Below are 45,323 nucleotides of genomic sequence, written 5' to 3'. Positions count from 1 at the left end.
TCCACGTGACCAATCGTCCCAATGTTGCAGTGCGGCTTATTGCGCTGAAACTTTTCCTTCGCCATTGATCTCTACCTTGCATAGGCCAGGAACAAAAAACCCAGGGGCGTCCGATATTGCGGTTAGGCTCTTTGTGCAAGAGCCAATTTCGATATTGCAAAACCTTGTGCCTGATAACCCGCTCCATGGGCCTGCCATGGAGAGAACCGTCACGCACATCCTCACCGGGCGGGTTCTGCCTGTATAAAGGCGCTCGGGGCCAAAAATACAAGCTGGGCTGGTCGCGTCGCGGAAGGTGGAGCGGGTGAAGGGAATCGAACCCTCGTATTCAGCTTGGAAGGCTGCTGCTCTACCATTGAGCTACACCCGCATGCCCTTCTGATTGGGTGGTGGGGGAAGTAGGACTCGAACCTACGAAGGCATAGCCAGCGGATTTACAGTCCGCCCCCTTTGCCGCTCGGGACATTCCCCCTTGAGACCCAACCCGAACGCAAAACGCCGAGGCTGTTCTGCAGAGCGCCTGGCGAGGCCGAGCGCTCCGTGGCGCTCTTATGGTGACCTGCATGGCCGGTGTCAACCTCAAAGCTCAACGAAATCGGACGGGTCGTGGACCGGCTCGCTCTGTGCTATGCCGCCTTGCGTCACTACACGAGATCCAAACAGCATGAGCGACCGCCCGCCCCACTCCCGCAAGCCGAGATTCCAGCGCCCACATGGAAAATCCGGTCGCCGCGATCCCCAGGCCAGACGACCGAATTTCGAGATCGACACCACGATCCTCTATGGCTTCCATCCCGTCGTCGAAGCCCTGCGCAACGGAAAGCGGACGATTCGACGCCTCCTGGCCACCGAAAACTCCGCCAGGCGCCTGAGCGAGGAGCTGGAGGCGCCGCTGCCTATCGAACCTGAGATCGTCCGACCGGACGAGATCAACCGCCTCCTGGAGCCGGACGCGGTGCATCAGGGCCTCTATGCCGAGGCCGATCCCCTGCCCTCGCCCTCGGTCGATACCCTGAGCGGCAAGCGGGTGGTCCTGGCCCTCGACCAGATCACCGATCCGCACAATGTCGGGGCCATCGTCCGCACGGCCGCCGCTTTCGACGTGGAGGCGATCATCACCACGGCCCGGCACAGCCCGGCTGCCACGGGCGTGCTGGCCAAGTCCGCGTCCGGCGGTCTCGAGCACGTGCCCTTCATGATCGTGCGCAACCTCGGAGACACGCTGACGGCGCTGGGCGAGCGCGGCTTCCAGAGAATCGGACTCGATTCCTCCGGCGACGCGAGTCTGGACGAGGTCGAGATCGACCTGCCCGTAGTGCTCGTGCTGGGGTCGGAGGGCAAGGGACTGCGTCAGAGGACGCGGGAGTGCTGCGACGTCATCGGCCGGCTCGACATGCCGGGCGCGATCAAGAGCCTGAACGTTTCCAACGCCGCCGCGATCTGCCTTTATGCTGTGGTCAAAGGAGCTTCCAGGGGCGCTCGGAAGTAAAGCCGAGCGTTCCCCTAAGTATCTGCGACTGTTGATGGATTCCCCTAGCCGCGAGACTTCTTAGACGGAAGTCGCAAATACCAATTGTGAATTGTGGAAAGAAAGGCCGGAGTTAGCCTCCCGTTCGATGGAATTCTTGACTGCCTGTCGCAGTCACGAGGCCTCGGCCCAGAGCCTGCCCGACAGGCCTGCGGCCAAGAACCCGGATCACCGGGCATACGAATGGAAGGGAACCCTATGGCAACAGCAACTACCACGCCTCATTCGGCCGCCGCGACGCGGCCGATGACGCGGGAGGAAAAGAAGGTCATTCTGGCCTCCTCTCTCGGTACCGTCTTCGAATGGTACGACTTCTACCTTTACGGCTCGCTCGCCACGATCATCGGCGCGCAGTTCTTCTCCGCCTTCGACGTGACGACCCGTAACGTCTTCGCCCTGCTGGCCTTCGCGGCCGGCTTCCTGGTGCGTCCGTTCGGGGCCATCGTGTTTGGCCGCATCGGCGACCTCGTCGGCCGGAAATACACCTTCCTGGTCACCATCCTGATCATGGGCTGCTCGACCTTCCTCGTGGGCCTGCTCCCCAGCTACAACCAGATCGGCTGGATCGCCCCGGTGGTCCTGATCGCGCTGCGCATGCTCCAGGGCCTGGCGCTCGGCGGGGAATACGGCGGTGCCGCCGTCTATGTGGCCGAACACGCCCCGGTGGGCCGCCGCGGCTTCTACACCAGCTTCATCCAGATCACGGCCACGGTCGGCCTGCTCCTGTCCCTGGTGGTGATCCTCGTGCTGCGCACCTGGATGGGCGAGCAGGGCTTCCAGACCGGTGAGGGCTGGCCGATCGCCGGCTGGCGCATTCCGTTCCTGCTCTCGGTCGTGCTGCTCGGCATCTCGGTCTGGATCCGTCTCCAGATGAACGAATCGCCGGCCTTCAAGAAGATGAAGGAAGAAGGCACGCAGTCGAAGGCCCCGCTGAAGGAAGCCTTCGGTCAGTGGAGCAACCTCAAGATGGTGCTGATCGCCCTGGTCGGCCTTGCCATCGGCCAGGCCGTGGTGTGGTACACAGGTCAGTTCTACGCCCTGTTCTTCATCCAGAGCATCCTGAAGGTCGATCTGCTCTCCTCGAACGTGCTGATCGCATGGTCGCTGATCCTCGGAACGGCCGGTTTCGTGATCTTCGGCGCCCTGTCCGACAAAATCGGCCGCAAGCCGGTGATTCTCGGCGGTTGCCTGATTGCGGCGATCACCTACTTCCCGCTCTTCGGCGCCCTCACGAACGTCGTCAGCCCACGGTTGGCCCAGGCGCTCGAGACCGCCAAAGTCCAGGTCGTGGCTGATCCCGCCACCTGCGGCTCCGTGTTCGATCCGGTGGGCATCCGGAGCTTCACGGCCCCGTGCGACGTGGCTCGCGTGGCCCTGGCCCGCGCGGCCATCAAGTACGAGCTCGTTCCGGCCGCGGCCGGCTCCCCCGTCAAGGTGACGTTCAATGGCACCGAGGCGCCCATCGCCCCGGCGGTTCCGGCCAACATCACGGCCTTCAGCGAGGCCGCTGCGGCGGCCGGCTATCCGAAGGCCGGCGATCCAAGCATCCTGAAGGTCAGCGGGTTCTTCAACGCTCTCGGGAACGCTCAGGCGCTCAAGGCCATCGGCATCCTGACCATCTTCGTGATCTACGTCACGATGGTGTACGGCCCGATCGCCGCGGCTCTGGTGGAGTTCTTCCCCACCCGCATCCGCTACACGGCGATGTCCCTGCCCTACCACATCGCCAACGGCTGGTTCGGCGGCCTGCTGCCTCCGACCGCCTTCGCGATGGTGGCGGCCACGGGCGACATCTATTACGGCCTCTGGTACCCGATCGTGATCGCCCTGGTAACCTTCGTGGTCGGCCTCCTGTTCGTGCCGGAAACGAAGGACCGGGACATCATGACGTTCGAAGGCGTCGGCACACGCCGATAATCCTTCCGACGGTTCTACGAGGAAAGCCCCGCCGAGAGGCGGGGCTTTTCATTTGGCCCTGGCAGCCGGACCGTCTCAGTAGCAGGTCGTCACGCGACGGACGATCCAACCCTCGCCCTCGACGAAAAGGCGCTTGCGGGAAATGCTGCAGGTCCCGTTGTCCGGCGATCTCGTCTCGATGGACGACGTGATCTCCACATCCTTCGCGGCAACCGGGGTCACCGGCTCCCGTACCGACGCTTCCATCTGTCGGTTGGGCTTGGCCGCCACGCCGTGACCCGCATGAGCGGCATCCGTGCGCTGCGCGGCGAAACCGAAGCCCAATGAAACGGCCAGAACGGCCATGATTTTCAGACCGCCGCCGAGCGGCGAAAATCGTCTACGAGCGGAAGCCCCTGAGGTCTTCATGACACCAACTCCGTGATCAGGTTTTCCAGACAATTCCAGAATTCGGGGTTGGTTTCGGTGTGCCAGGACACTTAATATTTACGTTTGTGTGGAACTTGCGTCCCGCCTCCCGGACTGCTACCTGAGCACCTGTGACGTCGGCCGGTGTAGCACAGCGGTAGTGCAGCGGTTTTGTAAACCGAAGGTCGGGAGTTCGATCCTCTCCACCGGCACCACATCCCTTCGACGGGCAGCAAACCCTTCGGCATTCACGGAAATTTCGGACGCCATGCGCCCGTCGACAGGCGTCGAGGCGCGCCTGACGGGGCGCGACCACGGCAGCACGATCGGCCAAACGCCTTCATGCCGCGGGTCGATGAGGGACCCGAGGCAGGCCGTGGCGCAATGCCAACGATCGCGTCGAAAGCGCCTCAGTTCATGACGACGCTCAGATACACGGCAACCAGCAAGGCCAGGAAACTCAGCCCGAGCGCAGCCAGCAAGGCAAGCCAAAGCGATCGCGTGTCGTCGGCATTCATCGTCTGCCCCCATCGTAACGGATTAGGATAACGATCGAGGGAGGGCGGTTATTCCCGGGTCGTGCAGATCGAGGCGAGGCCCCGCCGAGGGCTCGCAGGCGATGGACCGCTCCTCACAGACGAGGTGTGGATGCACGGACCCGTTATGGGTGCTTTCAGACTTTCCGATTACAGGTTCAGAATCCGAATCTTACGTTACGGAATGGGGGGGTAGTCATGGCCAAATTCACCTGGTCTGGAACCTACGGGTTTCAGCCGTATCTTTTTGATCTGAGCAACCTGGTGGGCGCTGACAGCTTCGAGCGCTCGTCGACGACATTCAAGGCCGTCTACGGCACGTTGAAGCGGTCCTGGGACAAATTCGACGGACACGGCTTCACCTACACGCCCGATGGCATTCCGTCCGGCGGGACGGTGACCGGATACACCGGCGTCGACGGGGGACGAAAGGTCGCCTCTCTGACCGGAGTCAACATCGCCGTCACGAAGCTCGTCGACGCGGCCTCCACGTACTCGACCGCGGACGATCTCAAGATCCTCCGTTCGGCTCTCTCGGGCCGGGATGAGATCACCGGCGGCAGGTTCGACGATTCCCTCAGCGGCTACAATGGCAACGACACGTTGACCGGCGGCGGCGGTGCCGATTGGCTGTCGGGCGGGAAGGGAGCCGACAGGTTCGTATTCAAGTCGGTGTCTGATTCCAGAGGCTACAACAACGACGTCGTCACCGACTTCTCGCGATCGCAAGGCGACAAGATCGATCTCTCGAAGATCGATGCCAAGACCGGCATCGCAGGCAATCAGGCCTTCACGTTCATCGGCACCGCCGAGTTCTCGGGCGAGAAGGGACAACTCCGCTACGACGTGTTCGAGAGCGAGGACGAGGACGGTCGCATCTCCTACACGTCGTATATCGAGGCCGACGTGAACGGCGACAGCCTCGCCGACTTCGAACTTACGCTCCAGAAGGTCGGGTCGATCACAAAAAGCTACTTCGTCCTTTGATCCTGGCCGAGGGCGCCGACGAGGCGCCCTCTCCGCATTCCGGCCTTTACCGGCCATGTGCCCGGCGGGATATCGGCTACCTGCTACCGTTCCCGCCGCCGGACGATCCGGTGCCGCCCTGCCCTCCGGATCCCCCTGAATTCTGACCGCCCTGCGAGCCGCTTCCACCCGTGCTGCCGGTGCTGCCTGGATTTCCGGAGTCCGGGCTGCCGCTGCTCGACCGGTTGGGAGACCTGGTGAGGGGCTGGCAGACGCCTCCGATCTCCTGCTCGCCCTGCATGCAGCTCCGCGTCGCGGGGTTGGTCTGAGCCAGGGCAACGCCCTGTGAGCCCGCCAGCATCAATGCCGTTAGAACCGGCACCGCCATCGCTTTCATCGTCGCATCCTCAATGGTTGAAGGTTCCTGTCGACGGACGAGCGGCGCGATTGTTTCCGCACGGGCCGCGGTCATCGATCATTTTCCGCCCCGGACGGCTTCACATCATCGGGAGCGCCCCGTGGCTCTTCTACCCAGTCGGCGACCGGCGGAATGCCCGCCGAGGTAGCCCGAGTGACCATGCGGGACTTCCCGCCGCGGGGCCTAGGCTGCGCCATCCGAAGCCATGACGGAGGCGCCTGTGGATGTGATCTTGCTGAACGTAATGGGCTCGGCTGCCGTGGCGTCTGCGGTCGTGGTCGCCGCGATGACGAACCGGCTCTCGAAAGAACTCGCCGGGCTCTCGCGTCGCGACACCGATGCCGATCAGAAGCGGGGCAGCTGAAGGTCAGGGCAGGCGGAGACCCCGCCCCGTACATCGCTCGTCATCATGCCTTCCGCCGCACCGGACCCGACCGGTGACTAGCGAACCCGCTCCTTGCCCCAGTTCTCGTGAGCCGCCTGATCCGCCATCTTCCGCTCGGCTTGCGTCAGCCTGCGGCGGCGGCTGAAGACGGCCATGAAGATGCCGATCAGCAATGGCCCGCCGATGATCACCAAGGCCCATACCCAACCGTCGGCAATATCCCAATCCATCGATCGTCTCCCTGCGGAGGACCGCGCCCGGCGATCCCTGCTATCTCAGGGGGCTAACCGGAATGCCGAGTCGTTGTTCCCGAGCCTCCCAGCATAGGCAAAGGCCCATTCCCGCATTAGACAGACACGAAAGCCCGAGAAGCCTTCCATCAGCCGAGAACCAATGCCGATTGCCGTGACAGATCCCGACGACCCTCGCATCGAGGCCTACCGCGCCGTGCGGGAGCGTGATCTCGTCGGCCGCCAGCATCGCTTCATCGCGGAAGGGGAAGTGGTGCTGAGGCTCCTCCTGAAACAGTCGCGCTTCCGGGTCGAATCGCTCCTGCTGGCGGAGAACCGCCTGGAGAGCGTCGCCGATGCCTTGAACCAGCTTTCCCCCGACGTCCCGATCTATACGGCGAACCGAGCCGTGATGGACACCGTCGTGGGCTTTCCGATCCACAGGGGCATCCTGGCGGTCGCCCAGCGGGCTCCCCTGCCGCCGGTCGGGGACATGCTTTCGCGATTGCCGGAGACCGCGCTGGTCGTGGGCCTGATCGGTCTGACGAACCATGACAATGTCGGCGGAATCTTCCGCAATGCGGCGGCGTTCGGCGCCGCCGCGGTCCTGCTCGACCAGGGAACCTGCGATCCCCTTTACCGGAAGGCCATACGGGTGTCGGTCGGCGCCGCCCTGGTGGTTCCCTTCACGCGGGCAGCCTCAGCGGACGCCATGGTGCAGGCCCTGCAGGACGCTTCGTTCGACGTGGTCTCCCTGTCGCCCTCCGGCCGGGAGATTCTCTCGCATGTCCAGCCCTCCCGGCGGACCGCCCTGCTCCTCGGGGCCGAGGGCCCCGGCCTGCCGGCGGACCTGCTGGCCCGGACCAGAACCGTGTCCATCCCCATGAGCGGCGGATTCGACTCGCTCAATGTGGCGACGACGAGCGGAATCGCCCTGCATCATCTCTCGACAGCGGGCCGATAGGATGAAGGCGCTCGCTGACTTGTGAAAACCCGATGCCTTGTTTCCAAGCGTGACCGTTCTAGGCTTCTGGTCCCATTCCTGGAGACGCCCATGACCATCACACGCCGCACCGTTCTGGCCAGCACCGCCCTCGCCGCCGCTCCCCTCGGCGCTCCGGCCTTGGCTCAAACTCCCGCTCCGGCTCCGGCGCAGGGATCCGGCAGCCGTCAGGCGCCCGGCTTCTACCGCTACAAGGTCGGCGACATCGAGGTAACGGCCGTCAACGACGGTTCCGCGCCGCGGCCTCTCGACGGGTTCATCCGCAATGCGGAGCTCCCGACCGTCCAGCAGGCCGCCCGCGAGGCGTTTCTGCCCCAGGACACCATTCAGCTCACCTTCAACGGCCTCGTCATCAGGAACGGCGACCGGCTGACCGTGATCGACACCGGCAACGGAGACATGGGCGCTCCCACAACGGGCCGCTGGATGGAGAATTTCCGTGCGGCCGGCTTCGACCCGGCGCAGGTCAACACGGTGGTCATCAGCCACTTCCATGGCGACCACATCAACGGCCTTCGCCGCAAGGACGGCACGGCGGTGTTCCCGAACGCGGAGGTCATGGTGCCGGCCGCCGAATGGGCCTTCTGGATGGACGATGCCCGCATGAACCAAGCTCCCGAGAACGCCAGGGGCGGCTTCCAGGGCGCCCGCCGGGTGTTCGGCCCCATCGCCAGGGACGTGAAACAGTACGAGATGGACAAGGAGCTCGTGCCCGGCCTCACGAGCATCGCGGCGCCGGGACACACGCCCGGCCACACGGCCTACATGCTCTCGTCGGGTTCGGGCCGCCTGCTGATCCTGTCGGATACGGCGAACCATCCGGCGCTGTTCGTGCGAAATCCGGATTGGTCGGCCGTCTTCGACATGGATGCGGATCAGGCCCGGGCCACCCGCCGGAAGATGCTGGATCTCGCAGCCGCCGAGCGGGCGCAGGTGGCGTTCTATCATGCGCCCTTCCCGGGCACCGGCCATATCGCCAAAGAGGGCAGCGGGTTCCGCTTCGTGCCGGTGCAGTGGAGCCCGGCCGTCTAGGTCCGCGTCAGGACGTCTCGCCGATCAGCCACTCCAGGGTGGCCGCATCCGCGCCGGTCGGCTCGAGGAAGAGGACGACCGGCGTCTCGTAAGGGTGCCTCTCCTTGAGGGCCCGATGCACCTCATCCTGAAGGCCCCGGCGGGTCTTCAGGATGGCCGCCGCCTCCTGACCCTGTTCGACGCTGCCCTTCCACGCGTAGACGGACCGCATGCCCGGCAGCACGTTGATGCAGGCGATCAGCCGGTCCCGGACGAGCCGCTCGCCGATCGACAGGGCGGTGTCCATATCGGGAAAGGTCGTATAGACGAGAAGTGGGCGATCCATGCTATGCCTGTCCTCCGCATCCGATCGGACGCCACGAGGGTAACTGGGCATGGCCCGCCGATTCAACAACATCGCATTCGTCGCCAGCGCCGCCCCTGACGCCCAGAGCGCGCTGAAGACTCTGCAGGCCCGCTATGCCAATGCGATGCCCGAGGAGGCCGACGTCATCGTGGCGCTCGGCGGCGACGGCCTGATGCTGCAGAGCCTCCACCGGTTCATGGGCACGGGCAAGCCGATCTACGGCATGAACAAGGGCACGGTCGGCTTCCTGATGAACGATTATCGGGAAGAAGACCTGTTCGAGCGCCTGGAAGAAGCCGAGCGCAGCGTCGTGCACCCCCTGCTGATGGTGGCCTGGGACGTGCACGGGGTGGCCCACACGGCCCGCGCCATCAACGAAGTCTCGATGCTGCGGCAGACCTACCAGGCTGGAAAGCTGCGCGTGAGCGTCGATTCCCACGTGCGCATCCCGGAACTCATCGCCGACGGCATCCTGGTGTCGACGCCGGCCGGATCGACCGCCTACAATCTCTCGGTCGGCGGGACGATCCTGCCGCTCAATGCGCCCCTGCTGGCCCTGACTCCGATCTCCGCCTTCCGGCCCCGCCGCTGGCGCGGCGCGCTTCTGCCGGACCACGCCAAGATCCAGATCGAGGTTCTGGAATCCGAGAACCGTCCCGTCAGCGCCGTGGCCGACCACACGGAATTCCGCAATGTCTCCCACGTGCATGTCTCCATGGATCGCAGCGTCGATCTCGTCATGCTGCACGATCCCGGCCACAGCCTGGACGAACGGATCCTGCGGGAGCAATTCGGCTATTGATGACCGTGAAGGCATGGGATCCAACGTGCCATTCAAAACGATGAGGACGCCGTCATGAACGATGAGACCAGACACCCGAGGGGTGGGCTCTATTTCGAGGATTTCGCCGTTGGCACCACCATCCGGCACCGCCTGACCCGGACGGTGACGCAGATGGACAACATGCTGTTCTCCAACATGACCCTGAACCCGCAGCCGCTCCACATCGATGCGCATTTCTGCGCCACCGAGACGGAATGGGGCAAGCCGCTGATGAACTCCCTGTTCACCCTCGGGCTCCTGATCGGCATCTCGGTCAACGACACCACGGTGGGTACCACCATCGCCAATCTCGGCATGACGGACGTGACGTTCCCCGCCCCGCTATTCGAAGGCGACACCGTCAGCGCCACCACGGAGATTGTCGCCAAGCGGGAATCGAAGTCGCGTCCGGATGCCGGGATCGTCGAGTTCATCCACCGCGCCTACAAGCAGGACGGCACGCTCGTGGCCGAATGCCGGCGGCAGGCCTTCATGCGCAAGAGGAGCGCCTGATGCGCTCCCTGCTGTTCGTGCCGGGCGACAGCCTGAGGAAGCTCGAAAAAGGCATGGGGTCGGCCGCCGACGTGCTCCTCATCGACCTGGAGGATTCGGTCGCCCTGGATGCCAAGGCGGAGGCCCGCCGCATCACGGCCGCCTTTCTCGGCGAGCGGGGCCGGGACACGAACCGCCCCCGCCTGTATGTCCGCGTCAACGGGCTGACCACGGGCCTCATCGATGCGGATCTCGACGGCGTGATGCGCTCCGCCCCTGACGGCATCGTGCTGCCCAAGACGGTCGGTGGAGCGGACGTGGCGCATCTCGGCGCCAAGCTGGCGGTGCGCGAGGCGGAGTTCGGCCTGGACGACGGAGCGACCCGCATCCTGGCGATCGGCACGGAGACGGCCGCCGGCGTCTTCGCGCTGGGCACCTTCGCGGGCTCGAGCCACCGCCTGATGGGCCTGACGTGGGGCGGCGAGGACCTGTCGGCCGATCTCGGCGCCGAGACGAACCGGGCGGAGGACGGCGCCTATACCGACCCGTACCGGCTTGCCCGCTCCCTCACCCTCCTGGGCGCCGCGGCGGCAAGCGTCGACGCGATCGATTCCGTCTTCACCAACTTCCGCGACATGGCCGGCCTCGAGGCCGAGTGCCGGACGGCGCGGCGCGACGGCTTCTTGGCCAAGATGGCGATCCATCCCGCGCAAGTCCCGGTGATCAACCAGGCCTTCACCCCGTCGCCCGAGGCGATCGAGCGGGCGCAGGCGGTGATCGATGCGTTCAAGGCCAACCCGGGAGCTGGCGTCGTCGGGGTCAACGGCGAGATGCTCGACCGCCCGCACCTGCTGAGAGCCGAGCGGCTCCTCAGACGCGCCGGCCTGCTTTAGAGGCTTGATGACGGCTTTGGAATCGCCTCCGGGTCTTGAGTCGGCTCTGATGATTGGCGCGATCGTCCGAACTCCATAGGGCACTCGCGGGGTCCAGCGCCGTCTCCCGTTCCTGAAGGGGCCGCGCCTGGCAATGGTGCGTTCCGGGCGCTTTCAATAGCATCCCAAACCCTCGGCCAAGTGCGCGGAGCAGGAGCAACGATCCCTGCTCCGGCAGCTCCGCTGTGGCTGAAAAGCCCACCTGTCGACTATCGATCCGGCCGACAGGGATTTAGACGTGATATCCTATCCAAACGGATAGTTCCCGCGCCGACGTCATCCCCTTATGCGAGACGCTGTTACAACAAGCCCCTCCTGCAGGATCGGAAGTGGGCTGGACACAGGCCAATTCACGAAGCCGTGCGACCGCTGACAGCGGCTGCACTGGCGCACAGACAGGTTCGCTGGCCGGTGAACCATTGGGGGAATATGAGATGTCTCAAGCGATTATCGACGCCTTCAACAATGCCGCCGATTGGGAGGAAACTCTGGCGGCGATCAAGGCGAACAGCGACGACTTGCTCGATCAGGACCACCTCGACAAGCTGAACACTCTTCCGGATGGCGGCGGCCGCGAAAAGGCGATCGGCCTCGGCGTGTTGGAAATCAGGACCCTGTTCGGCGACTTCGCTACGATCGACGACATCAAGGCGGCCGTCGACATGCAGATCGAGGTCGAATATGCCAAGTATGAGTTCATCACGGCACTCGACGCGGCCACGACGGCAACCGAGATGACCGACGCGGTCCTCGATACCATCGAACTGGTCCATCAGCATCGCCAGGATCTGATCGCGGAATGGACCAATAGCAGTGATCCGGATGTACGCGCTCGCGCGGAGGATCTGGCGGACGACGCTTTCACCACGGTGCTGGCTGAAATCGTCAGCCACCTCGACGAGCCGGCCTATATGGCTGAACTCGGCGTCCGCATGCTTGCGCTCCGGAATGCTCAGCCAGGCGGAAAATTCTTCGGCGACGGCAAGATCATCACGGCGCTCGCGGACGCCGATGCTGAAATCGAGGCCGAACACGGTGCGACCATCACGGGCGGCAGCACCGGTTCGCTGATCGAGGATGGCGAAATACACACTGTTATGGACATTCTCTCCGTCAAGGATGAAGACTGGGGAGATGATACCTTCCAGGCTGTGAACGCCGCGGACCTTCAGAAGCAGTACGGCAAGTTCACATTCAACCACACAACAGGCCTGTGGACGTTTGCCCGCGACGATGCGGCAGCCCAGTCCCTGAAGAAGGGTGAGATCGTCGAACAGACGCTGACCGTTAAGTCACTGGACGGCACTGCGACCCAGATCATCACGGTCGCGGTCACCGGCGTGAACGATGCACCTGTTGCTTCCATCAGAGGAAACAGCGCTTCCGGCGACGAGGACAAGGCTCTCATAGGAGAACTTCCCGATGCGACGGATGTGGACGGCGACGCCATCACCTATGAGCTGGTCGCGCCGGTGGCAGGTCTGACGCTCAACGCCGACGGCACATTCCGCTACGTTCCGGCCGCCGATTTCAACGGCGACGTCACTTTCCAGTACCGAGCGGTAGATGCTTCCGGCACCAGGAGCGAGCCTCAGACGTTCACGCTGACCATCAAGCCGGTCAACGATGCACCCTCAAACATCTCTCTCTCGAACGCGAAGATCGAGGAGAACGCGGCATCTGGGAAGGACGTCGGCAAGCTGACGGTTTCGGATCCCGAAGGTGGCGCATTCACCTATGAACTGGCGGATACCGCAGGTGGACGCTTCACGGTCGATGCGAACGGCACCCTGAAGGTCGCCGATGGCCTCAAACTCGATTACGAGCAGGCCACGTCGCACACGATCAAGGTCCGCGTGAAGGACGCAGCCGGCGCGACCTTCGAAAAGTCTTTCACGGTCAACGTGATCGATGTCGCAGCCGAGAACGTGACCGGCACAGCCACGGCCGACATCCTTGCGGGCGGCGCCGGAATGGATGTGTTCAAAGGCGGAGCCGGAGACGACAAGCTCTCCGGAGGCTACGGCAACGACACGCTGTGGGGCGAGAAGGGCAAGGACGTGTTCGTCTTCGACGCGGCGCTTGGCACGTGGAGCACCGACCGCAAGGTCAATTTCGACACGATCAAGGACTACTCCGTCAACGACGACAGCATCTACCTGGACAACATCATCTTCAAGAAGCTGGGAGCGGGCACGCCGTCCAGCCCCAAGCAGCTCAGCAAGGCGTTCTTCACCATCGGCAGCAAGGCGAAGGACAAGAACGACTATGTCATCTACAACGACAAGACGGGTGTTCTGTCCTATGATGCCGACGGCTCGGGGAAGGGCAAGGCAATCGAAATCGCCCAACTCTCCAGGAAGCTGACCACGATGTCCAACAAGGACTTCTTCGTGATCTAAGCTAGATCCAACGACTAGAAGTGGCCTGCGGCCCCCGCAGGCCACTGTCTTTTGCTCGATACCAGGATATTCCCCCGGTTCAGGCGCAGCGCGCCTCACCCGGCCGGGCGGGTGATCGAGAATTGGGTCTTGGCCGCCGCATCTGCCTTGGGCTGAACGGCCCCTGAGGCGCGCCGGCCGGCTCTGAGGATGATCCTGCTACAGGACCATTCGCGCCTCGGCTCATCTCGGTCCGGGAAGCGTGAAGGACACGAGAATCACGCCGAGTAGGATCAGCCCTGAACCGAGGGCAAAGCCGACTAGCCCTTGCCTTCGACAGGCAGGCCCGCATCGATCCAGTCCTTCTTGCCCTCGATATAGATCTGCACATCCCTGTAGCCCAGCTCGGCCAAGCGCAGTGCCGCAAGATGCGAGTTCTGGCAGGTTGCGCTGGCGCAATAGACCACCACCGATGCATCCTTCCGAGGCAGCGCCGACGCAGCCAGATGGTCCACTTGATCGTGCGGCACGTTGATCGCGCCGGGAATGTGAGCGTGAGCGAAGTACTTCTCGGGCAGAGCTTCGAGCAGGATCGGCCGGTCCTTGCTGAGCAGCTTGCGGAGAAGCTCCGTGCGGGAAATGTGGTTCGTCATCGTCTGGTCCTCTGTTGGCGACGGGCCCATGCCACGTCGGCCTTCAGGGAAGATCAGCCTCCGGTTCGTGACAAACGACAAAAACAGCACAATATGTTACATCATGTCACGAATTCCGTTCGATCAAACCTTGGAGGGACGGTGACTTCGATGACTTACAAGTCGTCGCCGTGAACCGAAATTCGATGAAAGCGCGCAAACTTCCCTCCCTGACGGCCCTGCGGGCCTTCGAAGCGGCAGCCCGCCTCACGAGCTTCAGCCGGGCTGCCGAGGAATTGAACGTGACGCACAGCGCAGTCAGCCGCCAGATCCGGGAGCTCGAGCTGTTCATCGGCCGTCCGCTCTTTCACCGATCGACGCGCCGGGTCGAACTCACCGCCGCCGGCGCGCGCTACGCCGGCGTGCTGCACAAGTCCTTCGACGACATGGCGGCCGCCACCCAGGACGCCCAGGAGCGGGACCGGACGGCCCCGCTCGTCATCAGCACCATGGATTCCTTCGCCATCAAGTGGCTGATCCCCTGCCTGTCGCGCTTTCAGGACGCACATCCGGAGATCGGCGTCAGGATCCGGACGTCGGATGAACTCGCCGACTTCTGGCGCGGCGATGTGGACCTGGCGATCCGCTACGGTGCCGGCCGCTACCCGCGCTGCGTCTCGACCCTGCTGATGGACGAGGAGGTCATTGCGATCTGCAGCCCGGCCCTGGTCAGAGGCGACCATCCGCTGCATACGCCGGACGATCTCGTGCACCACAGGCTGCTCCATAACGAGCGGCACGACTGGCCCCGGTGGCTCCAGCGCACCCAGGCGACGTCCGTCGTGGTCAACGCCGGCGTCACGATGGCGCACTCACTCCTCGTGATCGAGGCTGCCATCCGGGGCGACGGGGTCGGGCTGACGCGGCACGCCCTCGTGGAGGACGATCTTCGCGCGGGGCGTCTCGTCAATCCCTTCGGGATTGGCGTCCGGGTGAACGCATCCTACTACGTCGTCACGCTCAAGGAATCCGCCACGGACCCGCGGATCAAGGCCTTCACGGCCTGGGCCAGGCGAGAGGCGGGACAGTCCCTGCGCTTCGGCCGAGACCTTGTCCGGTCGGATCGGAACTAGCCCCCCGGTCGGGTGATCGAGAACCTGGTCTCGGGCGTCGCCACGAAGTAGTCCCGGTAGCCCGATCGGGCGATCGGGCGCATGGCGGCGGTGTCGACGAGGCCGTTCACGATGTAGCGGTCGTCGATGTGGATGCCGACCACCTGGCCGATGACGAGGTAATAGGACGGATCCCCTCCCCCCAGGGGGTTGAGCGGCACCGTCTGCAGCCACCGGCATTCGAGCGCCGCCAGGGCGTCGGCCACCCGCGGCGGCTTCACCAGCCGGGAGGGCGCGGCTTTCAGCCCGGCATGGTCCATCTCGCTCTCGCCGCGCGGCAGGACCGCAGAGGTCAGGTTCATCTGCTCGCGCAGGTCATAGGTCGCCAGGTTGCAGACGAACTCGCCGGTCTCCTCGATGAAGGTGAGCGCGTCCTTCCTGCCCGCCGAGGAAAACGCCACCATGGGCGGGCGCTCGGAGACGGCGTTGAAGAACGAATAGGGCGACAGATTCACCTCCCCGCTGGCGCTCATGGCGGTGATCCAGCCGATGGGGCGGGGCGTGACGATGGCCTTGAACGGGTCGTGCGGCAGGCCGTGGGCATTGGTCGAGGTTTCGTAGAACATGTTGGAGCATTTCCCGGCGAAGGAGCCACCGGTTCGCCGCAGGGCATGCGACGAACGGAAAGCTGTCAGAACCGCGTGACGATGTCGGAGAGAGAGGGCCGGTCGCGATCGGGCGGGGTCTCCTGGGCCGTCCCGATATGGACGAAGCCGGCGATCCGCTCGTCGGGCGTCAGCCCCAGGACGTCCAGCACCCGCCGGTCGAAGGCCGCCCAGCCCGAGAGCCAGGACGCGCCATAGCCGAGAGCCGTCGCCCCGGTGAGAAGGTTCATGCAGACGGCGCCGGCCGAGAGGACCTGCTCCCAGTCGGGGATCTTCACGTGCGGGACCACCCGGGACACCACCGCGACCACGAGGGGCGCCTGCGTGAAGCGCTCCCGCTCGGCCGCGATCTGCTCGGCGCCGGCGCCGGGGTTGTCCGCCTGGAAGGCCGTCGCCAGCACGTCCCCGAGACGCCCCCTGGCCTCGCCCTGGATCAGGATGAAGCGCCAGGGGACCAGCTTGCCGTGGTCCGGCACCCGGGAGGCGACCGTCAGGAGGGCTTCGACCTCCCGGTCGCTCGGACCCGGCTCTCCCAGCCAGCGCGGAGGCACGGAGCGGCGCTGCAGGAGTCGGGAGAGGCACTCATTCATGGGATCTTCATCCGGCTCGAATAATGTGGAACAATGTAGATGGACGCCCTCGAAGGCTGCGGACCCGGCAGGCCCCGGCTTGCCATCGTGTCGCCGTCTTGCTGCGCTTGAGGAGGCGCGGGTGTCCGCGGACACGCCGCTGCACAAAAGAAACAGCAGCGGATGTATAGGGGGAGTGCGGTCAGACGCCAAGCAGGTTTCAGCCCGTGACGGAGCCGGCGGCATGCATCAGGCAGGCCGAGGCCGGGTCCAAAGGGACAATGTGAGTTGGCGCAGCGCCGCCTGAGTGCAATGCAGACATCGAACACCGGACTGGACAGTCCTCCTTACCCGACAGCCTGGACGCATCGCCAGGTCGTGCTGGCCTGTGCGCTCATTCTGGTCGCCTGGGCGCTGGCGGCCGCCATCTGGCCCCTGACGGGAACGGTCGTCCCGTGGGATTCCAAGAACCAGTTCTACCCGACCCTGCGCTACCTGGGCAGCGCCCTTGCTCATGGGGAACTACCCCTGTGGAACCCCTACCATTTCGGCGGGCACCCGTCGGCGGCCGACCCTCAGTCCCTCCTCTTCACGCCCACCATGCTGCTGTTCGGATGGCTCGTCCCCGAACCGTCCATGGAGCTCTTCGACGGAGTCGTGTTCGCGCATTTCCTTCCCGGGGCGCTGGCCTTCGTGCCCCTGTTTCGCCGGAGAGGATGGCATCCGGCCGGAGCCGTGGCGGCGGCTCTCGTGTTCATGCTCGGCGGCTCCGCGACGGCGCGGCTCCAGCATACGGGGATGATCTTCAGCTACGGCTTCTTCCCTGTCGCCTTCTGGCTGCTTGAGGAAGCCCTCGATCGCCGCTCCTACCGCTACGGTCTCCTGTTCGCCCTGAGCGCCGCCATGATGGTCATCGGACGCGACCAGGTCGCGTTCCTCTGCGCCCTGACCCTCGTCGGTCTGGCCGCGCAACGGGTCTGGGTCGCGCCGCAATCCTTCGCCTATCTCAGGTCGCGTCTGGGGCTCCTCGTCTTCATGGGTCTGGTCGGCGGGTCGCTTCTTGCCGTGCCGGTCGTGCTGACGATGCAGTTCCTCGCAACGTCGACGCGCCCGTCCTTCGGCTTTGGGGTCGCGGCCATGGGGTCGCTGCCCCCCGAAAGCCTCGCGACGATCCTGTTCGGCAACGTCTTCGGGTCCCTGCGCTGGACCTACGATTACTGGGGACCGGACTGGCACAGCCTGTCCGAGGGCACCTGGACAGACCGCGCCACCAACTACCTGTTCATCGGCACGATCCCGGCGCTCCTCCTCCTGTGGCACGGCATCGCGGGCGGGCGCCTGTTCGCGCGCGAGTTCCGCTTCTTCCTGATCGTCGGCCTCGCGGCCCTGCTCTATGCCCTCGGGCGCTATACGCCGGGCTTCGAGGTCATCTTCGACCACATGCCGGGCGTGAACCTCTACCGCAGGCCGGCGGATGCCACCTTCCTCATCAACATCGCCCTGGCTTTCGCGGCCGGCTATCTCGTCCACCGCTATGCGACGGATGGTCTCCCGCGCTGGAACCGGGCGACGCTCGGACGGCTCTGGGCCGTCCTGCCGCTCCTGGCTCTCGGGCTCCTCATCGCGGCGGTCGCCAGCGCCCTCGCCTTCGCCATCAAGGGAGGTCATGTCTCCCCGGCGCTCGCCGAGATCGGTGCAAGCCTCGCCGTTGCCGCCTTGGCGGTTGTTGTGATCACCAGGGCGAGCGGCTCCGCGGCCGCGCGCGGCGCCATGGCTCTCGTGCTGGTGACCCTGACGGGCGCGGAGCTCATCGGCCGCCATGCGGCCTCGGCCCTGAATGCGGAGCCGGCCGAGCGCTACACGGTGTTCACGAAGCTGCCGCCCGAGCAGCTGCAGGGCCTGCAGATCCTCAAGCGGGAACTCGCCGAGCGCCATGCGCAGGGTGAATATCCGCGCGTTGAGATCCTCGGCCTGAAGGGGGCCTGGCAGAACGCCTCCATGGTTCTCGGGATCGAGGACATCATCGGGTACAACCCCCTGCGGCTGGCCGATTACGAGCGGGCCATCGGTCCTGGCGAGAATGCGGAGGATCCCAATCTGCGCCGGTTCCCGACGAGCTTCCGCGGCTACAAGTGCCAGCTCGCGAGCCTGCTCGGGCTCGACTACATCGTGCTCGACCGACCGGTGGAGAAGCTCCCGCGCCATTTCCCGCGCCTGACCGGGGCGGAGGTCGTGTATGGAACCGGCCGGATGTGGATCTACCGGCTCAACACCTCCGTGCCCCGCGCCTACGTGGCGCATCATGTGGCGCCCGTGGATTCGGAAGCCGTGCTGGGCCAGGAGGAATTGCCGGAGTTCAACCGGGAGACCGAAGCCCTCGTCGACGAGGAGAGCATGTCCCTGCTCAAGGGCTCCTACACGCCGGCAGGTGCCACCCGGGACAAGGCCAGGGCGGAGGCACGCATCGTCGATTACCAGCGAAACTCGGTCACGCTCGATGTCGAGAGCGGCGAGAGCGGCATCCTGGTGCTGCACGACATCCATTATCCCGGCTGGGAGGCGTGGGTCGATGGCGAGCGCCGGCCGATCCTGCGCGCCAACCTCCTGTTCCGGGGCGTGGAGATCGGCCCCGGGCGGCACCGGGTCGAGTTCCACTTCCGGCCCATGTCGATCGAAAATCTGGTTGCCGCAGCGGCCGATCTGGTCAAAAGCGACGAGGCGCCGATCCGGACGGCAATTGCCGCGCCGCTCGAATGAGAGCCTTTTTCCATCGATGACATTGTTCGTGAAACAGCCCTTTTGGACTCTCGGCCTGCTCGGCCTCGTGGCAGCCGGCCCCTCGTCGGCTCAGGCGCCGTCGGTGCCGTCCATGTCCCAGAGCCTGCCGGCCATATCCGTCGGGCAGGTTACGCTCAATGCCGGCGCGACCTTTGCCGGCAGCAACGAGCCGATCCGCTCGGGCCTCGTCTGGCGGATTTTCGAGGATCGCGGCGACGCGTCCCAGCCCAACATCGTCGCCCGCTCCACGAGCCCGATGCCGAGCTTCACCCTGTCGCCAGGCAACTACATCATCCACGTGGCCTACGGCTTCGCGAGCGCGTCGAAGCGCATCAGCGTGCAGCGGGGCAACCTCAACGAACGGCTCGCCATCAATGCCGGCGCGCTCCAGCTCAAGGGCGCGGTGAGCGGCAATCCCATCGCGCCAAACCGGGTCACCTTCTCGGTCTACGTGCCGGAGGCGCAGAACTCCGAAGGCCGCCTCGTGATCGCCGACGCCAAGGCGAACGACATGATCCGCCTGCCCGAGGGCACCTACCACGTGGTCTCCACCTATGGCGACGCCAACGCCATCATGCGCAGCGACCTGAAGGTAGAATCCGGGCGCGTCACCGAGGCGACCCTCAATCACCGGGCCGCCACGGTCACCTTGAAGCTCGTCGGTTCGGCCGGCGGCGAGGCCTTCGCCGGAACGGCCTTCAGTGTGCTCACCCCCGGCGGCGACGTGATCCGCGAAGCCATCGGGGCATTTCCGTCGGTCACCCTGGCGGAGGGCGAGTACGTTCTGATCGCGCGCCACGAGGGCAAGGTCTATACCCGCGAGTTCAAGATCGAGAGCGGGCTCGACCGGGACATCGAGATCATCGCCACTCCCTGACCCCGCTGAACCTTTCCGCCCTGGCGGCATTGACCGATGGCTAGCGCATCGTGCGGAAAAGTGGATCCGGTTTTCGCTGACGCGGCCCTTCGGGTCCGCTCCGGACGATGCGCTGCTTGAAATTGAAGCATCGAATTCATCCCAAAAGTGGATTCCACTTTTGGGTCCAATGCTTTGTCACCGGTCGCGCCGCTCATGAGCCTGAACTCCCAAGGCGTGACCTTGCTGGAGAGGAAGCTCATGAAGATCGCAGAGATCATGACCCGCAACGTGCGCGTGGTGAGTCCCGACCGGACCATCCAGGAAGCGGCCCGGCTCATGGACGAGATGAATGTCGGCGTGCTGCCCGTCTGCGACGGACGCCGCCTGCGCGGCATGGTGACGGACCGGGACATCACCGTCCGGGCGACGGCTGCAGGCCTTCCCCCGGACACGACCCGCGTACGGGACATCATGTCCGACAATGTGTGGTGGTGCTTCGACGACGACGACGTCGGCCACATCGTCGAGCTGATGAGCGACCATCAGATCCGCCGTCTTCCGGTGGTCGATCACGACAAGCATCTCGTCGGGATCGTGGCGCTGGGCGATCTCGCGACCGATCGGGAGAGCGATGCCTCCCGCGCGCTGCACCGCATCTCCACCCCGTCGGAGCCCGACCGCTCGGGAACGCCGACATCGTCGCGGGCGGACCAGACTCGCGGCGGCGGTCAGGCGCGCCTGACGGGCGACGAGCGGCGTGAGCTCGACCGGCGCCTGAGAAGCGATGATGACGACTGGCGCCACCGCCCGCACGATTATCACGACGACCGTCGCGGCCGGGACGACCGCTCCCAGAACGCGGGCCGCGGTCAGTTCCGCTTCCGCGAAGAAGACGACGTGCGCGCGGCCTTCGGGAGCTTCGGCTATCCCGGTGAGGAGAACGCCCGCAACGCCCGCATGCGCGGCGGCTTCGGCGGCGACGGTTACCAGAGCTACGGCGACGAATATGCAGGCCGCGGCTCGGCCGGACGAGGCTACCATCCCAAGCGCTTCGGCGCCTCCACCATCACGGGCGAGCGCGCCCGTCCCGGCGACGACAGCAGCGAGGATGATCGCCGCATGCAGGATCGGGAGCGCACCTGGAGCCTCGTGAACGAGCGCCGCGATCACTCTAATTACGGCATGGGTCCGGGCAACACCCGCTTCGGCAACGACGCGACGGCGAGCCGCGGCGAGGTGCGCCGGGGCGAGCATCAGGGCCGCGGCCCGAAGGGCTACCAGCGCTCGGACGAGCGTATCCGGGAAGACATCAACGAGCGCCTGACCGACGATGCCACCATTGACGCGTCCGAGATCGAGGTGCAGGTCCAGAACCGCGAGGTCACCCTCACGGGTACGGTCCGCGACCGCAACGAGAAGCGGCGGGCGGAGGATCTCGCCGAATCCGTGTCGGGCGTCAGCCACGTGCAGAACAACCTGCGCGTCGGCCAGCGCCAGGGATCCCATGCCACCGGAACGGAAGCCGGCGACGCGGGCGCGGCCACGGGCAATCCGGGCGTGGGCACCGCCGGACCGACGGCCGGCACGGCGGCCGGCGGACGCGCCACGGGCCGACAGCGGCAGACGACGTGACCTGCCCGGGATCCACGCGGTCATCACCGGCCTCGTGCCGATGATGCCGATCCGAAAGGCGCCGCGCTCCAATCGATCGGGATGGCCGGGACGAGCCCGGCCATGACGGCGGGAGTGTCAGTCCCGGGCCGGACTCTCGGAACAAGGTTGAGCAAATGAAAAGGCGGCGTCTCCTGTCGGAAGCGCCGCCTTTTCCATGAATGCGATGGGTCTTAAGCGATCGTCCGCTCAACCACGTGGTGCCCGTCGAGGGTCACGTGCCCTTCAGGCTCCGTGACGGCTTCGGCCGCTTGCCGGCGGTCCGGCGTGACCGCTTCGGCGGCGAGAACCTTCAAGGCCTCGTCGAGGGTCATGGTCTGCTGGTTCGGGCTTCCCAGGCGGCGGATCGAGACCGTGCGCTCGGCCGCTTCCTTGCGGCCGACCACGAGAAGCACCGGCACCTTCACGAGCGAGTGCTCGCGGACCTTGTAGTTGATCTTCTCGTTGCGCAGGTCCGGCTCGACGCGAAGGCCTGCGGCCTCGGCGGCGCGCACCACCTCCATGGCGTATTCGTCGCCCTCGGACGTGATGGTGGCGACCACCGCCTGCACCGGCGCGAGCCAGAGCGGGAAGTGACCCGCGTAGCTCTCGATCAGGATTCCGAGGAACCGTTCGAGGGAGCCGCAGATCGCCCGGTGCACCATCACGGGCTGCTTCTTCTCGCCGTCCGGAGCGATGTAGAAGGCGCCGAACCGCTCGGGCAGGTTGAAGTCCACCTGCGTGGTTCCGCACTGCCAGTCGCGCCCGATGGCGTCCCTCAGGGTGTACTCGAACTTCGGGCCGTAGAACGTTCCCTCGCCCTCGTTGACGCCGGTCTTGATGCGACCGCCGGACTCCGCCGCCATCCGGTCGAGGACACGCCGCAGGATGCCCTCGGCGTGATCCCACATGGCATCGGTGCCGACGCGCTTCTCGGGCCGGGTGGCCAGCTTCACCACCACTTCCTCGAAGCCGAAGTCCCGATAGACCGACAGCATGAGGTCGTTGATCTTGAGGCATTCCGCCTCGAGCTGCTCCTCGGTGCAGAAGATGTGGGCGTCGTCCTGGGTGAAGCCGCGCACGCGCATCAGCCCGTGCAGGGCGCCGGACGCCTCGTAGCGGTGAACGGCGCCGAACTCCGCGAGCCGCACGGGCAGGTCGCGGTACGACTTGAGGCCGTGCTTGAAGATCTGGACATGGCCCGGGCAGTTCATGGGCTTGAGCGCGAAGACGCGCTGATCAGCCTCCGGATCGTTCGGCCGCAGGAAGGCCGAGGCCGACTTCACGGCGAACATGTTGTCCGAGTACCAGCCCCAGTGGCCGGAGGTCTCCCACAGGGACTTGTCCAGGATCTGCGGCGCGTTCACCTCCTTGTAGGTGCCCTTCAGGCGGCGGCGCATGTAGGAGATCAGCTCCTGGAACACCGTCCAGCCCTTCGGGTGCCAGAACACGACGCCCGGCCCCTCCTCCTGGAAGTGGAACAGGTCCATCTCGCGGCCCAGACGGCGGTGGTCGCGCTTCTCGGCTTCCTCGAGCTGGCGGATATAGGCGTCGAGATCCTCCTGGTTCGCCCAGGCGGTCGCGTAGATGCGGGTGAGCATGGCGTTGTTCGAGTCGCCGCGCCAATAGGCGCCCGCCACCTTCATGAGCTTGAAGGCGTTGCCGATCTTGCCCGTCGAGGTCATGTGCGGGCCGCGGCACAGGTCGAACCAGTCGCCCTGCGCGTAGATCTTGAGATCCTGGCCTTCCGGGATCGCGTCGATGAGCTCGATCTTGTAGGCCTCGCCCTTCTCCCTGAACACCTGCCGGGCCTTGTCGCGGCTCCAGACCTCCTTGGTGAAGGGTTTGTCGCGCGCGATGATCTCGCGCATCTTCGCCTCGATGGCCGGGAAGTCCTCGGGCGTGAAGGGCTCGTTGCGGGCGAAATCGTAATAGAAGCCGTTCTCGATCACCGGCCCGATGGTGACCTGCGTGCCGGGAAACAGCTCCTGCACCGCCTCGGCGAGCACGTGCGCGGCGTCGTGCCGGATCAGCTCCAGGGCGCGGGGATCCTCGCGATTCAGAAATTCGATCTTGGCATCCCGGGTGATCGGATCGGAGAGATCGGCGACCGTGCCCTCGAGCGCCATGGCGACGGTGCGCTTGGCGAGCGACTTGGCGATGCCTTCCACGATCTCACGGCCGGTGATGCCGGATTCGTACTGGCGCTGGGCGCCATCGGGGAATGTCAGGGTAATCATCGAATGGTTCTCCTGGCTCACTCCTGCCAACGGAGCAGGTAAGCGGGGCCGACGGGGCGTTGAGAGGGACGCGAGCTCAGCCGCCGTCAGGTTCGACTGAATCGCAGGTGATCGCCGGGGCGGTTTCCGGCGCGTTGACGCCCCGCCAGCGGCCATAGGCCCAGGGCTTATACCAGGCCGCGCCGTCGGGCAATGTTTCGGGCACTAGGTCGATGCCGTGGGTGCCGAACGGGCCGCAACGGCAGATTCGGGCGAGTCCCATCCAGCCGCCCGGCCAGAAGCCGTGCAGCTGGATCGCCTCATCGGTGTATTCCGAGCATGATGGCAAGTGACGGCACTGGCGACCGATCAGGCCGGAGAGCGTGAGCTGGTAGCCCCGGATCGCCACGTGGGCGGCCCGGCGGGGGAAGCGCTTCGCTGCTCGCTCAGGAACCCTGTTTCCCACGCCCATTGCTCTATCCAGCTTCATTTGACGTAATGTTGTTACACGATTCCAGTGGGGTGACTCTACGGCATACATGCGCAAGTACAACCTGAGATTTGATCGTTATATCGTGCGATCCTTCAAAGACTCAACCACCGCTTAGTGGCATCTATATAACGTGTGAAAGATACTTAATTTCGTTGCCCTTCCTTCTGCTTGAGCCGCCGGGCATCCTTCGGAGCACGAATAATGACTGTTAAAATCAGGAAATTCATCTGGGATATTACCTATAACTGCCCGCTCAGGTGCGGACATTGCTATTCGGAATCCGGGCGCCGGCCGGCCCGCACGCTGGACCGGGCCGCCGCCATGCGGGTCGTCGACGTGATGCTCGGCGCCCAGGCCGAGAACGTGATGTTCAGCGGCGGCGAACCGATGTCCGTCCCCTGGGCGGTCGAGGCCATGAAGCGCCTTCATGACGCCGGTGTCGAGGTGACCCTGTTCACGACAGGCTGGTCGATGAAGGAGAGGTCCGCTGCCGCGCTGGCCGATTCGGTCTCGGGCGTCGCCGTGAGCGTCGACGGCGCCGACGCGGCGATCCACGATGCCGTCCGCGGGCGCGCCGGCGCCTTCGAGCGCGGCATGAAAGCGCTGGATATCCTGCACCGGGTCAAGGATGAACGCAGGGCCGCCGGACGGACATGCTACACGCTGGGAATCGACTATACCCTCACCCGCCCGGGCGCCGAGGAGGCGGACCTGGAGCGCTTCGTCGATGCGGCCGTCGAGCGCTTCCCGAGGCTCGACTTCATCCGCTTCGGCGCCGTCATCCCCTCCGGTCTGGCGGCCGAGCGGGCCTTCGAGACCACCGGGCTCCTCACCATCGATGAGCTGGTCGACATGATCGATGTCGGTCGGCGCTTTGCCGCCCGACACGACGGCGGCCCCCGCATCTCGGTGACCGACGTCCGGTATTTCCTGCCCAGTCCCGGGTCGAGTCTCGTCGACCTGGATATCCTGCAGATCGAGCCCGATGGCGGTCTCCGGGCCTTCCCGATCTACGAGGCGAAGATCGGCAACGTCCTTCACGAGCCGCTGGAGGTCCTCTGGCCGCGGGCGCAGGCCTGGCGCTCCGATCCCTTCGTGGCCGAGCAGATGGGAAAGGTCAGGACCATGGCCGACTGGGCCGACACGACCCGGACCCTGGACCGGCGCTACGGCTCCGAGGATGACCGCGCCCGAATCGCGCGGCGCGGCTTGGCGATGGCGGTGCCCGCCTAGACCGGAGAATCGGGCCCGGACGCAGCTCCGCATCCGGGCTCGACCCTTTAGGCATTTATCCAACGCGTTCGACGCGTCGGGCCTCGATCTGGTCGAGCGCGTCGACGACCGCATCGAAGGTGAGCAGGATCGAGGCGTGGCGAGCCTTGTAATCCCTCAACGGCTCCAACACCTTGAGGTCCTCCCACTTGCCCTGAGGCGCCTCCCCGCCGGCCTTGAGCAGACGACTTGCCGCATCGCGCACCCCGCGAAGCTCATCTATGGTCGCGCCGATTATATTCCGCCCCATGATGGACGACGAGGCCTGCCCAAGAGCGCAAGCCTTCACTTCATGGGCGAAAGCCGTCACGACGTTGTCTTCAAGCTTCACATATACAGTTACGGTCGAGCCGCAGAGCCTGGAATGCGCGGTCGCGGACGCATCGGGTTCGGGCAGCCGCCCCAGATGGGGAATGTCGGCCGCGAGCTCGAGAATGCGCCGGCTGTAGATGTCGTTCAGCATGACGGCCACGAGATGACGGTTGGGAATGTGCTCATATACCTATATAAGCCCTGTGAATGAGTTCTGCGACAGCGGTTGCCGCAGGGCTGTCTAGAAAGAGAATAGAAACCGCTGGGCGCGAAGCTGCCTCGGTTCGAAAGTTGAAGAAAGAGGCTCCACGTGAGTGATGTGGTCAAGTCCCTGTCCACGCGTCTGAGTACAGCCGTCGACAAGTCCGGTGTCCCGTCGCGGGAAGAAGCCGAAGCGGCCGTCCGCACCCTGCTCCGCTGGGCCGGCGACGATCCGACCCGCGAGGGTCTGCAGGATACCCCGAAGCGCGTGGTGAAGGCGTTCAAGGAATTCTACTCCGGCTACGGGGAGGACCCGTCCGAGATCCTCGACAAGATCTTCGCCGAGGTCGAAGGCTATGACGACATCGTGCTCGTACGCGACATCCCCTTCTACTCCCATTGCGAGCACCACATGGTGCCGTTCTTCGGCGTGGCGCATGTGGCCTATTATCCCACCAAGGGGGTCGTCGGCCTGTCGAAGCTCGCCCGCCTGGTCGACGCCTATGCGCGCCGGCTGCAGACGCAGGAGGCCATGACGGCTCAGATCGCCAGGGCCATGGTGGATGCGCTCGAGCCCCGCGGCGTCGCGGTCATGATCGAGGCCGAGCACATGTGCATGTCCATGCGCGGCATCCAGAAGGCGGGTGCCCTGACGCTGACCACCCAGTTCACCGGCGTCTTCAAGGAGGACCCGGCCGAGCAGGTGCGCTTCCTGACCCTCGTTCGCGGCGGCCGGGGCTGAGGTCTCCCATGAGCACGTCGCCGGCTGGCCTCTTTCCCGTTCCCGGCTCCAAGGCGGAGCTCGAGGAGGGAACCGTCCTGTCGCCCCGCTTCGGGCCCGAGGGGCTGATCACCTGCGTCACGACGGATGCGGCCACCGGCGAGATCCTGATGGTCGCCCACATGAACGCCGCAGCTCTCGCCAAGACGATCGAGACCGGCGAGGCCTGGTACTGGTCCCGCTCGCGGGGCGAGCTCTGGCACAAGGGGGCGACGAGCGGTCAGATCCAGACCGTCAAGGAGATGCGGGTCGACTGCGATCAGGACGCCCTGCTCCTGAAGGTGCAGGTGGCGGGCGACGGCGGCTGCTGCCATACGGGACGCCGCTCCTGCTTCTACCGGAGGATCGAGACCTCCGGCGACGAGCCCCGCCTCGTGATCGATTGAGACGACAGCCCTCCCAAAAATCGAGGGCTGCCATCCCCCATGAAGCGGGTGCAGTCTGCGCTTGCTCGGGTTAGGAAAGCCCGATGACACGACAAGACCTTCTCCCCGCGCGGCTGGCAGCCAGCGCCCTCTTCTTCGGCAACGGGTTCGGCATCGGCACCTGGGCGGCCCAGCTTCCCCGGTTCAAGGAATCCCTCGGCCTGTCCGACGGCCAGCTCAGTCTCGGGCTGCTGGCCTTCTCCCTCGGCGCGGTGGCGCTCATGCCGATCATCGGCTGGGCCGTGGCGGTGGTCGGCAGCCGCACCATGACGGTCGCGGCGGCATTCTCGTTCGCAGCCGCCCTGATGCTCCCGGGCCTTGCCCCGTCCTTGAGCCTGTTCGTGGCCGCCGCCCTCGTGGCCGGGGCCTGCAACGGCACCATGGACATCGCCATGAACACCAATGCCACCGTGGTCGAGAAGGCCTGGGGCTCGGCGATCATGTCGTCCTTCCACGCCTTCTTCAGCCTTGGAGGTCTGGCCGGGGCCGGAGCCTCGGGCCTCCTCATCGCGCTCGATGTCGGGATCGTCCCGACCCTGGTCATCTCCTGCCTCGGGATGGGTCTCCTGTTCCTTCCGGCGGCGTTCTGGGCCCTTGGGGAGAAGGAGCGGCCCAGCGAAGGCCACGGCTTCGCCTGGCCCCGGGGGAGCGTCATCCTCCTGGCCGTGCTCGCCATGTTCTGCTTCATCGTCGAGGGCGCCATGGTCGACTGGTCGGCCATCTATCTCCAGACCGTCGCGGGCGCGAGCCTCGAGGCGGCTGTCACGGGCTTTGCCGCGTTCTCCCTCGCCATGACGGTCTGCCGCTTCATGGGCGACTTCGTCGTCCGGCACCTCGGCCGCATCCGGACCCTGCAGCTCGGCGGCCTGCTCTCGGCCTTCGGCCTGGCCCTTGCCATGCTCCTGCCTCAGCCCCTGCCAGCCTCGATCGGCTTCGCCCTGGTCGGGATCGGCCTCGCCAACGCGGTGCCGGTGCTGTTCAGCGCCGCGGGACAAATGAAGGATCTTCCGCCCAGCATGGGCGTCGCCATGGTGGCGACTCTGGGGTATGGCGGCCTGCTGCTCGGCCCTCCGCTGATCGGATTCGGAGGCGAAATCTTCAGCCTGCGCGCCATGCTGGGCCTGCTGATCGGCTTCGCCTTCATCATCATCATTTTGTCGCAGCGCGCTTTGCAGCGCTCCACTGTTCAGTTTTCATGAACCAGTCCTAATTGAAACTTGAGGGCATCCTTCATGCGGCTTTCACGGAAGGCCGTCAGGAACGAGACGGGATGCCTTGGAGTCGATTGATGTTGTGGGACGGGATTGCCCGGCGCAGCGCCGGTTCAGGGGGGGGCGGAGGAGCGGTCGAGACCAAGCCTCCGGCCGAACGCGATCCCCGAGCGAAGGCGAAGATCGGGCTGGCGCTGGGCGGAGGCGCCGCGCGGGGCTGGTCCCATATCGGCGTCCTGAGGGTCCTCAACGAGGCCGGCATCGTGCCGGACGTGATCGCCGGCTCCTCGATCGGCGCCGTGGTCGGCGGCTGCTACGCGGCCGGCAAGCTCGACGAGCTCGAGGCCTTCGCCCTGTCGCTGACCAAGCGGCGGGTCATGGGTCTTCTCGACTTCCATTTCAGCGGCGCGGGCCTGATCGCCGGCGGGCGCCTGCAGCGACTTCTCGACCAGGATCTGATGGACCGCCGGGTCGAGACCCTGCCGGTCAAGTTCTGCACCATCGCGACCGAACTCGTGAGCGGCCATGAGATCTGGCTGACGCGCGGCCCCCTCGTCCAGGCCATGAGGGCCTCCTATGCCCTGCCGGGCGTGTTCGACCCCGTGATGATCGGCGGGCGCTGGCTCATGGACGGAGCCCTCGTGAACCCCATCCCCATCACGGCCGCTCGGGCGCTCGGCGCCGACATCGTCATCTGCGTGAACCTCAACGGCGAGGTGCGCGTGCGCGGCACCGTGATCCAGTCCTACGATGCGGGGACGAGCGACGAGCAGGAGATCGAGGAAGCGATCGATGAGGCGCCCCGGCGCTGGGGCATCTTCCCGGGACATCGCGGGGACAAGCCGCGCAAGCCGAACGCGCCGGGCCTCGCTACCGTGATGGTGGACGCCTTCAACATCACCCAGGACCGCATCGCCCGCTCGCGGCTTGCGGGAGATCCGCCCGACATCATGGTGGCGCCCAAGCTCGCCAAGATGGGTCTGTTCGAATTCCACCGGGCCCGGGAATGCGTCGCGCTGGGCCGGCAGGCCACCGAGCGTGCCCTGCCGGATATTCTCGAATTGCTGCAGGAGACGCAGGCAACCTGATCAGGCGGTCGCGATGTACTCCTTGATCGCCTGAGTCTCCGCCTCGACCTCCTCGAGGCGCAGCTTCACCACGTCTCCGATCGACACAATGCCGGACAGGCGTCCGCCTTCGACCACGGGGATGTGCCGGAACTTCTGCTGGGTCATGAGCTCCATCACGTCGTTGATGGAGGTTTCGCCCGTGCAGGTGATGACCTTCTCCGTCATGAAGCGGGAGACCGGCTCGTCCAGAGCCTTGGCCCCATGGGCCGCGACGGCGCGCACGATGTCGCGCTCCGAGATGATGCCGGAGACCGGCCGATGACCGTCCACGATGAGTAGGGCACCAATTCTGCGCTCTGCGAGAACCCCGGCGGCTTCGCTCAACGATCGGCCCGGCTCGATGGTGGCAACCTCGCGGCCCTTGAGCGAAAGGATTCGATTGACGATCATTCATTCCCTCCCGTTGTGCGAACGGCGAGGGCCGTCAGGCCCCGCATCCGCAAGGCTGATCCTGAGGGCGCCCCCATGACAGCGGGGCGAAAACCCTCCATCAGCCTTAGGATGATTGGGGCAAACCATGTCGGTTTCAAGCCGAGATACGGCTGGGCCGGGCCGGGAGCGGGTCCAGAAGGGGGAAAATGAGAAGCCCTGCCAGGAAGCCGCCGATATGCGCCTCCCAGGCGATGCTCGCATCCATCATCCCCAGCGGCTGGACGAAGGCGAAGATGTAGTTCGCGGCAAACCAGATCCCGAGGAAGATCAGGACCTGCCGGTTGCGCACCATGTGCCCGAGGGTTTCGCGCGGCCGCTCGTGCGGCTGCGTCAGCCGCCCTTCCCGATGCCACGAAGCCGGGGCGAACATGAACCAGGAGGCGGCCGCCATCAGCCCGGACACGGCGCCGGACGCGCCAATCATCGGCAGCACCTGAAAGGGATTCATGACCGCGTACACGATGGCTCCGCACACGGCGGCGGCCGCCGACAGGACGAAGAACCGGCCGGCGCCGCAGCGCCGGACGATCGGCGTTCCGAAGGCGGCGAGCCAGACGCTGTTGATCAGCACATGGGCCCATGAGCCGTGCAGGAACGCATAGGTCAACGCCGTCCAGGGTCGCCCCTCGTCCGAGGCCAGCACGTATTGCGCGAGCGCCATCATGGGCGTGACCGTATCGTCCGGCACGCCCTCGCCCAGGGACCGCATGATCTCTTCGACCTGAACGCCCCCATAAGCGACGGCCCAGCGCGCCGGGATCACCGCCCCGTCGATGACGATCGTGAAGTCGGTTTCATCGGACAGAAGCAGCCGGACGCCATGGATGCCGATCAGCACCGCCAGGCACAGGCTGATGGTGGCCGGCAGGTTGAGAATCGGCTCGCGGACACGGGGCGGGTTTGGGGACATAACGTGCTTTTTGTCTGGCCACCGGCCGGGATCCCGGTGGCGGCGTTCGGTTCATCGCCTGACTAGCGCCGATCCGGGTCGGCCGTCGAGAGAAACCAACGGCTTGGCAGCTTTCGGCGTGGTCCGCACAGGACGCGCCGGCTTCGCTCACCGGCGCATCGAAGTTTTTGTTAACCATGTTGGAACCGGTTGGGCCGCGACGCGTTAACTCACCTTTTACTTTCCGCTTGAGCCGAAAATGCAACCATGTCAGTTTGGTTAAAAGAACGTTAACCGGCTGGTGGGGCATGCGGAAGGTTTATTTCAAGAACAGCCTTTTCTGTGGCGTAAATGAGAAGCCTGCCTCCATCGGCACCGTCGTCAAAACGGCGTTTCTCGCCCTGTCCCTCCTGGTCGCCGGCACCGCCGCTCAGGCTCAGACCCTGGCCGCTCTGCCCGTTTCCACCGCTCCGATCTCGAGCATGGGCACCGCCAAGCCCCTCCAGGGCTGGTCGCAGTTTTGTGAAAACTTTCGGTCCGAATGCGTCGTGAACACGGCCGAGCCGGACACGATCGACCTGACGCCCCAGGTCTGGAAGACCATCGTGTCGGTGAATCAGCGCGTGAATTCCAGCATCAAGGCGGTGACGGATGCCGACCATTGGGGCGTCGTCGACGTGTGGGGATTTCCCGATGACGGCCGTGGCGACTGCGAGGATTTCCAGCTCCTGAAGCGCAAGCTCCTCGCCGAGGCGGGCCTGCCCCGCCGCGCCATGCGGATGACGGTCGTGATCGACGAGCTCGGCGAAGGCCACGCCGTTCTTATGGTCCGCACCACCCGGGGCGACTTCGTCCTCGACAACAAGACCTCGTCGGTCCTGCCCTGGCACCGCACCGGCTACGTCTACATCAAGCGCGAGAGCCAGGACACGATCGGCTGGGTGTCGCTCGGCGGAATCGTGTCGTCGCCCACCACGACGGCGAATCGGTAAGGCCGGATGAGCTGTCTGCGTTCGGCGTGAGCCGGGCGCCGGCAGCGTGAGGGACTCGGTCGACGAGACCTGAGGCGCGGGAATCAATCGATCCGGCGCATTCCCTTTTCAAACCGCTTCCAATTGTCCACGTAGTTCCGGGCGGACCAGCGCAGCCGCTCGATTGCGTCCGCGTCGAGCACGCGGATCGCTTTGGCCGGCGCGCCGACGATCAGGGAATTGTCGGGGAATTCCTTGCCTTCCGTCACAAGAGCATGGGCGCCCACCAGGCAATTCGCCCCGATGCGGGCATGGTTGAGAACCGTCGCGCCCATGCCGATCAGGGAGTTCTCGCCGATTGTGCAGCCGTGCAGGATCGCCTTGTGCCCGATGGTGCAGCCTGGCCCGACGGTCAGCGGCGCGCCCATGTCGGTGTGGAGCAGGGCCCCCTCCTGGATGTTGGTCGCCTGGCCGATATCGATGAGCTCGTTGTCGCCGCGCAGCACGGCGCCGAACCAGACACCCACGTCCCGCGCCAGCCGCACCTTGCCGATCACATGGGCGTCGGGAGCGATCCAGAACCCGCCGGGCTCGGGCAGGATGGGCGAGATGTCGTCGAGGCTGTAGGTCGGCATCGCGGGTCCGCACGGAAAACAGCAGAACCTTGAGAAGGTTCTGCTGCGGGAAAGCCGGTCAGTCCTCGAGGTCCGTGTCGAGGATGGCCATGGTGAAGTTGAAGGAGCGATCCCCGTCCTCGTCGTCGACGAAGAGCACGCCGACGAATTCCTCACCGATGTAAACTTCCGCCGAATCGGTCTTCTTCGGGCGACCGACCACGCGGATCGAGTGGTTCGCAAAGCTCTGGCGCAGGTAGCGCTCGACCTTAGCCATCTCGGTTTTGTCCACTACAGGTCCTTTCTTGATGTCACGGATGCTGCACTTGCCATGCCCGGCAAACGCGAGCAAGCGCCGTTAGGTCCCTGAAGAGTGGCTTTGCTCAGATTCCGTCCGCCTCGGAGAAGCAGTGATTCATGGACCGGGACGGCTCCTCGCATCCGGCCGCGCCCACGACCTTGGCCGGAACGCCGGCCACCGTGGCATTCTGCGGCACGGGCTTGAGAACCACCGATCCAGCCGCGATCCGGGCGCAGGAGCCGACCTCGATGTTGCCGAGGATCTTGGCCCCGGCGCCGATGAGCACGCCCTGGCGGATCTTGGGATGCCGGTCCCCGCGCTCCTTGCCGGTGCCGCCGAGGGTCACGTCCTGGAGCATCGAGACGTTGTCCTCGATGACCGCGGTGGCGCCCACCACCAGGCCGGTGGCATGGTCGAGGAAGATGCCCCGGCCGATCCGGGCGGCCGGATGGATGTCGGTCTGGAACGTGTCGGACGAGCGGCTCTGGAGATAGAGGGCGAGATCCTGCCGTCCGCGGGACCACAGCCAATGGGCCAGCCGGTGGGTCTGGATGGCGTGGAAGCCCTTGAAATAGAGCACGGGTTCGAGCGCCCGGGTGGCCACCGGGTCGCGGTCGATCACCGCGCTGATGTCGGCCCGCATGGCCGCCCCGATGGCGGAATCATGCTCCACCGCCTCGAGGAAGATCTGCTCGATGATGTCGGCGGGAACGGCCGCATGGCCGAGGCGCGAAGCCACCCGGTGAATGACCGCGGCCTCCAGGCTCGGCTGATGCAGGATCGCGCTGAGCATGAGCCCCGCGATGGCCGGCTCCGCCTGAACGACGGCCTCGGCCTCGGCGCGCAGACGATTCCAGATCGGATCGACCGTTCCGGCGATGGCGTCCGGGGCTCCGGGCTTCAGGCGCGTTTGGGTCATGATAGTCTCCTTGCCGACTCCGCTATCGCTTCGGGATAGATAAGAAGCCTAGCCTTTTTACCACAGATGCAAGCGAGCCATGACGTACTCTTTTTCTCCCGCGACTTCCAAACTCGGCGTATCCCTCTCGGAGGGTATCGCGACGCTCGCCATCGACAATCCGTCCAAGCACAACGCCATCGACCTGGAGATGTGGCAGGCCTTTCCCGACCTCATGGCGGCTCTCAGCCGGGACAGCGAGGTCCGGGTCGTGGTCATCAGGGGCGCGGGCCGCGAATCCTTCGCGTCGGGGGCCGATATCGGCGAGTTTGCGACCCTGCGCGCCGATGCGGAGGGCGGACGGCGCTACGAGGCCGTCAACGAGGCCGCCTTCTGGGCGGTCGCCCATTGCGCGAAACCGGTCGTCGCCATGATCCGCGGCTTCTGCCTGGGCGGGGGCTTCGGCCTCGCCCTCTCGTGCGACCTGCGCGTCGCGTCCGAGAGCGCGGTCTTCGGCATCCCGGCCGCCCGGCTCGGGATCGGCTATCCGCCGGGCGCCATGCGGCTCGTGACCGCGGCCGTGGGCGCCCCGGCGGCCAAGGACCTGTTCTTCACGGCGCGGCGGATCGACGCCCACGAGGCGGCGCGCCTGGGCGTGGTGCAGCGGGTGGTGCCCGACGGGCAGCTGGAGGACGCCGTCCTGGCGCTCGCCGAGACAATCGCGGGGAACGCCCCGCTGACGATCCGGGCCGCCAAGGCGGCCATCGACCGGTCTGTCGGCGTGGCCCATCCCGACCTCGACCCGGTCGGCCTTGCCGACCGGTGCTTCGACAGCCTCGATGCGGTCGAGGGACGCAACGCCTTTCTGGAGAAGCGCCAGCCGGTCTTCACCGGCCGGTAGGGTCGTTCCCCATCGCCACTCCGGAGGGCCCCGCGAGCCGGGCGCCGTTCAGCTCTCCCCACGGGAGAGGTGAGGTTGTCGCCTCCTCACGCCTCCCGGCGATACACGAAATAGCGCCCTTCCGGCACGCCGGTCTCGGCCGAGACGTCGCGGCAGGACGGCATCGGGAAGGCCCGGTCGCCGAGCAGGATCCCGCCGGGCTGCAGCAGCTCCTCGAGGAGCGGCGCCAGGCGCCGGGCGAGGCTGAGATTCGCGGCCTCGTCGCCGGTCCCGATATCGATGTGGATGAGCGCCGCCGAGCCCCGGCCATGCCGCTCGATGAAGGACGGCAGGGTGTCGAAGAGGTCGCCCACCACCAGGTAGCCCTCCGGCGGATAGCAGTCCGGGTGGGCGGCGGGCGAGCGCTCGAACACATGGATCTCCCGCCCCGGCAGCCGGGCGCGCAGGTGATCGTAGGTGCGTCCGTTGCCCAGGCCGATCTCGAGCACGAGGCCCGTGGGGGCGAGGCCCTGCACGGCCCAGTCGAGCAGGTCGCGCTGGGCGGTCAGGCGCCGGATGGCGCTATCGAGGCGGGTCATGGGCGTCTCCCGGTCACGGCCGGCGGGCCAGGAAGTCGAGCACGCCCTGCTTGTGCACCTTGTCGCCGACCGCGAGGTTGTGGTCGCGGCCCGGAATGTCGAGCGCCGTGGCGCCGGGGATCAGCGCGGCGAGCTCGGGACCGGACCCCGCCACGTCGTCGGCGGTGCCGACCGACACCAGGGTGGGGAGCCGGATCGACGCCACCTCGGCCGGCGTGAGCACCTGCCGCGAGCCACGGATGCAGGCGGCGAGCGCCCGGCGGTCGCTCCGGTTCTGGTCCGCGAAGGCGCGGAACATGCGCTGCATCGGGTCGGTGAGGTCGTCGAGGGACGGCACCTCCATGGCGTCCGCGATGCCGAGCGGCAGGCCGACGCCCTCCACCAGATGGATGCCCAGCCCCCCGAGCAGCATGGAGCGCATGCGGTCCGGCGTGGCGATGGCCATATGGGCGGCGATGCGCGCCCCCATGGAATAGCCCATCACGTCGGCGCGCTCGATGTTCAGATGGTCGAGCAGCCGGCGCCCGTCCTCGGCCATGCGGTAGGAATCGTAGGCCGCCGGCTCGTAGAGCTTCTCGCTCTCCCCGTGGCCGCGGTTGTCGAAGGCGATCACCCGGTAGCCGGCCCGCGTCAGGGTTTTCACCCAGAGCGTGTTCACCCAGTTCACCGCATGGGTCGAGGCGAAGCCGTGGATGAGTAGGATCGGCTCGCCCTCGCCCTCGTGGGGCGGGACGTCGATAAAGGCGATGCTCACGCCGTCGGAATTGAAATAGCGCATGGATCCCAGGGGAAGTTGCACGGGAGGTTGCCGGATGCGCCGCACCCTAGCGCATCGCGCAGAAAAGTGGACCCGGTTTTTCCCGCCCCGAGGATGCGCGGCGCGGGGGCGAGCGCATCACCCGGCCGAGGGCATCCGTCCGGGGATGACACCCTCCCGGTCATCAACGGGCTTGTGCCGGCCATCCCGATTCGGGCGCGGCGCCTCACGGCATCGGGACCACCGGCACAGGGCCGGATGCGACCGGGGCAGCCAGGCCCGGCGGCGGAACCGGCGTCAGCGAATCGGGTCCGGGTTCCCGGAATTTTGAGCTAGGCGCATGGGCGATCGGCCATTATGGTGCGCGCGAATTTCATCCCTCGCGAGCACCGTCCATGGCCGACAAAGGCACTCCGCACTTCCACAACAATCCGGGCGTTCCCGTCATTCACGTGGGCTCGAAGGAGTTCATGTGCATCGGGGCGACGCCGCCCTTCGATCACCCGCACATCTTCATCGACATGGGCTACGACAGCGAGACCGTCTGCTCCTATTGCTCGACCCTGTTCAAGTACGATTCGTCCCTCAAGGTCGACGAGGCCCGTCCGGCGGAATGCGTGTGGGAGCCCGATTTCGCGACCTCTCCCGCCTCGCGCTGACCCCTCGTGCCGTCCCGAACGATTCCCCGCCCGACGGCCGCCCCGGATGACGCCTTCGGGCGGAGTCCGACTCCCGGACCGGGGCGCTAGGTGTCCGGCCTGTCGATCGCGGTCGTCGGCGCCGGCATCGGCGGCCTGACGGCCTCCCTGGCGCTCGCCCGCCGGGGCCATGCGGTCACCCTCGTCGAGCGCCGGACCGGCTTCTCCGAGGTCGGGGCCGGCATCCAGCTCTCGCCCAATGCCAGCCGGATCCTGATCCGGCTCGGGCTCGGCGCCGCCCTGCGCCGGGTCGTCACCGAGCCGCAGCGGGTCGTTGTGCGCGCCATCCGGTCAGGCAAGCCCATCGGCCAGGTGGCCCTCGGGGCCTTCCTGCGCGAGCGCTTCGAGGCGCCCTACTGGGTCGTCCACCGGGCCGATCTCCAGACGATCCTCCTCGATGCGGTCCGGTCCGATCCGGCGATCCGGCTCGTTATGGGCCGCAGCGTCGAGGCCGTGGAGGACGGGCCGGACGGGGTCCGCCTCGACTGGCTCTCCGCCGGCGGCGCGCGGGACACCCATGCGGCCGACCTGATCGTCGGCGCCGACGGGATCTGGTCGAAGGTCCGCCAGGCCCTCGGCGACCGGACCGCCCCGGCCTTCCGCGGCTCCGTAGCCTGGCGCGCCACCCTGGCCAGGGATGCGGCGCCGGCCGAGCTCGCCGGCGACGAGACCGGCCTCTGGCTCGGTCGACACGGCCACGTGGTGCATTATCCGGTCGCGGCCGGCAGGCTCGTCAACGTGGTGGCCATCGAGCGCACCTCCACGCCGGTAGACGGCTGGGCCGCGCCGGGCCGCCAGGACGCGCTTCTCGAGGCCTACGCCTCGGCCGCCCCTGCCCTGCGGGCCCTCCTGTCGGGGCCGGCGGAATGGCTGCGCTGGTCCCTGTTCGACCATCCGGCCGAGCGCCTCGCCGGGGGCCGCATCGCCCTCCTGGGGGACGCCGCCCACCCGGTCCTGCCCTTCCTGGCCCAGGGCGCGGCCCTCGCCATAGAGGATGCCGCCACCCTGGCGTCCCTCCTTGGATCGGAGCGCCCCGACCCGGTCCGGGCTCTCGCAGCCTACGAGGCGCAGCGTCTCGCCCGCGTCCGCCGGGTGCAGACCGAGGCTCGCCGCAACGGGCGCATCTACCATGCGGGCGGCTTGGTGGCGTTCGGGCGCGACCAGATCATGCGCCGCCTCGGGCCCGAGGGCATAACGCGACGCTACGACTGGCTCTACGGCTTCCGCGCGCCGGAGTGAGCGGACGCCGACGGCCGGATCGTCGAGGTCTTGGGCCTTGCCCGGTCGGCCAATCTCGCCCCGGCTCGGAATATGCGAGCAAGCGGGTTGCCGGTCCAAGCTCTACCGTCTAAGTAGCTTCCAGGCCCGCATGACGAAATTGGTAGACGTAACGGACTTAAAATCCGTGGCCTTCGGGTGTGCCGGTTCGAGTCCGGCTGCGGGCACCACTCCCATGACATTCTTTCGGATATGTCCGCATCAGGACACCGAACCAACATGGCTTGGCGCTGCCGGCTTGAGCGAGCGCCTCACGCCTACGAGGAAAGGGCACGGGCGCCCGAGACCGGCGAGCGAGACTTGCTGCACGCGTGTGTGAACGCACCGCCGTCGGAACGCTTCAGGAGCATCCTGATCGTGGCGTTATCACCCATCTCTGCTTTCGAGGAGAAGGACAGTGACCACGAGAGGCCCTCGGCTTTCCAGCGCAGCGCTCCCCTACACCGGCGACGATCTCACCATGGAGCGGCGTCGCATCCCGATCTCCCTGTGCCTGGCGGGAACGGCCGTGGCGATGAATGTTCTCGCGGCCGTCCTGTCGCTGATCGCCCTCTCCGTCTCCTGACCGCGTCGGGCGGCTCGATCCTCCTGCCAACGGAGTTGGACATGAAGCGCATGAAACAGGTGTGTGTCGCTCTCGGCTTCATCGGCCTCAGTTCCGGCGCCGTGGGCCAGACGCGTCTGCTGACGTCCGACATGGCCTGCAACCAGGCTCAACGGCTTGTCGCCGCCCAGGGCGCGGTCGTTCTCCACACGGGCGCTACGACCTACGACCGCTATGTGGCCTCCGGCTCCTATTGCGGGCTGGGCGAGACCCCCGGGCCCGGGTGGGCTCCCACGCGGGATGTCGCCCGGTGCCTGGTCGGATCGCGCTGCGTCTCCATCAGCCGCGGCAGCGGCCCCTGAGCCAGCGCGGCCTGCTTGCCTTTCCCGTGAGGGTCTGAACCCGCGCAGGATGGCGGCTCCTCGCCCGGCTCCCGCAGAGCGGGGCCGTCGGGACTGCGAATGCCTGAAAAAATAACGACGGATTGCTGCCGAACGGGCCGAACGCGCCGGACCTGTGAGGCAGTTCACAGCGGCTGGCGCTGGATTGCGTCACCTTTTGTGCCGTTCAGCGGTCGAGAGGAGAACGCTATGAAAATGATGCATTCTTGCCGGGAGAAGCGCGAGCCCGTGTCGCGACCGTTCCCCATGTCGGTTGCCCTGCTGTTCATCGTCGCGGGCATCAACGTAGCCGCCACGATTCTCTCACTCCTGGCCTCGGCTCAGGGGTGACGACGGTCGGCAGGGCGCCGTCGTTGGATCCGGCCGAACAGGATCGTACGCATGGATCAGCTCAGCCGCTGGACCTCCTGGAACTCTCCTGCAGAGCGTGCGGTGTCCTTGAGGTTTCCGGTCGCCCACATGGCAGCCTGGGTCCTGTTGGCGACGCCGATCTTGCGCAGGATCGCCTTGACGTGGACCTTGATCGTCGCCTCGGTGATCTCGAGCTTCCGGGCGATGACCTTGTTCGGATCGCCTCCCATCAGGGACTGCAGGATCACCGTCTCACGGGGCGACAGCTTCTGAACCTTCGGATCGGGGGCCCGGTGCTCGGACAGCGGAATGATCTCGGCCGTGGCGGATTGCGTCAGCTCTCTGTCGAGCAGCGCCCGAACCATGGATCCAGGCAGAATCCGCTCACCGAGCATGGTCAGTTCGAGAGACTTGATCAGAACCTCGCGGGCACTTGTGGCGAGGCAGAAGCTGTCGACGCCGCCGGAGAGTGCCGCGTGGACGGTCTCGCTATCGAACTGATTGGCGATGACGACGACGCGCGCGGCAGGATTCCGGCCCTTGGCGTCCTGGACGAATGCGAGCGCCTGTGTGAGGGACCCGGTGGCATCCACGATATAGAGAGCAGGTTCCGGGCCGGTGGTCGCGAAGCCCTGCGAGGCGCTTTCGAGCACGTCGAAGCAGGTTCCCGACAAGAGCTGCGTTAGTCCGGCTCGCAGAAGCGCGTTGCCACAAAGCAACTCTGTTGCAAACCGCCGCAGAGAAATCGATGTACCGTTATAGCACGTCGTTTCCGACGCCATGACTTGCTCAGAATGATCTTTGATCATTACTTGCCCCTCCGAATAAACTCTACGCCAACAGCCCGTTCTCATTTATCAGCACCGAAAGATCTAAGTTGATCAAGAGACGGGGGCGCCCTCTAATCACTAAGAGGTACGTATTACTCCGTAAGGGCGCCCTCGGATAAATCTCGTGTTAAGGATTTTCGGCACCGGCAGGAGCCGAGATCGCTCCCCGAGAGGTTCGCGGCATCGATTCGCCGAAGCCGGAGACGATGCGCCGTGCCGCCTCACTCCTTGGGGTTACCGACTCGGAGCCGTGGCGTTAATCCGCAAGCTTAAAGGGCGCAGATTGCCGGCTACGCGGCCGAAACCATATTCTTCTCATCGGTGAATCGAAAGGCTGGAGGGGGAACATGCCATTCGACGAAGACGCTTTGACGAGTCCGTACACGGCGAACAGCAATCAAACCGGAATGATCACGGAAAATGACTTGAAGATACTGTGGGTCGCACGCACGCTGACGAACATCGACTTCCAGTATGGTGAAGACATCTTGAATCTCAGTCGTAGCGCGATCGAAGCCGAGCAGAAACGCTACATCGAGACGCAATTGCTCCTGAAGTATCGCGAGCGCCGCGAGCCCTACCAAAGGCTGTTGGAGAGCCTCCGGGCCTGACGGGCAGCAAGGGACCGCCCAATAAAAGAGGCCCCTGGGGGCCTCAGTTTCTCAGAGGGAGCAACCAACGCTGTCGACAACGGCTCACTCTCCCCCGGCCGGACCCGCCGGTCAATTCACGTATCCTTTCGGATCATGACGAACGTGATCACAGCATCCACGAAGCCATGATAGTCGCCCGGTACGCCCCTGGAGCTCGCGAGCACTTTCAACGATTGGCGGAGGATGTCTCGGGAGTTGCCCCCGGTCGTTCGATTTTGTTTTCGTGGAAGCGGCGAACCATGTCGCTGCCGATAGTGGTTTTCAAATTGCTCGCAATTTGGTCGCGGCTCGCTGCATAGCAGTCCTGCATGGCGAAACTCTCGTTGGCTCTGGGATTGTAGAACCGCCTCTCGGTGCGATTGTACGTCCACGGCTCGTCGCTGCAGTTTCGCCCGAAAGCGCCGACCGTGTTCTCCGTGACCGTCCATTTGAGGCTGGCATTGGGACATTGACCCTCATACTGGCCGCTATACGCACCGATGCGGGGATAGCAACTCGTCTGGGCCTGGACTGCGCCGAGCCCAGCCAGGAGAAGTGCAGCAGACAAAATCGCTCTGGCCATGATGTCATCCAATGACGTGATGGCTGTGATTAGCAACAAACGGCGCCCGGGAAAACATGGGCGCCGGCCCTAGGGCGGCTTAACGCGGCAGGATGCCGCCTATCGGCTGGTCCAGGCGCGCAAGGCAAGAATCGGCGTCAGAATGGGCCAGCCGAAGCCCGCGATGAGGATGTGATCGAGACCGACCCCTTCCTCCCTGTCGATCATCGTCGACACTGCCAGGAGCAGGATCACACCGCATAGATAGACCATCAGAATTTCACGCATGAACCCAGCCCGCCTTCGTCGCTATGGTCGAGCTTTGACCCAGGCCAGGGATGAATCCAATGCGACCGGCGGTCGCCTCACGGGTCGGGAGCGGACATGCCGGACACCGGCGAAGGCCAAGGGCGCTCTCCAGATCGCGGCCGACGGGCCCGCCGCAATCAAAAGCTTCTTCTTTTCCATAATCTTAGCTGCAACCCTCCCGGGCTTTTCCCGTTCTCCGGCTCGAAGGTTAAAAACCAAAGGAGAAGCAGGATGCCAAAGCGGCACCATCCCTATGCCGCAGGCAGCCATCGAGGCTGGAGCGTCGGCTCGAACAGCCTGACGGCGGCCGGACAGTCCGAGATCCTGAAAGATCTCGGACGGCAATTGCAGCAGAGATATCAGAATGTGCTCAAAGAGCCGGCTCCTGACCGCATCAGGCACTTGCTGGAGCGGCTGGACCGAACCCGCCACCCTGAGGAGGACGGCAATCTCTAGGCCCAGGCCGAGCCTTCCGGCTCGGTCCCCGCTCCAGCCATGGATGTCAACGCCGGCGACGGCTCTCGTGCCCGGAGGCGGATGCCCGGGGGACGAGATTGTAGATCAGGAAGCCGGCCAGGATACCGGCACCGAGCAGAACCAGCGGATAGGATCGCGCCGTGTAGGCCGCCTCGGAGGCTTTCTCGCGGAGCACGTATAGCGGCGCGGAATCATGGATCAGACGTTCGGCGCGCCTCAGGTTTTCGCGGCGGGTATGGATTTCGAGATCATATCCCTCATTGTCGTCGTGCTGGTGGAGCGCGATGCTGTTGCGAGCAAATCCACCAGACACCAGACGCTGAACGGCCCGATTGGCCTCCTTGCGGGACGAGAACGTGCCTGTGGCAATCGACGAGTGCGGCATCAGTCAATCCTTTCAAACTGCTGACGCCAATTCCTGGCAAGCGCCAAGGTTCCACGTTTCCGCCGGTTTGGACGGCGGAAACGAAGCCTGGTCTGCTGTCGGGATCCCTCAGTTTCGCCGGGACGCCTGGGCGGCCTTTTCGGCCTCCATCAGGACCTCCAATGCCCGCCAGGGCTTCTGCATGAAGCGAACGTCACGCGGGACGCCCCCTTCCTGCTGGTCGAGCGGACGTCCCGAAGTCAACACGGTCCTGACCCAGGGCCATTTCAGCCGGACGGTTCGAACCAGATCGAGGCCATCCATCAGACAGGGAAGACGAACATCGGCGAACAGAAAGGCCACTTCGTCGGAATGCAGCCGCAGATAATCCAGGGCCTCTTCCGCGCTGGACGCTTCAACGACCTTGAGATCCGTCTCCTCAAGAAGAGCCGCCGCCAAGCCCCTGACTTCGAAATCGTCCTCGACGATCAAAGCAATTCGATAAGGCTCAATCCTCTGTCCCATCCGGCCATCTCCTCTGCAATCCGTGTGCTGTTTCTGGGGCCATCTACGAACGCAACGACTGTTGACGCTCTGTGATCATTGGAAAGACCGGCCCGAAAACGCTAAGCGGGTGGTCGGCGTGATGATGCGAATGCGCACGAGGGAGCTGCCTCGTCTGTTTCAACTCCCGGGAACGCTTCGCTTTTGAAGGCTGAATACAAATTCTGCATTCCCCGACGGCAAGGCCATCGGGCAGACCCCTCTTCACAGAACGGTGAACACGGTTCCGTGTTTCAGCTTGGCCGTTAAGAAATTTGCCGGCACTGCTTTTTGGCCCTGGAGGAACCCACGTCGTCGCTGTAGCTTAAGCTTGGAACGACCGTTCTCACGCGAGAGTTCAACCGTGTTCAAGGAGACGCAGCTTCACCAGGAGTTCTTGGATCTGGAGCACCAGATGCGGCTTCTGGATCGGCAACTCGCGGACGCCCTGCAACGCATCCGCCACGGCTCCTCGCCGGATCTTGTCGAGAAAGCCAAGCAGGACGAGCGACATCTCCTTGCGGAACTCGATCGCCTGATGACACGGCTGCGCGCCATCGAGGGCCAGCTTCTCCAGATTCAGAAGACTGCCACACGGCACTGAGCATCACGGGCCGGTATCGACCGCACCATGTGTGCGAGCACACCTCGCGCGGCGCGCTCAGGGTCCATGGTGGCTGCGACTAACGTAGGGTTATGTATGAAGAGGATGAGGCATGGCCAACAAGCGTTCTCATCTCACGTCTTGCGAGGCAGCCGCCCGTGACGGGCTTGCGCGACGGCTGGGCCTTCCTGTCGTTCCGACCTTGCTCGGCGCGCTGGCCATCCTCAACGTCGCGTCGGTCGTCATGGTTCTGATGGAATAGGCTCTCTCCGCCCACGCGGTATCGCGGCGGACCAGAGGCATAGAGAGAACTGCAGGGCGCTCTGTGACAGAAGCAGCCCTGCAGGTTCGGGAAGGGATCAGCGCAGCCCGAGGAACGACAGAATGGCGAGGACGACCACGATCGCTCCGATAAGCCAGATGATGTTGTTCATGACGATGCTCTCCTGACGGTTGAATTGACGTCATGCCAACGGTCAAGGTGAGTCTTCGTTCCTTCGGTCAAGCCGCGAACGGCTAATTGGACGAGCAGGCGGTGTCGTCTCTGCCGTCGCGCCTGCCCGACGGGCCGATCTGGCGCCTCGACACGGTCGTGCAGGATTCCCGCGTCAGCCCTCGGCTCGTGTCAGCCTGGACCCGGCCGTCATAGACGCGCTCCGTCTCGTAGCCCGGACCGGCCTGGTAGTTCCATGTCGAAACGCCGGCGCTTCCGACACACCCGGTCAGTCCCACGGCAAGGATTGCGGCAGAAGCCAGATTTCCCGTCGCTTTGAACATCGCTGATCCCAATTCTGGTGACGCTGAACGCATGTCCATCGCCTTATAGCCTGCCCTTCCGATACGGCAACGTGCCCACGGCCACCAACAAAAAACCCCGGTGACGTCACCGGGGTTTTTTGTTTCAGCAGGATGAGCCGATTAGAAGTCGCGCTGGACGCGCAGGCGGCCTTCCCAAGCGTCGTCATCGTCGTTGCCGACGACCCCACGCGGGTCGAGATTCGAGTACAGGACCTCGACGCCGATATCGAGACCGGAGACCGGAGACCAGATCACGTTCGTGCCGGCGCGCCACTCGTTGAAGTCGTTGGCGACGGCAGGAGCGTTGTTGCTGTACTCGACGCGAGCGTACGAACCGAACACGCTCTGGCGGATCGTCGGGGTCCAGTAATGATTGATGCCACCGGCGATGGACCAGCCGCGGCCGGTATCGATATCGCCATCGGGACCGATATAGGCGTCGATCACCGAGTTGAACGCCGTTCCGACCGTGACATCCGGGTCGAATCCGAGATAGGCGAGCGCGCCGTCGGCATAGGTGGCGGCGATCCAGAGAGCGTCACCTTCCGCCAGCATCGGCAGGTTGACGTAGCCCTGAGCTGTCAAGGCCCAGCCATATGCGCTGTCCGGGATCGTGCCCCCGAGAACCGGCCCGTAGGTGGCCGTATCGAGAACGTTGCTGCGGATCTGGTGAACCGCGCCGCCGATCTGAGCCGAACCCCAGGTGCCGGCGTACTTCACGTTGGCGACAAGATCGGGGGTGCGCTGACCAGCCGCCAGCGACGAACCGCTGCGGATGAGGACGTCGTCGGCAACCGCCGCATAGGCTCCCTCTTCGAGCGCCAGCGTGGCCGAGAAGCCGTTGCCGAACGAGAAGGTGTAGGCCAGGGCGTTCACGGTCGGAGC

54 protein-coding genes and 4 tRNA genes are annotated in these 45,323 nt (G+C 65.4%); 32 read left to right on the top strand and 26 right to left on the bottom strand.

Features of this window, described 5'->3' with window-relative positions; translation table 11 throughout:
* Positions 1-296: 296 nt before the first annotated feature.
* Positions 297-370, bottom strand: a tRNA-Gly gene (locus tag KBI52_RS15670).
* Positions 371-387: 17 nt separating this feature from the next.
* Positions 388-472: transfer RNA gene (locus KBI52_RS15665), tRNA-Tyr, on the bottom strand.
* A gap of 192 nt (positions 473-664) precedes the next feature.
* On the opposite strand from KBI52_RS15665, the gene KBI52_RS15660 reads away from it, so the two are divergent.
* Complete coding sequence (locus tag KBI52_RS15660; RefSeq protein WP_173947579.1) at positions 665-1,489, top strand: RNA methyltransferase; 825 nt, start codon at positions 665-667, stop codon at positions 1,487-1,489.
* A gap of 237 nt (positions 1,490-1,726) precedes the next feature.
* On the top strand, positions 1,727-3,445 hold the full coding sequence (locus KBI52_RS15655; protein ID WP_173947580.1) for an MFS transporter: 1,719 nt from the start codon (positions 1,727-1,729) through the stop codon (positions 3,443-3,445).
* Positions 3,446-3,520: 75 nt separating this feature from the next.
* Here KBI52_RS15655 and KBI52_RS15650 read toward each other — a convergent pair whose 3' ends face one another.
* Positions 3,521-3,853: a hypothetical protein gene (locus KBI52_RS15650; protein WP_173947581.1), complete on the bottom strand. Its 333-nt coding sequence runs from the start codon at positions 3,851-3,853 to the stop codon at positions 3,521-3,523.
* Between the two features lie 140 nt (positions 3,854-3,993).
* On the opposite strand from KBI52_RS15650, the gene KBI52_RS15645 reads away from it, so the two are divergent.
* Positions 3,994-4,068 (top strand) — tRNA-Thr (locus KBI52_RS15645).
* Positions 4,069-4,587: 519 nt separating this feature from the next.
* Positions 4,588-5,376, top strand: a complete 789-nt coding sequence (locus tag KBI52_RS15640; RefSeq protein ID WP_173947582.1) for a calcium-binding protein — start codon at positions 4,588-4,590, stop codon at positions 5,374-5,376.
* A gap of 76 nt (positions 5,377-5,452) precedes the next feature.
* Here KBI52_RS15640 and KBI52_RS15635 read toward each other — a convergent pair whose 3' ends face one another.
* Complete coding sequence (locus tag KBI52_RS15635; protein ID WP_173947583.1) at positions 5,453-5,752, bottom strand: hypothetical protein; 300 nt, start codon at positions 5,750-5,752, stop codon at positions 5,453-5,455.
* A gap of 241 nt (positions 5,753-5,993) precedes the next feature.
* On the opposite strand from KBI52_RS15635, the gene KBI52_RS15630 reads away from it, so the two are divergent.
* Positions 5,994-6,137 carry a hypothetical protein gene (locus tag KBI52_RS15630; protein ID WP_173947584.1) on the top strand — a complete coding sequence of 48 codons (144 nt, stop codon included), beginning with the start codon at positions 5,994-5,996 and terminating at the stop codon, positions 6,135-6,137.
* A 77-nt stretch (positions 6,138-6,214) separates the two neighbouring features.
* Here the strand turns inward: KBI52_RS15630 and KBI52_RS15625 are convergent, their stop codons facing one another.
* Entirely contained in the window at positions 6,215-6,388 is a 174-nt protein-coding gene (locus KBI52_RS15625) for a hypothetical protein (protein WP_173947585.1), read from the bottom strand.
* Positions 6,389-6,551: 163 nt separating this feature from the next.
* Here KBI52_RS15625 and KBI52_RS15620 point away from each other — a divergent pair, with 163 nt between their 5' ends.
* Positions 6,552-7,352, top strand: coding sequence for an RNA methyltransferase (locus KBI52_RS15620; RefSeq protein ID WP_210808588.1), 801 nt, complete (start codon positions 6,552-6,554; stop codon positions 7,350-7,352).
* Positions 7,353-7,442: 90 nt separating this feature from the next.
* On the top strand, positions 7,443-8,423 hold the full coding sequence (locus tag KBI52_RS15615) for an MBL fold metallo-hydrolase (RefSeq protein WP_173947587.1): 981 nt from the start codon (positions 7,443-7,445) through the stop codon (positions 8,421-8,423).
* A gap of 7 nt (positions 8,424-8,430) precedes the next feature.
* Here KBI52_RS15615 and cutA read toward each other — a convergent pair whose 3' ends face one another.
* On the bottom strand, positions 8,431-8,748 hold the full coding sequence (gene cutA, locus KBI52_RS15610) for a divalent-cation tolerance protein CutA (RefSeq protein WP_210808585.1): 318 nt from the start codon (positions 8,746-8,748) through the stop codon (positions 8,431-8,433).
* A 49-nt stretch (positions 8,749-8,797) separates the two neighbouring features.
* On the opposite strand from cutA, the gene KBI52_RS15605 reads away from it, so the two are divergent.
* The 4 genes from KBI52_RS15605 (at position 8,798) to KBI52_RS33675 (ending at position 13,418) form a co-directional block, all read left to right on the top strand.
* The gene (locus KBI52_RS15605; protein ID WP_210808583.1) at positions 8,798-9,571 is read left to right on the top strand and encodes an NAD kinase; all 774 of its coding nucleotides are present in this window, start codon (positions 8,798-8,800) and stop codon (positions 9,569-9,571) included.
* Positions 9,572-9,625: 54 nt separating this feature from the next.
* Positions 9,626-10,105 carry a MaoC family dehydratase gene (locus KBI52_RS15600; RefSeq protein ID WP_173947590.1) on the top strand — a complete coding sequence of 160 codons (480 nt, stop codon included), beginning with the start codon at positions 9,626-9,628 and terminating at the stop codon, positions 10,103-10,105.
* Positions 10,105-10,977, top strand: a complete 873-nt coding sequence (locus KBI52_RS15595) for a CoA ester lyase (protein WP_210808582.1) — start codon at positions 10,105-10,107, stop codon at positions 10,975-10,977. The genes KBI52_RS15600 and KBI52_RS15595 overlap by 1 nt, the downstream gene beginning before the upstream one ends.
* A 473-nt stretch (positions 10,978-11,450) precedes the next feature.
* Positions 11,451-13,418 (top strand): VCBS domain-containing protein, encoded by a 1,968-nt coding sequence (locus KBI52_RS33675; RefSeq protein ID WP_210808580.1) that lies wholly within the window; start codon positions 11,451-11,453, stop codon positions 13,416-13,418.
* Between the two features lie 299 nt (positions 13,419-13,717).
* On the opposite strand, the gene KBI52_RS15585 is transcribed toward KBI52_RS33675, so the two are convergent.
* Entirely contained in the window at positions 13,718-14,050 is a 333-nt protein-coding gene (locus KBI52_RS15585) for a rhodanese-like domain-containing protein (RefSeq protein WP_173947593.1), read from the bottom strand.
* Between the two features lie 185 nt (positions 14,051-14,235).
* Here KBI52_RS15585 and gcvA point away from each other — a divergent pair, with 185 nt between their 5' ends.
* On the top strand, positions 14,236-15,162 hold the full coding sequence (gene gcvA / locus KBI52_RS15580; RefSeq protein ID WP_210808578.1) for a transcriptional regulator GcvA: 927 nt from the start codon (positions 14,236-14,238) through the stop codon (positions 15,160-15,162).
* Here the strand turns inward: gcvA and KBI52_RS15575 are convergent.
* Both KBI52_RS15575 and KBI52_RS15570 read right to left on the bottom strand, forming a co-directional pair.
* Entirely contained in the window at positions 15,159-15,767 is a 609-nt protein-coding gene (locus KBI52_RS15575) for a flavin reductase family protein (RefSeq protein WP_173947595.1), read from the bottom strand. The genes gcvA and KBI52_RS15575 overlap by 4 nt on opposite strands.
* A gap of 65 nt (positions 15,768-15,832) precedes the next feature.
* The gene (locus KBI52_RS15570; protein ID WP_173947596.1) at positions 15,833-16,396 is read right to left on the bottom strand and encodes a nitroreductase; all 564 of its coding nucleotides are present in this window, start codon (positions 16,394-16,396) and stop codon (positions 15,833-15,835) included.
* A gap of 291 nt (positions 16,397-16,687) precedes the next feature.
* On the opposite strand from KBI52_RS15570, the gene KBI52_RS15565 reads away from it, so the two are divergent.
* From KBI52_RS15565 to KBI52_RS32970, 3 genes are all read left to right on the top strand, one after another.
* Positions 16,688-19,132: a YfhO family protein gene (locus tag KBI52_RS15565; RefSeq protein ID WP_173947597.1), complete on the top strand. Its 2,445-nt coding sequence runs from the start codon at positions 16,688-16,690 to the stop codon at positions 19,130-19,132.
* Positions 19,133-19,148: 16 nt separating this feature from the next.
* Positions 19,149-20,030 carry a hypothetical protein gene (locus tag KBI52_RS15560; protein ID WP_173947598.1) on the top strand — a complete coding sequence of 294 codons (882 nt, stop codon included), beginning with the start codon at positions 19,149-19,151 and terminating at the stop codon, positions 20,028-20,030.
* Between the two features lie 240 nt (positions 20,031-20,270).
* Entirely contained in the window at positions 20,271-21,644 is a 1,374-nt protein-coding gene (locus tag KBI52_RS32970; protein WP_247654417.1) for a CBS domain-containing protein, read from the top strand.
* 212 nt (positions 21,645-21,856) lie between these two features.
* Here KBI52_RS32970 and thrS read toward each other — a convergent pair whose 3' ends face one another.
* Together thrS and yidD are read right to left on the bottom strand one after the other, a co-directional pair.
* Positions 21,857-23,902, bottom strand: coding sequence for a threonine--tRNA ligase (gene thrS / locus KBI52_RS15545; protein ID WP_210808576.1), 2,046 nt, complete (start codon positions 23,900-23,902; stop codon positions 21,857-21,859).
* 76 nt (positions 23,903-23,978) lie between these two features.
* Positions 23,979-24,353 carry a membrane protein insertion efficiency factor YidD gene (yidD, locus tag KBI52_RS15540; RefSeq protein WP_173947600.1) on the bottom strand — a complete coding sequence of 125 codons (375 nt, stop codon included), beginning with the start codon at positions 24,351-24,353 and terminating at the stop codon, positions 23,979-23,981.
* A 222-nt stretch (positions 24,354-24,575) separates the two neighbouring features.
* On the opposite strand from yidD, the gene KBI52_RS15535 reads away from it, so the two are divergent.
* On the top strand, positions 24,576-25,607 hold the full coding sequence (locus tag KBI52_RS15535; RefSeq protein WP_210808574.1) for a radical SAM protein: 1,032 nt from the start codon (positions 24,576-24,578) through the stop codon (positions 25,605-25,607).
* Between the two features lie 55 nt (positions 25,608-25,662).
* Here KBI52_RS15535 and KBI52_RS15530 read toward each other — a convergent pair whose 3' ends face one another.
* Positions 25,663-26,109, bottom strand: a complete 447-nt coding sequence (locus tag KBI52_RS15530; protein ID WP_173947602.1) for an iron-sulfur cluster assembly scaffold protein — start codon at positions 26,107-26,109, stop codon at positions 25,663-25,665.
* 159 nt (positions 26,110-26,268) lie between these two features.
* Between KBI52_RS15530 and folE the strand changes: the two genes are divergently transcribed.
* From folE to KBI52_RS15510, 4 genes are all read left to right on the top strand, one after another.
* Complete coding sequence (gene folE / locus KBI52_RS15525; RefSeq protein WP_210808572.1) at positions 26,269-26,901, top strand: GTP cyclohydrolase I FolE; 633 nt, start codon at positions 26,269-26,271, stop codon at positions 26,899-26,901.
* Between the two features lie 8 nt (positions 26,902-26,909).
* Complete coding sequence (gene hisI / locus KBI52_RS15520; RefSeq protein WP_173947604.1) at positions 26,910-27,326, top strand: phosphoribosyl-AMP cyclohydrolase; 417 nt, start codon at positions 26,910-26,912, stop codon at positions 27,324-27,326.
* Positions 27,327-27,409: 83 nt separating this feature from the next.
* Entirely contained in the window at positions 27,410-28,564 is a 1,155-nt protein-coding gene (locus KBI52_RS15515) for an MFS transporter (RefSeq protein ID WP_173947605.1), read from the top strand.
* 89 nt (positions 28,565-28,653) lie between these two features.
* Positions 28,654-29,664 carry a patatin-like phospholipase family protein gene (locus tag KBI52_RS15510; protein WP_173947606.1) on the top strand — a complete coding sequence of 337 codons (1,011 nt, stop codon included), beginning with the start codon at positions 28,654-28,656 and terminating at the stop codon, positions 29,662-29,664.
* Here the strand turns inward: KBI52_RS15510 and KBI52_RS15505 are convergent, their stop codons facing one another.
* Positions 29,665-30,096, bottom strand: a complete 432-nt coding sequence (locus tag KBI52_RS15505) for a CBS domain-containing protein (protein ID WP_173947607.1) — start codon at positions 30,094-30,096, stop codon at positions 29,665-29,667.
* A 136-nt stretch (positions 30,097-30,232) separates the two neighbouring features.
* Positions 30,233-31,048: a rhomboid family intramembrane serine protease gene (locus KBI52_RS15500; RefSeq protein ID WP_210808570.1), complete on the bottom strand. Its 816-nt coding sequence runs from the start codon at positions 31,046-31,048 to the stop codon at positions 30,233-30,235.
* Positions 31,049-31,335: 287 nt separating this feature from the next.
* Here KBI52_RS15500 and KBI52_RS15495 point away from each other — a divergent pair, with 287 nt between their 5' ends.
* Positions 31,336-32,019 carry a transglutaminase-like cysteine peptidase gene (locus KBI52_RS15495; protein WP_210808568.1) on the top strand — a complete coding sequence of 228 codons (684 nt, stop codon included), beginning with the start codon at positions 31,336-31,338 and terminating at the stop codon, positions 32,017-32,019.
* 83 nt (positions 32,020-32,102) lie between these two features.
* Here KBI52_RS15495 and KBI52_RS15490 read toward each other — a convergent pair whose 3' ends face one another.
* The 3 genes from KBI52_RS15490 to cysE form a co-directional block, all read right to left on the bottom strand.
* Positions 32,103-32,633, bottom strand: coding sequence for a gamma carbonic anhydrase family protein (locus KBI52_RS15490; RefSeq protein WP_210808566.1), 531 nt, complete (start codon positions 32,631-32,633; stop codon positions 32,103-32,105).
* 58 nt (positions 32,634-32,691) lie between these two features.
* A complete protein-coding gene (locus KBI52_RS15485; protein WP_210272115.1) occupies positions 32,692-32,889 on the bottom strand; it encodes a DUF3126 family protein in 198 nt (65 codons plus the stop codon).
* Positions 32,890-32,995: 106 nt separating this feature from the next.
* On the bottom strand, positions 32,996-33,832 hold the full coding sequence (gene cysE, locus KBI52_RS15480) for a serine O-acetyltransferase (protein ID WP_173947612.1): 837 nt from the start codon (positions 33,830-33,832) through the stop codon (positions 32,996-32,998).
* A gap of 79 nt (positions 33,833-33,911) precedes the next feature.
* On the opposite strand from cysE, the gene KBI52_RS15475 reads away from it, so the two are divergent.
* Positions 33,912-34,712 (top strand): enoyl-CoA hydratase, encoded by an 801-nt coding sequence (locus KBI52_RS15475; RefSeq protein ID WP_173947613.1) that lies wholly within the window; start codon positions 33,912-33,914, stop codon positions 34,710-34,712.
* Positions 34,713-34,798: 86 nt separating this feature from the next.
* On the opposite strand, the gene KBI52_RS15470 is transcribed toward KBI52_RS15475, so the two are convergent.
* Both KBI52_RS15470 and KBI52_RS15465 read right to left on the bottom strand, forming a co-directional pair.
* Positions 34,799-35,290, bottom strand: coding sequence for a class I SAM-dependent methyltransferase (locus tag KBI52_RS15470; protein ID WP_173947614.1), 492 nt, complete (start codon positions 35,288-35,290; stop codon positions 34,799-34,801).
* A gap of 13 nt (positions 35,291-35,303) precedes the next feature.
* Positions 35,304-36,068: an alpha/beta fold hydrolase gene (locus tag KBI52_RS15465; RefSeq protein WP_173947652.1), complete on the bottom strand. Its 765-nt coding sequence runs from the start codon at positions 36,066-36,068 to the stop codon at positions 35,304-35,306.
* Positions 36,069-36,442: 374 nt separating this feature from the next.
* Between KBI52_RS15465 and KBI52_RS15460 the strand changes: the two genes are divergently transcribed.
* The 6 genes from KBI52_RS15460 (at position 36,443) to KBI52_RS15435 (ending at position 39,298) form a co-directional block, all read left to right on the top strand.
* Positions 36,443-36,706, top strand: coding sequence for a zinc-finger domain-containing protein (locus tag KBI52_RS15460; RefSeq protein ID WP_173947615.1), 264 nt, complete (start codon positions 36,443-36,445; stop codon positions 36,704-36,706).
* A gap of 90 nt (positions 36,707-36,796) precedes the next feature.
* The gene (locus KBI52_RS15455; protein ID WP_210808564.1) at positions 36,797-37,984 is read left to right on the top strand and encodes an FAD-dependent monooxygenase; all 1,188 of its coding nucleotides are present in this window, start codon (positions 36,797-36,799) and stop codon (positions 37,982-37,984) included.
* Between the two features lie 124 nt (positions 37,985-38,108).
* Positions 38,109-38,193: transfer RNA gene (locus KBI52_RS15450), tRNA-Leu, on the top strand.
* A 227-nt stretch (positions 38,194-38,420) separates the two neighbouring features.
* Positions 38,421-38,588 (top strand): hypothetical protein, encoded by a 168-nt coding sequence (locus KBI52_RS15445; RefSeq protein WP_173947617.1) that lies wholly within the window; start codon positions 38,421-38,423, stop codon positions 38,586-38,588.
* 41 nt (positions 38,589-38,629) lie between these two features.
* The gene (locus tag KBI52_RS15440; RefSeq protein WP_173947618.1) at positions 38,630-38,929 is read left to right on the top strand and encodes a hypothetical protein; all 300 of its coding nucleotides are present in this window, start codon (positions 38,630-38,632) and stop codon (positions 38,927-38,929) included.
* A 228-nt stretch (positions 38,930-39,157) separates the two neighbouring features.
* Positions 39,158-39,298, top strand: a complete 141-nt coding sequence (locus KBI52_RS15435) for a hypothetical protein (RefSeq protein WP_173947619.1) — start codon at positions 39,158-39,160, stop codon at positions 39,296-39,298.
* 56 nt (positions 39,299-39,354) lie between these two features.
* Here the strand turns inward: KBI52_RS15435 and KBI52_RS34165 are convergent, their stop codons facing one another.
* Positions 39,355-39,972 carry a response regulator transcription factor gene (locus KBI52_RS34165; RefSeq protein ID WP_210808562.1) on the bottom strand — a complete coding sequence of 206 codons (618 nt, stop codon included), beginning with the start codon at positions 39,970-39,972 and terminating at the stop codon, positions 39,355-39,357.
* A gap of 524 nt (positions 39,973-40,496) precedes the next feature.
* Between KBI52_RS34165 and KBI52_RS15425 the strand changes: the two genes are divergently transcribed.
* Positions 40,497-40,760 carry a hypothetical protein gene (locus KBI52_RS15425; protein WP_173947621.1) on the top strand — a complete coding sequence of 88 codons (264 nt, stop codon included), beginning with the start codon at positions 40,497-40,499 and terminating at the stop codon, positions 40,758-40,760.
* Positions 40,761-40,968: 208 nt separating this feature from the next.
* Here the strand turns inward: KBI52_RS15425 and KBI52_RS15420 are convergent, their stop codons facing one another.
* A complete protein-coding gene (locus tag KBI52_RS15420; protein ID WP_173947622.1) occupies positions 40,969-41,364 on the bottom strand; it encodes a hypothetical protein in 396 nt (131 codons plus the stop codon).
* Positions 41,365-41,463: 99 nt separating this feature from the next.
* Complete coding sequence (locus tag KBI52_RS15415) at positions 41,464-41,631, bottom strand: hypothetical protein (RefSeq protein ID WP_210808560.1); 168 nt, start codon at positions 41,629-41,631, stop codon at positions 41,464-41,466.
* Positions 41,632-41,727: 96 nt separating this feature from the next.
* Between KBI52_RS15415 and KBI52_RS15410 the strand changes: the two genes are divergently transcribed.
* Positions 41,728-42,108 carry a NepR family anti-sigma factor gene (locus KBI52_RS15410; RefSeq protein ID WP_173947624.1) on the top strand — a complete coding sequence of 127 codons (381 nt, stop codon included), beginning with the start codon at positions 41,728-41,730 and terminating at the stop codon, positions 42,106-42,108.
* A 46-nt stretch (positions 42,109-42,154) separates the two neighbouring features.
* Here KBI52_RS15410 and KBI52_RS15405 read toward each other — a convergent pair whose 3' ends face one another.
* Both KBI52_RS15405 and KBI52_RS15400 read right to left on the bottom strand, forming a co-directional pair.
* Positions 42,155-42,514: a hypothetical protein gene (locus tag KBI52_RS15405; RefSeq protein ID WP_210808558.1), complete on the bottom strand. Its 360-nt coding sequence runs from the start codon at positions 42,512-42,514 to the stop codon at positions 42,155-42,157.
* Between the two features lie 108 nt (positions 42,515-42,622).
* Positions 42,623-43,018, bottom strand: coding sequence for a response regulator (locus tag KBI52_RS15400; protein ID WP_173947626.1), 396 nt, complete (start codon positions 43,016-43,018; stop codon positions 42,623-42,625).
* 382 nt (positions 43,019-43,400) lie between these two features.
* Between KBI52_RS15400 and KBI52_RS15395 the strand changes: the two genes are divergently transcribed.
* Positions 43,401-43,640, top strand: coding sequence for a hypothetical protein (locus KBI52_RS15395; RefSeq protein ID WP_173947627.1), 240 nt, complete (start codon positions 43,401-43,403; stop codon positions 43,638-43,640).
* A 112-nt stretch (positions 43,641-43,752) separates the two neighbouring features.
* Positions 43,753-43,902, top strand: a complete 150-nt coding sequence (locus tag KBI52_RS15390) for a hypothetical protein (RefSeq protein WP_173947628.1) — start codon at positions 43,753-43,755, stop codon at positions 43,900-43,902.
* 254 nt (positions 43,903-44,156) lie between these two features.
* On the opposite strand, the gene KBI52_RS15385 is transcribed toward KBI52_RS15390, so the two are convergent.
* Both KBI52_RS15385 and KBI52_RS15380 read right to left on the bottom strand, forming a co-directional pair.
* A complete protein-coding gene (locus tag KBI52_RS15385; RefSeq protein ID WP_173947629.1) occupies positions 44,157-44,417 on the bottom strand; it encodes a hypothetical protein in 261 nt (86 codons plus the stop codon).
* Between the two features lie 141 nt (positions 44,418-44,558).
* Positions 44,559-45,323, bottom strand: a 765-nt coding sequence (locus KBI52_RS15380) for a porin (protein WP_210808556.1), incomplete at its 5' end; no start/stop codon positions are given.

This window comes from Microvirga sp. HBU67558, from assembly GCF_018069605.1.
Taxonomy (GTDB): domain Bacteria; phylum Pseudomonadota; class Alphaproteobacteria; order Rhizobiales; family Beijerinckiaceae; genus Microvirga; species Microvirga terrae.
The sequence above is the reverse complement of the archived record's forward strand: the minus strand, read 5'-3'. Positions and strand labels throughout refer to the sequence as shown.

Coding starts and splice junctions, on each gene's coding strand:
- KBI52_RS15425 (WP_173947621.1), top strand. CDS start 40,497: ATGCCATTCGACGAAGACGCTTTGACGAGTCCGTACACGGCGAACAGC.
- KBI52_RS32970 (WP_247654417.1), top strand. CDS start 20,271: ATGAAGATCGCAGAGATCATGACCCGCAACGTGCGCGTGGTGAGTCCC.
- KBI52_RS15440 (WP_173947618.1), top strand. CDS start 38,630: ATGAAGCGCATGAAACAGGTGTGTGTCGCTCTCGGCTTCATCGGCCTC.
- KBI52_RS15565 (WP_173947597.1), top strand. CDS start 16,688: ATGCAGACATCGAACACCGGACTGGACAGTCCTCCTTACCCGACAGCC.
- KBI52_RS15400 (WP_173947626.1), bottom strand. CDS start 43,018: ATGGGACAGAGGATTGAGCCTTATCGAATTGCTTTGATCGTCGAGGAC.
- KBI52_RS15490 (WP_210808566.1), bottom strand. CDS start 32,633: ATGCCGACCTACAGCCTCGACGACATCTCGCCCATCCTGCCCGAGCCC.
- KBI52_RS15460 (WP_173947615.1), top strand. CDS start 36,443: ATGGCCGACAAAGGCACTCCGCACTTCCACAACAATCCGGGCGTTCCC.
- KBI52_RS15625 (WP_173947585.1), bottom strand. CDS start 6,388: ATGGATTGGGATATTGCCGACGGTTGGGTATGGGCCTTGGTGATCATC.
- KBI52_RS15410 (WP_173947624.1), top strand. CDS start 41,728: ATGCCGGACACCGGCGAAGGCCAAGGGCGCTCTCCAGATCGCGGCCGA.
- KBI52_RS15485 (WP_210272115.1), bottom strand. CDS start 32,889: ATGGCTAAGGTCGAGCGCTACCTGCGCCAGAGCTTTGCGAACCACTCG.
- KBI52_RS15405 (WP_210808558.1), bottom strand. CDS start 42,514: ATGCCGCACTCGTCGATTGCCACAGGCACGTTCTCGTCCCGCAAGGAG.
- KBI52_RS15600 (WP_173947590.1), top strand. CDS start 9,626: ATGAACGATGAGACCAGACACCCGAGGGGTGGGCTCTATTTCGAGGAT.
- KBI52_RS15640 (WP_173947582.1), top strand. CDS start 4,588: ATGGCCAAATTCACCTGGTCTGGAACCTACGGGTTTCAGCCGTATCTT.
- KBI52_RS15605 (WP_210808583.1), top strand. CDS start 8,798: ATGGCCCGCCGATTCAACAACATCGCATTCGTCGCCAGCGCCGCCCCT.
- KBI52_RS15660 (WP_173947579.1), top strand. CDS start 665: ATGAGCGACCGCCCGCCCCACTCCCGCAAGCCGAGATTCCAGCGCCCA.
- KBI52_RS15650 (WP_173947581.1), bottom strand. CDS start 3,853: ATGAAGACCTCAGGGGCTTCCGCTCGTAGACGATTTTCGCCGCTCGGC.
- KBI52_RS15595 (WP_210808582.1), top strand. CDS start 10,105: ATGCGCTCCCTGCTGTTCGTGCCGGGCGACAGCCTGAGGAAGCTCGAA.
- KBI52_RS15575 (WP_173947595.1), bottom strand. CDS start 15,767: ATGTTCTACGAAACCTCGACCAATGCCCACGGCCTGCCGCACGACCCG.
- KBI52_RS15655 (WP_173947580.1), top strand. CDS start 1,727: ATGGCAACAGCAACTACCACGCCTCATTCGGCCGCCGCGACGCGGCCG.
- KBI52_RS15465 (WP_173947652.1), bottom strand. CDS start 36,068: ATGCGCTATTTCAATTCCGACGGCGTGAGCATCGCCTTTATCGACGTC.
- KBI52_RS15420 (WP_173947622.1), bottom strand. CDS start 41,364: ATGGCCAGAGCGATTTTGTCTGCTGCACTTCTCCTGGCTGGGCTCGGC.
- KBI52_RS15615 (WP_173947587.1), top strand. CDS start 7,443: ATGACCATCACACGCCGCACCGTTCTGGCCAGCACCGCCCTCGCCGCC.
- KBI52_RS15530 (WP_173947602.1), bottom strand. CDS start 26,109: ATGCTGAACGACATCTACAGCCGGCGCATTCTCGAGCTCGCGGCCGAC.
- KBI52_RS33675 (WP_210808580.1), top strand. CDS start 11,451: ATGTCTCAAGCGATTATCGACGCCTTCAACAATGCCGCCGATTGGGAG.
- KBI52_RS15505 (WP_173947607.1), bottom strand. CDS start 30,096: ATGATCGTCAATCGAATCCTTTCGCTCAAGGGCCGCGAGGTTGCCACC.
- KBI52_RS15635 (WP_173947583.1), bottom strand. CDS start 5,752: ATGAAAGCGATGGCGGTGCCGGTTCTAACGGCATTGATGCTGGCGGGC.
- gcvA (WP_210808578.1), top strand. CDS start 14,236: ATGAAAGCGCGCAAACTTCCCTCCCTGACGGCCCTGCGGGCCTTCGAA.
- hisI (WP_173947604.1), top strand. CDS start 26,910: ATGAGCACGTCGCCGGCTGGCCTCTTTCCCGTTCCCGGCTCCAAGGCG.
- KBI52_RS15560 (WP_173947598.1), top strand. CDS start 19,149: ATGACATTGTTCGTGAAACAGCCCTTTTGGACTCTCGGCCTGCTCGGC.
- KBI52_RS15500 (WP_210808570.1), bottom strand. CDS start 31,048: ATGTCCCCAAACCCGCCCCGTGTCCGCGAGCCGATTCTCAACCTGCCG.
- cysE (WP_173947612.1), bottom strand. CDS start 33,832: ATGACCCAAACGCGCCTGAAGCCCGGAGCCCCGGACGCCATCGCCGGA.
- KBI52_RS15495 (WP_210808568.1), top strand. CDS start 31,336: ATGCGGAAGGTTTATTTCAAGAACAGCCTTTTCTGTGGCGTAAATGAG.
- yidD (WP_173947600.1), bottom strand. CDS start 24,353: ATGGGCGTGGGAAACAGGGTTCCTGAGCGAGCAGCGAAGCGCTTCCCC.
- cutA (WP_210808585.1), bottom strand. CDS start 8,748: ATGGATCGCCCACTTCTCGTCTATACGACCTTTCCCGATATGGACACC.
- KBI52_RS15515 (WP_173947605.1), top strand. CDS start 27,410: ATGACACGACAAGACCTTCTCCCCGCGCGGCTGGCAGCCAGCGCCCTC.
- KBI52_RS15535 (WP_210808574.1), top strand. CDS start 24,576: ATGACTGTTAAAATCAGGAAATTCATCTGGGATATTACCTATAACTGC.
- thrS (WP_210808576.1), bottom strand. CDS start 23,902: ATGATTACCCTGACATTCCCCGATGGCGCCCAGCGCCAGTACGAATCC.
- KBI52_RS15620 (WP_210808588.1), top strand. CDS start 6,552: ATGCCGATTGCCGTGACAGATCCCGACGACCCTCGCATCGAGGCCTAC.
- KBI52_RS15470 (WP_173947614.1), bottom strand. CDS start 35,290: ATGACCCGCCTCGATAGCGCCATCCGGCGCCTGACCGCCCAGCGCGAC.
- KBI52_RS15385 (WP_173947629.1), bottom strand. CDS start 44,417: ATGTTCAAAGCGACGGGAAATCTGGCTTCTGCCGCAATCCTTGCCGTG.
- KBI52_RS15415 (WP_210808560.1), bottom strand. CDS start 41,631: ATGCGTGAAATTCTGATGGTCTATCTATGCGGTGTGATCCTGCTCCTG.
- KBI52_RS15435 (WP_173947619.1), top strand. CDS start 39,158: ATGAAAATGATGCATTCTTGCCGGGAGAAGCGCGAGCCCGTGTCGCGA.
- KBI52_RS15475 (WP_173947613.1), top strand. CDS start 33,912: ATGACGTACTCTTTTTCTCCCGCGACTTCCAAACTCGGCGTATCCCTC.
- KBI52_RS15570 (WP_173947596.1), bottom strand. CDS start 16,396: ATGAATGAGTGCCTCTCCCGACTCCTGCAGCGCCGCTCCGTGCCTCCG.
- KBI52_RS15390 (WP_173947628.1), top strand. CDS start 43,753: ATGGCCAACAAGCGTTCTCATCTCACGTCTTGCGAGGCAGCCGCCCGT.
- KBI52_RS15510 (WP_173947606.1), top strand. CDS start 28,654: ATGTTGTGGGACGGGATTGCCCGGCGCAGCGCCGGTTCAGGGGGGGGC.
- KBI52_RS15585 (WP_173947593.1), bottom strand. CDS start 14,050: ATGACGAACCACATTTCCCGCACGGAGCTTCTCCGCAAGCTGCTCAGC.